Source organism: Exiguobacterium sp. s189, assembly GCF_018617615.1.
GTDB lineage: Bacteria > Bacillota > Bacilli > Exiguobacteriales > Exiguobacteriaceae > Exiguobacterium > Exiguobacterium aestuarii_A.
Window position 1 is genome coordinate 1 of record NZ_JACSKM010000016.1, and the last position, 44,217, is coordinate 44,217.

Sequence of the window (44,217 nt, forward strand, 5' to 3'; positions counted from 1 at the left end):
GCCGAACACGGAAGTTAAGCGTCTCAGCGCCGAAAGTAGTTGGGGGATCTCCCCCTGTGAGGATAGGACGTTGCCAGGCAACAACGCAGTAGACGATCAAGCATATGCTTGATCGTCTTTTTTTCATAGTCAATAGTTAAGGAGGAATAACAGATGGCTCCTTCTCGGAAAAATCCTTTTACATTTTTAGAGACTCTAGAACAGCATGTGAGTGAACATCGCGTATCCTTTCACGTCCCTGGGCATCATAATGGTACCGTGACTGATCATACGTTACCGAGCGCATTTGCCAAGGTGATGCCATATGATCTGACAGAACTAGCACATTTAGATGATTTGCACGACGCTTCTGGGATTATCGATCAAGCAGAAAAAGCATTGGGTGAACTGTATGAAAGTAAAAGTAAGTGGCTCGTCAATGGTTCAACTGTTGGAAATTGGAGCATGCTTGCGGCAACTGTAAAACGTGGTGAGCGAGTATACGTTCAACGAAACTCACATAAGTCGGTTTGGAACGCAATTGAATGGTTAGGGTTAAAACCAATCCTATTAACACCTACAATTGAACGTGGTACAGGAATTCCAACCGTGGTGACATTAGAAACGATTGAACAGGCTGTTCAAGAATTCCCGGGAGGACGAGCCGTCATGTTAACGTCTCCTACGTACTATGGAGACATGGCCGATATTCGTACGATTTCAAATTATTTGTCTTCACTTGAGATTCCATTACTCGTCGATGAAGCACATGGTGCCCATTTAATTCACCCTAAATTGCTTCAGCGTTCTGCGATTTTTGAGGGAGCGAGTGCAGTTGTACAGTCTGCACATAAAACGCTACCTGCATTGACGATGGGAGCTTGGATTCATTATAAAGAAGACATCGATGAAATTCGGTTAAAGCATGCATTATCTTCATTTCAGACATCAAGTCCTTCTTATCTTATTATGGCTTCATTAGACTATGCACGGTCCTATTTAGAAAGTCTAACGGACGAAGCATGGTCTTCTATTCAAAAGAGTCATGCCCATTTTGTACTTGAGCTGAAACGTGCAGGTTTTACTGTCAAAGTGGGGGACGATTTTACGAAAGTAACGGTCATGACGTATCCGAAAAATGGATTAGTCTTTAGTGAACATCTTGCATCAATCGGAATCGATATTGAATTAGCTGCAGTGGATCATGTGTTATTCTGTTTGCCATTAAGGGAAATAACAAAGCAGGAAATTGAGCATTGGATTAAATTAATTAAAAAAGCCGCTACACATGTGTCAATCATTGATGAGGATGAAACGATTTTTCCTTTCCCTCAAACACAACGTGTATCTGAACTTTATACGTTAATAGGGGATGAGCAAGTACGACGTGTATCCTTCAATCAGGCAATCGGATGTGTTTCAGCAGAAACGGTGATTCCATATCCACCAGGAATTCCATGGATTCTAAAAGGAGAGCGGATTACTGAGGAAAAAATACGAGTGCTCCTAGAGTGGATTTCCTTAGGGAGGAAGCTTCAAGCAAGTAAGCATGTTATGATAAAGCAAATTGACGTTATTGTAGAGGAGTTTTAAAAAGTGAGCGGAATGTTTATAACGGTTGAAGGACCAGATGGATCAGGTAAGTCTACACAACTTCAACTATTAGTCGAGAGTCTAAAACAAAAAGGATATGACATCGTTGTAACCCGTGAACCTGGAGGAACAACGGTGGGCAATCAAATCCGCGAAGTCTTATTATCCCCGGATCATCATGAGATGACGCCACGAGTGGAAATGATGCTTTATGCTGCTTCACGAGCACAAAATGTGGAACAAGTGATTCGTCCGGCATTGGAGCGAGGAGCAATTGTTCTGTGTGATCGCTTCATCGATGCATCTATTGCCTATCAAGGATACGGTTTACAATATGACCTTGATCAAATACAGTCGCTGAATGAATGGGCAACGAACGGTTTGACACCGGATTTGACTTTTTTGTTTGATTTGAGTCCTGAAAGAGCGAGTACTCGAATGAAAGATCGAGGGCAACTCGATCGAATTGAAAGTCGTGATCAAGCGTTCCATGAGCGTGTTTACGAAGGATTTCAAACGTTACTTAAACAGTACCCAGAACGAATCATCCGAATTGATGCCGATCAATCGATTGAATGTATTCAAGATGAGGTACTCGATTATACAATAGAACGATTACAACAAGGAGGCGTACAACAATGATGAAAATGGTGATTGCAATTGTACATGATAAGGATAGCGCACGTTTGTCTGACGCATTGGTCGAACAAGATTTTCGTGCAACGAAATTAGCTACAACAGGCGGATTTTTAAAAGAGGGGAATACAACGTTTATGATGGGTATTCCACAGGAACGTCTCGATGATTTAATGGATGTGATTCAATCGAACTGTTCGAGTCGCGATCAAATGATTACACCAATCTCTCCAATGGGAGGACATGCTGATTCGTATATTCCTTATCCGGTCGAAGTACAAGTTGGAGGTGCGACTGTATTCGTCTTGCCGATTGAAGGATTCCATCAGTTTTAATGGGAGTTGGGCATATGCGTTTTCAGGAATTAAATGAGTCGCAAACAGTGGTTGCTCGAATCATTCAAAATTCAATCATTTCGAATAAAGTTGGGCATGCGTACATCTTTTCGGGCGATTATGAACCATACTTAATTGAAACAGCCACATTGTTTGCGAAAGCCTTGTTTTGTGAATCCCCACAAGGAGCAGAACCGTGTGGAGTGTGTCGAAACTGTCGACGTATGGATTCAAAAAACATTGTTGACTATATCGAAGTGGAGCCGGATGGGGCTAGCATCAAAAAAGAACAGATTCAACAATTACTCAGTGACCTATCGTTACGAGGTGCTGAAGGAGATCGCCAAGTGTATGTCATCCATCAAGCTCATAAGATGACGACTCAAGCGGCAAATAGTTTATTGAAGTTCTTTGAAGAACCAGGTGTGGGGAAACTTGCTATTTTGGTGACGACACAACCACAGTTACTTCTTCCGACGATTCGTTCGCGAGCTCAACAACTTGCTTTTCGTCCGATTGACCGCGCGAAGTTAGCACAAACGATGTCAGAAGAATTGTCGTGTACGTACGATTTGGCTTACCTTGCTTTAACCGTTTATCCAAAATGGGATGATGCGAAAGAAGCAGTTGAGCAGGAGTGGTTTGTACAGGCGTATGGGCTAGTGGTACAATTAATTGAAGTATTGACGAAACGACCTCAAGAGTTGCTCTTGTTCGCCCAGGAAAAATGGTTAGGACATTTCAAAGGACGAAATGAGTTACGAGTCGGCCTCGAATTATTCGAACATTGGTTAGAGGAGGCACTTCATCTTAAAGTGCGAGATACGTATACTCCAAAGCTATTTAAGAACGAGGCGGCTTTATATCACGCATTTATTCAAAATCGATCTGTCTCTAAACTCACACATGCAATTGAAAGTGTGCATGCGGCAATTCGACGTCTCGAGGCAAACGTCAATCCTCAATTAACTTTCGAACGACTTTCGTTCGATTTGCAGAAAGGATAGAAGCGCGTGCTTGAAGTAGTTGGAGTCCGCTTTAAAGAAGCGGGAAAAATCTATTACTTTTCACCAGGCGATGCAACGCTTAAACGTGGGGAACATGTCATCGTTGAAACGGTACGTGGCATTGAGTATGGCGAAGTCGTCCAAGTCGATAAAAAGCTCGGCGAAGATGAAGTCGTCATGCCGTTGAAGACAATCCTTCGCGTCGCGGACCAAAAGGATGCGGATATCGTACGCGATAATCGACTGGCAGCCGTTGATGCTCACGCCGTCTGTGAAGAAAAAATTCGAGAACATCAATTAGACATGAAGTTAGTCGATGTTGAGTATACATTTGATCGCAATAAAGTGATCTTTTATTTTACTGCCGAGGGTCGCGTCGACTTTCGAGAATTGGTAAAGGACTTGGCTAGCGTGTTTCGGACACGGATCGAACTCCGACAAATCGGTGTTCGTGACGAAGCGAAGCTACTAAGTGGGATTGGACCATGTGGTCGAGTTCTTTGTTGTTCGTCATTTCTTGGGGAGTTTGAACCAGTTTCCATTAAAATGGCCAAAGACCAGAATCTTTCGTTAAATCCGAATAAAATTTCTGGAGTGTGTGGTCGTTTGATGTGCTGTTTAAAATATGAGAATGACACATACGAAGAATTAAAACGCGATTTACCAGACGTCGGCAAGCGAATCAAAATTCCAGAAGGTGATGGTCGTGTAATCGGTCTCAACATTTTGGACCAACTTATTCAAGTTGAACTTCACGATCGGACGCGTGTCGTCACATATACGATTGATGAACTTGTTGAAGTAGGTGCGATTAAACGAAAACCGTCAAAACAGTGATGGGGTGCTGAGCAGTGGAAAGAATGGACAAAAAAGAAGTGATGATGCGTGTAGATGCAATCGAGCAACAGATGCAACTCTTGACGGAGCACTTAGGCGTATTAAAAGAACAGCTCGCCTATTTGCTTGAAGAGAATCAGCATATGTATCTAGAGAATCATCACTTGCGCGAAAAAGTCGAACAATTGGCAGAAGTTGATACGACAAATGGTGATTCACAAATCGCATTGTCTGGAAAAGGGCAGAACAATTTGGCTGCGCTGTATCAAGAAGGATTCCATATTTGTAACCTCCATTACGGACAGGTACGAAAAGATGGGGATTGTCTCTTCTGTTTGTCGATGCTCAATAAACATTAATACGGGGCGATAGATAGGGATTCCCTATCCGTCGCCTTTCTTTTATAGAAGGAGGAAACAATGGTAACGGTAAAGGATGGAGAGCGCCTCGATGATTTGCTTGGACGCCCTGGCAAGATTGTTCAAAGTGACGATGTGTTCTCGTTTTCATTAGATGCGGTACTACTGGCAGAGTTTGTATGGGTACCGATTCAAAAAGGGCAATTGGTCGATTTGTGCGCCGGTACGGGAGCAATCCCACTTTTCTTGTCGTATCGTACAAAAGGAACGATTACAGGTGTAGAGATTCAATCGAAACTCGTCGATATGGCGAATCGAAGCATGGCGGTCAATCGTCTCGAAAATCGAATTCAAGTTGTAGAAGGTGACGTCAAAACGGCAGCGGCACAACTCGGGCACGCTCGTTATGATGTGGTCACGTGTAACCCTCCTTATTTTCTAGCAAATGAAACGTCATTGCGGAATCAAAACGAACATCATACCATTGCACGCCATGAGGTGTTGTGCACGCTAGAAGATTGTATTAAAACGGCTAGTCAACTCGTCAAACCAGGAGGGAAAGTGGCGTTCGTGCATCGGCCAGAACGTTTACTCGATATCCTGACATTGATGCGTACCTACCGAATTGAACCGAAGCGAATGCAGCTCGTATATCCGAAAGCTGGACGCGAAGCGAATACGTTATTAATCGAGGGATCGAAAGATGGAAAAGCAGGTCTTAAAATTTTACCACCATTTGTTGTATATGAAGAAGACGATACGTATACGGAAGCGATGCGAGCCATTCTCGATGCCTAAACATTATGCGTATATCGTGGAATGTCAGGACGGGACGTATTATACAGGCTATACAACAAATGTGGAAAAGAGAATCATTGCACATAATGCCGGGAAAGGGGCGAAGTATACGAAAGCTCGCCTTCCCGTACGACTTCGGTATGTGCAATCGTTCGATACGAAACGGGAGGCCATGCAGTACGAATGGTCCATTAAACAATTGACCCGCGCGCAAAAAGAGAAGTTGATGGAGGGGACGACCAATGAATTCACAGAAGAGTTATCAAACTGAACAACCAACGTTGTATGTCGTACCAACGCCAATCGGCAATTTAGAAGATATGACATATCGAGCGGTGCGAACGCTTCAAGAAGTGGATTTGATCGCAGCGGAGGACACTCGCCAAACGATGAAGCTTTGTCGCCACTTTGAAATTCCAACAAAACTGATTAGCTACCATGAACACAATAAAGAAGTAAGTGGACCGAGACTGATTGAAGATCTGTTGGCTGGAAAGTCGGTTGCGGTTGTTTCGGATGCTGGAATGCCTGGTATTTCAGATCCGGGGAGTGATCTCGTAAGGTTAGCCATCGAGGCAAACATTCCGGTGGTCGTCTTACCAGGTGCCAATGCAGCACTTACGGCGTTGGTTGCTTCCGGTCTTCCGACAGAACGTTTCCTCTATTACGGTTTTTTGCCACGTAAAAAGAAAGATCGCGTCGATGTCCTCGAATCGATTCAATATGAGCCGGGCACGATTGTTTTTTATGAAGCCCCTCATCGATTGAAGGAAATGTTAACGGCGATTCGACAAGTGTTTGGTAACCGTCAGCTCGTATTAGGTAGAGAGTTGACCAAAACGTTCGAAGAGTTTTTGAGAGGGTCAGTCGATGAAGCGTTACAGTGGTGCGAAGGTGAAGTACGCGGAGAGTTCGTCGTTCTTGTGAGCGGTGCGACAGAAGCGGCACCTACGACAATGTGGTGGGAAGCGCTCTCTGTCTATGAACATGTTGTTCATTATATAGAAGAGGGACTGAAGCCGAATGCGGCCATTAAGCAGACCGCAAAAGACCGTGGTGAATCACGAAACGATGTATATGATGCGTATCATCAACTGCACAAAAAAGAGTAAGCAAGGAAATCCTTGCTTACTCTTCGCTGTAGTAGTTTTCGAGCATGTTCTTCAATTCAACGAGAACACGTTGTGCACCTTCTGGTGACAAGATGAGTTTGCCATCTGCCAATTTGAAGTTATCGTCTGATACTTCACCTGTAACTTGGCAAGTCATGTTTGGCTTATATTTTTTCAAAACGATTTGATCGTTGTCGACGTAAATCTCGAGAGCATCTTTTTCTGCGATCCCAAGTGTACGGCGCAATTCGATTGGAATAACGACACGACCAAGCTCATCAACCTTACGAACAATACCTGTAGATTTCATTTGTGTTTCCTCCTCCAATGGTGTCGAAATCTCGTGGTGACATGAATCGTCAAAATTCGACAATGTGACTACAGCAAAAAGCATACTAAACTTTCCAATTGCAGTCAACTGCTTACTATCTGGAAAAGCAATTTTTCGAAATTTGTCGAATCAAGAGCGATATATACCTAAATTTCCCCGATAGTTTGAACTTGAAACAAAGAAAGGGTATTTTTGGAACATTTATGACGAATTAAACGCAAAATAATTCCAAACAATTAGGTTTGGAAATTCTTTTGTCGAACCGTGTATAATGAGAATTGCATATGTCGAAAGGATGGAGAATAAATCATGGCGAAGCCGACTTTTTATATTACAACCCCAATTTATTATCCGAGTGCAAAATTGCATATCGGACACGCATATACCACGGTAGCAGGTGATGCGGTTGCTCGCTACAAACGTTTAAAAGGATTTGACGTCCGTTATTTGACGGGAACGGATGAGCACGGTCAAAAGATTCAAGAAAAGGCGAAAGAAGCCGGCGTGACGCCACAAGCCTTCGTCGATAAAGTTGTCGAAGAAATCAAAGTCTTATGGGACCGTCTTGAGATCTCATACGATGATTACATCCGTACGACAGAAGACCGTCATAAGAAGGTTGTCGAACACGTCTTTGAAACGTTACTTAAAAATGGAGACATTTATCTTGGTGAATACGAAGGATGGTATTCTGTACCAGATGAGACGTACTATACAGAGTCTCAGCTTGTCGATGGAAAAAGTCCTGACAGCGGACATCCGGTCGAGCTCGTGCGCGAAGAGTGTTATTTCTTCCGTCTCAGCAAATATGCCGATCGCTTGATTGAATATTTCGAGTCACATCCTGATTTCATCTTGCCAGAATCTCGTAAGACAGAGATGATCAATAACTTCTTGAAGCCAGGTCTGCAAGATTTAGCGGTATCACGTACGACGTTTGATTGGGGCGTACAAGTCCCATCGAACCCAAAACACGTCGTTTACGTATGGGTCGACGCGCTCACGAACTATATCTCGTCACTCGGGTACGGGACAGACAACGACGAGCTCTTCAATCGCTATTGGCCGGCAGATGTCCATTTAGTCGGAAAGGAAATCGTTCGTTTCCATACGATTATTTGGCCAGCTCTCTTAATGGCGCTTGACCTTCCATTACCAAAACAAGTGTTTGCGCATGGTTGGTTGCTCATGAAAGACGGGAAGATGTCGAAATCAAAAGGAAACGTGGTAGATCCGATTCCGTTGATTGACCGCTACGGACTTGATTCTGTTCGTTACTATCTTCTTCGTGAAGTCCCATTCGGAGCAGACGGTACGTTCACACCGGAAGCGTTCGTCGATCGCTTGAACTTTGATTTAGCGAACGATCTCGGGAACTTATTGAATCGTACGATTGCGATGATTAAAAAGTATTTCGATGGGAACATTCCGGCGTACAACGGAAATGTCACAGCGTTTGATGACGCGTTATTGAACATGGTGAAAGAAACGACTCGTAAAACAGAAGAAGCTATGGAGCACATGGAGTTTTCGGTCGCCCTCACAAACATCTGGCAGCTCGTCAGCCGTGCGAATAAATATATTGATGAGACACAGCCATGGGTACTCGTGAAAGATGAATCGAAGCGCGAAGAACTCGCTTCTGTCATGACACACCTCGCGGGCGTACTTCGTCACGTTGCCATCATGATTCAACCGTTCATGACACGTGCCCCGAAAGAAATGTTCCGTCAGCTTGGACTCGAAGGGGAAGACATGTCTTGGGAAGCGCTAGAGACGTTTGCCGACTTCCATAACGCTGTCGTAACAGACGGGACACCAATCTTCCCACGTCGTGATGTGAAGGAAGAAGTGGATGCGATCCAAGAAATGATGCGTCAAGCGTCGAAAGCGCGGATTGAGGAAACGGAGACAGCGACAGAAGAAGTCGATGAAGACGTTCGTCCTGAAATCACGATCGATGTCTTTGATCAGGTCGAATTCCGTGTCGGTCAAATCGTGGAAGCCGATAAGATCAAAAAAGCGAAAAAACTGTTGAAACTTCAAGTTGATCTCGGGAAAGAGACGCGTCAAATCGTGTCAGGTATTGCTGAATGGTATGCCCCTGAAGATTTAGTTGGCAAGAAAGTGATCGTTGTCGCAAACTTGAAACCAGTCAAGCTTCGTGGAGAATTGTCACAAGGGATGATTTTAGCTGCGGACCGTGATGGGAAGCTAGAACTTGCGACAGTCTCTGATCAGATGCCGAACGGTGCCATCGTCAAATAATGAAATGGGGGAGACCACGGTCTCCCTCTCTTTTTCTAAGGAGGAACCAAGATGTTGATTGATACACACACGCACATTAATGCGGAGCAGTTCAATGAAGATGTGGAGGAGACGATTGAGCGGGCAAGAGAAGCCGGCGTTTCTCCGCTACTCGTCGTCGGATTTGATACACCGACCATCGACCGAGCCATCGAGCTAGCCGAAACACATGAAGACATCTATGCCATCGTCGGATGGCACCCGGTCGATGCGATCGACTGTACGGATGCAGATTTAGAACGGATCGAGACTCTCATGAGTCACCCAAAAGTGATGGCACTCGGTGAAATCGGTCTCGACTATCATTGGGATAAGTCACCGAAAGATGTACAACAGCGCCTATTCCGTAAACAGATTGCCATCGCGAAACGGACAAATATGCCAATCGTCATCCATAACCGCGAAGCAACGGCAGACGTGCTCGATATTTTGGAAGAAGAACATGCGGAGGAAGTCGGTGGGGTGTTCCATAGTTACAGCATGTCAGTAGAACTTCTCCCTCGTTGCCTAGACTTGAACTTCTATATTTCTTTAGGAGGACCGGTCACGTTTAAAAATGCGAAAGTTCCAAAGTTAGTCGCACAAGAAGTACCGTTAGATCGTCTTCTTGTCGAAACGGACTGCCCATACTTGACGCCGACTCCGTTCCGCGGAAAACGAAACGAACCGGCCTATGTGAAGTACGTTGCGGAAGAAATCGCGTCACTTCGAGACATCTCGTATGAGGAGTTGGCAGAAGCGACGACGGTCAACGCGAAGAAATTGTTCCGCCTCCCATGATCAAGCGTGTATTCGCCAGTATAGGCGTGATTGTGACTGCGTCTGTCGCATACGTCATGTTGCAACCTGAACCGATCAAGGTCATCGATGACGGAGTGGTAATCGAGCATGAGACACGGGCTGATTCCGTCCTCGAGGTACTCGAGGAATTGAATATTACATTAGACGAAACGGATTACGTTACTCCGGCATTGAGTGAGGACGTTCCGGAAGATCGTCTCATTCGAATCGAACGTTCACATGAGGTCTCGCTTCAAATCGGATACGGACAAACAGAAGTCATTCAAACGAGAGAGCGGACCGTAGAGGACGTCTTATTGCGGTACGGGGTGACTGTACGGGACGGAGATACGGTTTATCCGTCTGTGCGTACTGCCGTCACGAATGGGATGACAATTCGCTACCAGCCGGTTGTTGCCGTCAATTTAATCGTCGGGCAAGATGCGTCGACCATCTATACGATGGCAACGGATGTAGCGCAATTATTAAGAGAAGCGAATGTTGACGTGACAGAACGTGACACAGTGCTACCAGACGCATCGACACCGATACGGGATGGCCTGACGATCACGGTCAATACGAATCGTGACGTCGTTCAATACGAGAGTCAATTGATTCCGTACGATATGGTCGAGGAAGAGGATGACACGCTAGAAGAAGGTGTGAAGCAAACCGTGCAGGTCGGAGTTCCTGGACTCGAACGGACAAGGTATGCACTTACTGTGGAAAATGGTACAATTACAAATCGTACGAAAACGGATGTCGAGACGTTACGTAAAGCAATGCCGCAGATCATCAAAGTCGGGACGAAAAAGGTCACAGAGCCCGTTACAGAGCCTACGACAGCGGACGAGTCGAGCCCATTCATCCCGGAAGCTGAAGTCGAGATAGCAGAGCCACCGAAAACGGACGATGTGTTAGATTTCTCATCCGCGAAACAGTTACTCGTAGAAGCAACAGCTTATACGAACAATCCAGAAGATACGGTGACGTATGACGGACGAGTACTGACAAGAAGCGGTTATGATGTGACGGATACGATTCTCTTCGAGGGTATGCGTATCATTGCCGTCGACCCGGCAATCATTCCTCTCGGTACCCGCGTGTATGTGGAAGGAATTGGCATGGCGATTGCGCTAGATACGGGAAGTGCGATCAAAGGTCAAAAAATCGACATCATGATGAATGAGTTGGAGGAGGCTGTGACGTTTGGTCGCAAGCCGCTTACCATTTGGGTCATTCCAAAGCAGGAAGAAGAGAAAGAAGGAACAGACAATGCGTGAGAAAATACAAGAAATTATCGTCGTAGAAGGGCGTGACGACACGGCACGACTTCAGGAAGTGTTTGAGGTCGATACGATTGAGACGAATGGCTCTGCCGTATCCGATCAGACGATTGAACGAATTCGCCGTGCGCAAGAGAAGCGTGGGGTCATCATTTTGACCGATCCGGATTATCCGGGAGACCGTATTCGAGCAATCGTCGAAGAGCGGGTCAAAGGGTGTAAGCATGCCCATCTGCCACGTGCTGAGGCAAAAGGGAAACGTGGGAAAATCGGAGTGGAACATGCGACCCCGGAGTCGCTTCGTCGTGTCTTACGCGCCGTATTTGAACCACGTGTTGAAACGAACCAGCCGATTGTCACGCGGAAAATGGTGTTAGACGCGGATTTGATTGGTGGAGAAGCGGCAGCGAAACGTCGAAAGCGACTCGGTGTATTGCTTCGAATCGGTGAGCCGAATGCGAAACAATTCGTGAAACGAGTCGAGGCGCTCGGCGTCACAGTCGAAGAGTGGGAGCAAGCACTTGCTCAATTAGAGGAGGAACAGGGTTGAAAGATATTGCAACAATCCAACGAACGAAAGCCATTTTAGAGCGGCATGGTTTTTCATTTAAAAAATCGCTCGGTCAAAACTTTTTAATCGATTTAAATATTTTAAGTAAGATTGTCGGTGCGGCAGAACTCAGTGAATCGAGCGGTGTCCTCGAAATCGGACCAGGGATCGGTTCGTTGACTGAGCAATCGGCCAAGCGTGCCAAGAAAGTCGTGGCGCTTGAAATCGATCAGCGTCTTTTACCGATTCTGGATGATACGATGTCTCCGTATCCTCACGTGAAAGTCATCCATGGAGATGCTTTAGAATTAAATTTACGCGAGATTGTGGAACAGGAATTTTTGAAAGAAGGCATTGAAGACATCTCGGTTGTTGCCAACTTACCATACTATGTCACCACACCGATTATCATGCGATTGCTTGAAAGTGGTGTGAAATTCCGCGCGCTCGTGATGATGATTCAAAAAGAAGTGGCAGAGCGGATTGGGGCGAAACCCGGGACGAAGGCATACGGTTCGCTATCGATTGCGATTCAGTATTACGCAGAGGCAGAAGTCAGTTTTGTCGTTCCAAAGAACGTGTTTATTCCGGCGCCGAACGTCGATTCGGCAGTCATTACACTCCGTATGCGCAAAGAGCCGGCGGTGCAGGTGAAAGACGAAGCCTTTTTCTTTGATATCGCACGTGCAAGCTTCGCACAACGCCGTAAAACCATTCTGAACAACTTAACAAACTATATTGGAAAAGAACACAAAGTCGAACTTGAACGCGCGCTTCATGAGGCAGGAATCGATCCGAAACGTCGGGGAGAGACGTTAAGCCTAGAAGAATTCGCACGATTGTCTGACACAATTTTACCACTTAAAAATAGTTGACGACCTTAAAACGAGTCGTTATAATATTAAACTTTATTTTCATATTCAATTATGCTATACTTGTAACAGTGAGGTGAAGCGTATGCCAAAGACGTTACAAGAAATCAGACAGAAACTCGAATCGCATGTTGGTGAACGATTGACGTTGAAAGCAAACGGCGGTCGTAAGAAAGTCGTTACTCGGTTTGGAACGCTCGTTGAGACATATCCTGCGGTGTTCGTTGTGAAATTGGATGAAGACCTGCATAATGTGGAACGTGTCTCGTATAGCTACGCTGATGTCCTAACGGATACAGTTAAAATTGAATTCGGCAATTGATTTATAAATGAGGGGCGGATGCATTGGCAGCTGCTTCTTTTTTTGTGCGCCTGTTTACGGTACAATGTCGAACAGGAGACAAATGGGAAGGGTGAACGTGATGCGCACGATCAGTGTGAAAGCGCCGGCAAAAATTAATTTGACGCTCGATGTCCTCGGAAAGCGTCCGGACGGCTATCATGAAGTAGAAATGGTAATGACGACAGTCGATTTAGCAGACCGCTTAGAGTTGACGATTTTAGATTCGGATGAGATTCGGATTCAATCAGAGCACGCCTATGTGCCGAATGATCATCGGAACTTGGCATATCGTGCAGCAGAGTTGTTGCGGGAGCGTTTTAATATTCAACAAGGTGTGGAGATTGTACTCGATAAACAAATTCCAGTGGCAGCTGGGCTTGCTGGTGGCTCGAGTGATGCAGCGGCGACGCTTCGTGGGATGAACGATTTATTCTCGTTAAACTTGTCATTAGAGGAGCTAGCAGAGCTTGGTGCGGAGATTGGGTCTGACGTTTCATTTTGTGTCATCGGTGGCACAGCCATTGCAAGAGGTCGTGGTGAACAGTTAGAAATGATTCCGGCACCGCCGCCATGCTACGTCGTACTCGGAAAGCCTAAGCTAGGAGTGTCGACTGCAGATGTGTATCGCGCCGTGCGCATGGATGAGGTTCATCATCCGAACACAGGTGCCATGGTGGAAGCGATTCGTCAAAAAGATTTTCATGGGATTTGCGAAAATCTTGGAAACTCACTCGAGAGTGTGACGCTCAAGCTTCATCCGGAAGTAAAACAAATCAAAGAAACGATGCGGCATTGTGGAGCAGAAGGTGTTCTCATGAGCGGTAGTGGACCGACTGTCTTTGCGCTCATCGAGCATGAGCAAAAGGCTCATCGCATCTATAATGGTCTAAAAGGATTTTGCCCAGAAGTGTTCGTCGTTCGGATTCTCGGCAAAAGACATTGAACAAAAACGAATGAAAGTGATATATTCTCAATAGAACATTCGTTTATTATTGAAGATGTGAAGGAGAATCCGTATGAAAATTCGTAGAAGTGGTCGTCTCGTCGATATGACCCGTTATTTGCTTGACCATCCGCATCAGCTTGTCTCGTTGTCGATGTTTTCAAGTCGCTATAAAGCCGCAAAGTCGTCGATCAGTGAAGATCTTGTCATCGTGAGTGAGATGTTGTCTCATGATGGGATCGGAAAGCTTGTGACCGTTCCTGGTGCAGCGGGTGGTGTGATGTTTATCCCAGGCTGGAGTAAGGAAAAATCGCTTGAGATGATTGATACACTCTGTGAGCAATTATCAAAACCGGAGCGTCTCTTACCTGGGGGCTATCTCTACCTCACAGATGTACTAGGCAATCCGAGTCAGGTGAAACCGATGGGACAAGTCTTTGCGTCTGTATTCGCCGATCGTAAAGTCGACGTGGTCATGACGATTGCGACGAAAGGGATTCCCCTTGCTTATGCTGTCGCAGAACAATTAGGTGTACCATTCGTCATCGTTCGTTCAGATAGTCGTGTAACAGAAGGATCGACCGTCAGTATCAATTATGTATCAGGTTCTTCGAAGGCGATTCGCACAATGGCGCTCGCACGTCGTAGCCTGCCGCGTGGGGCGAACGTGCTCTTGATCGATGACTTCATGAAAGCGGGGGGAACGATTCGTGGGATGATGAGTCTCTTAAACGAATTCGAGGCGAACCTGGCAGGAGTCGGTGTGTTGATGGAAGCAGAGGGCGCCGAGAAGAAGATGGTCAGCGAATACGTCAGCTTGATGAAATTGACGAACGTCGACCCGGATGAAGGGCTTGTCACCATTTCACGGGGGAATGTGGAACAGTTCCTAAAATGATTGGCAAAATTTTGATTTCGATTTATGATTAGAGGGTATAGAGTTACCAATATCGAGTCATGACGTTCGTTCGAAACCAACTGAACCTTACAGAAGACCACACCATGGCATAGACAACGATGAAAAAGGGGATGCGAAACATGCAGATCACAGACGTAAAAATTCGCAAAGTCGCGACAGAAGGCAGAATGAAAGCGTTGGCCTCAATCACACTTGACCATGAATTCGTTGTACATGACCTTCGAATCATCGAAGGAAGTAGCGGTCTATTTGTCGCCATGCCGAGCAAACGGACACCAGAAGGTATTTTTCGAGACATCGCGCATCCGATTAACGGGGAGATGCGACAAAAAGTTGAAGCGGCTGTATTGGAAACCTATTCCAATATGGAAGTGGAAGTGCTGGACCCTCAGCAGGTGTCGTACGGCACGAATGAATGACAGCAAACAGCGGTTAGGATACCTACCGCTGTTTTTTTGCGTTTCATTGGTTAAGGAACGGTACAACTATTGAAACGAAGGCATGGTTTCGATATAGTAGAAACGGTGTAAATAGGATTTAGTTGCAGAAAAGCCAAACTATACAGACCAATCACAGCTGTTGTGAGATAGGAGCGAATGAAGAATGGAGCGTTTTGCAGTCATTTTGGCAGCAGGAAAAGGGACGCGAATGAAGTCGAAGCTTTATAAAGTACTTCATCCGGTTCTAGGAAAACCGATGGTCGAGCACGTTGTCGACCAGTTAGACCAAATCGGTGTCAGTCGTCAAATCGTAATCGTTGGCCATGGGGCGGAAGCGGTACAAGATACGCTCGGCACACGAGTGGAATATGCGGTCCAAGAAGAACAACTTGGAACAGGGCATGCTGTTCAAATGGCAGAAGCAGAGCTTGCGGGTAAAGCAGGGGCGACACTTGTCGTCTGCGGAGATACACCGTTACTAACGGCAGAAACGTTGGAAGCCCTTCTCGCTCATCACGAAGCGCAACAAGCGAAAGTTACTGTGTTGACTGCGATTGCAGATGATGCGACAGGATACGGTCGTGTCGTTCGTGGTGAAGATGGGAACGTGACGAAAGTCGTTGAGCATAAAGATGCTTCTGAGGCAGAACTTGCCATCAATGAAATCAATACGGGAACGTACGTGTTCGATAACGAGTTATTGTTCGACGCGCTCAAACAAGTCGGAAACAATAACGCGCAAGGCGAATACTACTTGCCTGACGTCATCTCGATTGCAAAAGAAGCTGGCGAAGTCGTCGCAGCACATACAGCGCCAACGTTTGATGAGACAATCGGGGTCAATGACCGCGTTGCCTTGTCACAGGCGGAAGCAATCATGCGCAAACGCACGAACGAACGTCTCATGCGTGAAGGTGTCACGTTCATGGACCCGGCATCGACGTATATTTCTCCAGATGTGGTGATTGGTTCGGATACAATCATCTATCCGGGTACGGTCATCCTTGGGAAGACGACAATTGGTTCGGAATGTGTCATCGGACCGAACTCAGACATCCGCAACAGTGTGATTGAAGATCATGCTGTCGTGCGTCAGTCTGTCGTGACAGATAGCAAAATCGGTGAAGCGGCTCAGGTCGGACCGTTCGCTCACTTGCGCCAACAAGCTGTACTTGGTGCGAACACACGCGTCGGAAACTTCGTCGAGATTAAAAAATCGTCGTTTGGTGACGGTGCGAAAGCTTCGCACTTGAGCTACATCGGGGATGCGTCAATTGGCGAACGTGTCAACTTAGGTTGTGGATCAATCACGGTCAACTATGACGGCAAAAACAAGTTCGAGACAGTGGTAGAAGACGATGCGTTCGTCGGCTGTAACGTCAACTTGATTGCCCCGGTAAAAGTCGGAAAAGGTGCGATTGTCGCAGCCGGTTCGACAATTACAAATGACGTACCGGAAGAGGCGCTCGCGATTGCACGTGAACGCCAAACGAATAAAGAAGGTTACACAAAACGATAACTTGCTGCCAATCATTATGGAAAACGATGGAGGAGAATCCTAAACATGTCTACTGTATACGAACGAGAAATTCGTCTATTTAGCTTAAACTCGAACCGCCCGCTTGCTGAAGAAATCGCGAAAGAAATTGGTGTCCCGCTCAGTGATTGCCAAGTCAAACGTTTCAGCGACGGTGAACTCTATATCAACATCGAGGAAAGTGTTCGTGGAGATGATGTGTATGTCATCCAATCAACAAGCTCACCTGTAAACGAAACGCTCATGGAATTGCTCGTCATGATTGATGCACTCAAACGTGCTTCTGTCCGTACGATTAACATCGTGATGCCGTATTATGGGTATGCACGTCAAGACCGTAAAGCACGCTCGCGTGAGCCGATCACGGCGAAACTTGTCGCTGACCTTTTGACGGTAGCAGGTGCGACACGCGTCATCACAATGGACTTGCATGCAGCGCAAATCCAAGGATTCTTCAATATTCCGGTTGACCAATTACTCGGTGTGCCGCTCATCTCGACGTACTTTGAAACAGAAGAGTTTCAAGCGAAGGATATCGTGGTTGTCTCTCCAGACCACGGTGGCGTGACACGTGCACGTAAATTGGCAGAACGTTTGAAAGCTCCGATCGCCATCATCGATAAGCGTCGTCCGAAAGCGAACGTCGCTGAAGTGATGAACATCGTCGGAAGCGTTGAAGGGAAAACAGCAATTTTGATTGATGATATCATCGATACAGCGGGAACGATCACGCTTGCAGCGGATGCAATCGTCCAAGCTGGCGCGAAAGAAGTGTATGCGTCTTGTACGCACCCAGTCCTTTCTGGTCCAGCGATGGAGCGTATCGACAACTCATCGATCAAAGAATTGGTTGTTTTAAATACAATCGATTTGACGGGTCGTCCATGCTCGAGCAAAATCAGACAGATGTCGGTTGCCCATTTGCTTGGGGAAGCGATCATGCGTGTCCACGAGCACAAATCGGTCAGTACCCTATTCGATTAAAAAACGAGGCCCGGAGGCATTCGCCTTTGGGCTTTTTTGTTCAGGAGGAAATGATATGAAATGCATCGTCGGTCTTGGAAACCCTGGTAAAAAGTTCGAGATGACCCGACATAACATCGGTTTTTTGGCAATTGATCGCCTCGCTGAAAAGCATGGGATCTCGCTGAATGAAGCGAAGTTTAACGCCCTCATGGGAACGGGAAGAATCAATGGTGAACGCGTTGTACTTGTTAAACCCCTTACGTATATGAACTTATCGGGTGAAGCCGTCCGTCCAATTTTAGATTATTATAAGATTGAGATTGACGATTTACTTGTCATCTATGACGATTTGGATATGGTGCCAGGAAAACTGCGCTTCCGTCCAAAAGGGAGTGCAGGTGGTCACAACGGAATCAAATCGCTTATTCAACACTTAGGGACTGCAGAATTCAAGCGATTGAAACTTGGGATTGGACGTCCGCCTCACCCCATCAAAGTCGTCGACTGGGTGTTGATGAACTATCGGAAAGAGGACTTGCCGGAGTTGAACGAAACACTCGACAACGCCGTAACCGCAGCCACTGATTTCATAGATACAGATTGGCTAGCGCTGATGAATCGATACAACTAAAGGGTCATAGCACCCTTTTTTGTCGTATGAGTTGGAGGAAAACAAATGAATGCTTTAGAGAGATTTATGGTGGCGCTCCCGGAGACGAACGTGATTCGTGAGCGGCTACAAAAAGTAGACCGTCAATTGGTGACGGGACTGACGACAAGCGCGAAAGCTCTCGTCCTCGCAGGACTTGTGAAATCGTCATCGAGACGTCTCGTCGTCGTGACGCATAACATGTATCAAGCACAAAAAATGTTCGATCAACTCGAATCACTCATCGGACCGGAAAAAACATTGCTTTATCCGATTGATGAGACGCTGGCCGCTGAACTGTCGCTGACGTCTAGTCCTGAGCTGTTGGCCGCTCGAATCGATGCCCGTACTCGTCTCCTTGACCAAACAGGAGGCGTCGTTGTCGTGCCGCTCGGTGGATTACGACGCTATATGCCGAGCCCGGAAGCGTGGCAACATAGTCGTGTCATGCTAAAGCCGGGAAGTGATCTTGAGTTGGCAGACTTTGCGAAGCAATTGACAGGTATGGGGTATGAACGAACAGCGACCGTGACGACGCCTGGCGAATTTTCCGTACGAGGCAGTATTTTGGATGTCTACCCGCTCACAGAAGCGCGTCCGTACCGGATTGATTTATTTGATACCGAGATCGATTCCATTTTCACGTTCGATGCCGAGACGCAACGTTCACTCGGTGTGGTAGGGGAAGTGTGTATCACGCCTGCCACCGAGTTCATCGCCACTGACGATCAGTTGAAACAAGCCGGGCGTTCACTCCGAAAACAATATGACCGGACCGTCGAGTTGATTGAGAACGAAGTGATTCGTCAAGCGCTTGAAGAAGGAGTTGTAACGGACATCGAGCGCTTAGAGCGTGGTGATTTCCCGGATAAAGTTGGAAAGTATTCGCCGCTCCTTTATACGTCCACGCTCTTAGACTACGTAGGCAAAGACGCCGTACTTATTTTAGATGAAGTGGCACGAATCGATGATGCCGCGGACGTACAGGAGCGGGAAGAGGCGGAATGGTTCTCTTCACTCATCGAAAAAGGAGAGGCCGTCAGCAATTACACGCTTGCTGTCCCGATGCACAAAGTGTTTCGTGACTTGAAACAGGTGGCGTTCTCGCTACTTCCATCTCGTCGCTCAGGGATTCCGGAAACCGCGACGGTACATTTGAGCTGTCGTCCACTCCCGGCATTTCATGGACAGATGCACCTGTTAAAGCAAGAAGTAGAACGCTGGCAACAAGGGGATCAACGCATTGTCGTGCTTGCGGGAGACAAGTCACGCGCGGACAAGATTGAAGCGCTCCTTTCGGACTACGGCATTCATTCGACGTTCACGAATGTCGATGGAGAATTAGAACCGAGACGCGTATCCGTCATCATCGGTCAAATCGAAGGTGGATTCGAATTGTCGACGAGTCGTCTCGTCGTCGTATCAGAAGAGGAATTGTTTAAACGTGTGACGAAGCGGAAGCGTCAGACGAAGAACTTAACGAACGCAGAACGGATTAAGAGCTATCAAGAGTTGAAGCCGAACGACTATGTCGTCCATGTGCATCATGGGATTGGGAAGTACTTAGGCATTAAAACCATCGAGGTCGGAGGAATTCATCAAGACTATCTCCATCTCGTGTATGCCGGTGATGATGCGCTCTATGTGCCGGTCGATCAAATTGATCTCGTTCAAAAATATGTCGGCGCCGAAGGAAAAGAACCGAAGATTTATAAACTCGGGGGCACCGAGTGGAAGAAAGTGAAATCGAAAGTTGCCAAGTCGGTTGAAGATATCGCCGATGAGCTCATTAAATTGTATGCGGCACGAGAAGCATCGGTCGGATTTGCGTTTCCACCGGATGATGAGGAGATGGGACAATTTGAATCCTCCTTCCCTTATGCGGAGACAGAGGACCAGGTCCGCTCGATTGCTGAAATTAAAGCAGACATGGAACGTTCACGTCCGATGGATCGTCTTTTATGTGGGGATGTCGGCTACGGCAAAACAGAAGTGGCAATCCGAGCGGCATTCAAGGCGGTGCTCGCCGGAAAACAAGTCGCATTTCTCGTCCCGACGACCGTCCTCGCCCAACAACATTATGAAACGATGCTCGAGCGATTCAGTGAATTCCCGATTAACGTTTCTGTCATGAGTCGTTTCCGCTCAAAGAGTGAGATGGCTGCGACGAAGAAGGGCTTGAAGGAAGGGACGATTGATATCGTCGTCGGGACACACCGAGTGTTGTCAAAAGACGTGACGTTCGCGAACCTCGGTCTCGTTATCATCGATGAAGAGCAACGGTTCGGCGTCAAGCATAAAGAGCGTCTGAAGCAATTGAAGACGAACATCGACGTACTCACGTTGACGGCCACACCGATTCCACGAACACTTCATATGTCGATGATTGGAATCCGCGACTTGTCTGTCCTCGAAACACCACCAGAGAACCGCTACCCGGTTCAGACGTATGTTATGGAATATGACGGCATCGTCTTACGTGAAGCGTTAGAGCGTGAACTTGCTCGTGGAGGACAGGCGTTCTTCCTCTACAACCGTGTCGAGGGCATCGAGCGGAAAGCGGAAGAGATTCGAGCCCTATTGCCTGAAGCGCGTATTGCAACGGCACACGGTCGCATGACCGAGAGCGAACTCGAAAGCCAGTTGATCAGTTTCCTCGAAGGGGAAGCGGATATTTTAGTCTCGACGACGATTATCGAGACAGGAATCGACATTCCAAACGTCAATACACTCATCGTCCATGATGCTGACAAGATGGGACTTTCCCAACTGTATCAACTTCGTGGTCGAGTCGGACGTTCGAATCGAATTGCGTATGCTTACTTCACGTATCGAAAAGATAAGCGCTTGACCGAAGTGGCAGAAAGTCGTCTTCAAGCCATTAAAGAATTCACCGAACTCGGAAGCGGCTTTAAGATCGCGATGCGCGACTTGTCGATTCGAGGTGCCGGTAACTTGCTAGGCGCACAACAATCTGGATTCATCGATTCAGTCGGTTTCGACCTGTATTCTCAAATGCTCTCCGAAGCAATCGAGGAACGGAAAGACCGGATGCGTGGACAGGCGAAACAAGTCGTCTTCAAGCCGGAAATCGCCTTCCAAGCGGATGCCTACATCCCGGACGACTATTTGTCGGATAGTGAGCTGAAGATTGAGATGTATAAGCGTTTCAAATACGTCGATACACCAAACGCGTTGTTCGCCTTACAAGACGAGTTGATTGAGCGATTCGGGGAATTCCCGGAACCAGTCGCCCTTCTCATTCAGCTGACACGTCTACGGATTTACGGAGAACTGGCGAAAGTGAGCCGAATCAAACAAACGCCTGGACGGATTGAAATTGTCTTATCGAAAGATTCGACGACAGCTCTCGATGTACCATCCTTTATGGAATGGACGATGCCGCTCGGTCGTAAATTAGGAATCGGTCAAGAAGACGGAGCCTTGAAATTGTCACTCAGTGGTCGAATGCCACTCACAGAGCTCTTGAATGATGCCGATACTGTATTAGAAGAACTGACGAAGCGGTTGGTGGGCGATGCGGTCGCCAAGTAAGTTTGCGCAAGGTGTCGTCCTGTTCGCCCTTGCCGGTTATGTCTCTAAACTGATCAGCTTCGCGTATCGCGTCCCATATCAAAACTTGGCGGGTGACTTTGGACTCTATGCTTATCAAACCGTCTATCCGTTCGCTGCGATTATCGCATCGCTCGGAATTTATGCGATGCCGGTCGTCATTGCAAAAATAGGGGTCGGCGCAAAGGGGTCGACCCAGAAGTTAGAAGTGTTATGGGGCAGTTTTTATGCGTTGCTTCTGCTTTCTATCACGCTTGTTGTCACGATGTGGATCTTTGCCCCGACACTCGCAATGTGGCTCGGGGATGAACAGTTGGCCCCGGCGCTTCGCGTAATCAGTTTGAGTTACTTACTCATGCCGGCGTCCGCCGTGTTACGTGGTGCCTTTCAATCAAGGGATGATTTACGACCGAGCGCGTGGTCGCAAGTGTTAGAAAATTTTGTACGCGTGACGGTCATGCTGTCGCTCTTGTGGATTGGCGTACGTCTTGGAAAAGATGCATACACGCTCAGTCAATACGCGTATGGCGCGACGCTTGTCGGTGGGGTTGTGGCGATTGCCTTTTTAATCTATCAGGCGCGCGGCCTACGAATCGTAAAAGTACGACGTGTCACGTTTCGACATGGATTGCGCCTATTGTTGACGACAGGGTTCGCGGTCGGATTTGCCTCGCTCGGAATCTTATGGATGCAACTCGTCGACTCCTTTACAATCGTCAATTTAATGGGGGAGACGTATGAGGCGAAAGTGAGCAAAGGCGTGTTCGACCGTGGATACCCACTTGTCCAATTTGCGATCCTGTTCGCAACGACCATCGGTATGGCCAACGTCCCAACACTCGTCCGACACTATCGAGCGGGACATCTGCAAAAAACGACACAAGGGCTCCGTTCGATGATTCGGGTGACAACAGCCATTGCGGGTGCGGCGACCGTCGGATTGATGGGGGTGATGTTTTTCTTAAACGTTGCCTTGTTTGAAGATGGCTCAGGCACGCGGGCGCTCGTGTTATTGGCGACGAGTACGTTTGCAGCATCGCTAGCGATTGCAAGCATGACTTGCCTTCAAGCAATCGACCGTGAATGGATTGCCGCTCGCAGTATGGTTGTCGCGATTTTGGCAAAAGGTGTCGTAAACGTAGGGCTTGTCCCCTTCTATGGGATTGAAGGAGCGGCCATCGGCACCTCACTCGGCTTTTTGGCGATGGCGTTCTATAACTTTCGGGCGCTCGACCGTTCGATTCCGCTCGGGTCGTTTCGGTCGAAGCATTACAAGTCGCTATCGAAAGCGCTGGTGCCCATGTTATTACTCGTTGCCGTGTTAAACTGGATGGGTCAGATGTGGGTCGATTCGCGAATCGCAGCCTTCGGATGGTTAATCGGGATGGTATGTAGCGGAGCCGCCCTTTATATATGGAGATTATGGAGCACGCGAATGCTATCACTTGAGGAATGGGAATTCATCCCGTTCGGTGGTCGTCTCCTCGATGTGCTCGAAAAAAAGGAGAACTAGTATGGGTTATACAATCACGGTGGTCGGTCTTGGATCTGGTGAGCTGAATCAATTGCCACTCGGAGTGTACCGTCATTTGAAGCAACAACCGCTCGTCTGGTTACGGACGAAAGAACACCCTGTTGTACGTGAGTTAGAGTCAGAAGGGCTCGCATTCGAGTCGTTTGATTCGATTTATGAATCGAGTGATACGTTTGAAGAGGTGTACGATCAAATTGTCGAGACGTTGATGAACAAAAGTGAAGAGATGGCGATCACGTATGCTGTACCCGGTCACCCGTTCGTCGCCGAGCGAACTGTCGAGCTTTTAGTGGAACGTGGAGCGGACCTTCACGTACTCGGCGGGCAAAGCTTCTTAGATGCGATGTTCCAAGCTTTGCAAATTGATCCAATCAACGGCTTTCAGTTGTTGGATGCGACGGCGCTCGACCTTGAACGCCTGCAGGTGACGCAACATGTGTTGATTGGCCAAGTGTACGATGGATTTGTAGCGGGAGACGTAAAAGTGCAACTGATGGAACGTTATCCGGATGAGCACCCTGTTACACTTGTGACAGCTGCGGGTACCACACAAGAACGAATCGAACACATTCCGTTGTTCGAAATGGACCGCATGGCGGAAGTGAACAACTTGACGACCCTCTATGTCCCGCCACTCACGGATGAAGCTTATTTGGCGAAAGATTTTGCAACGCTCAAACAAATCATCGCCACACTTCGTGGACCGGACGGTTGCCCGTGGGATCGCAAACAAACGCATGAGTCGCTTCGGAAGTATTTGTTAGAAGAAGCGTATGAACTCATTGAAGCCATCAATGCAGAAGATGACGATGCCATCATCGAGGAACTCGGTGACGTGTTGCTTCAAGTCATGTTACATGCCCAAATCGGTGCAGACGAAGGGTATTTCGATATTCGTGATGTCATCGGGGCAATCAGTGAAAAGATGGTCCGCCGTCATCCGCACGTCTTTGGAGATGTCACCGTCGAAGATGCCTCCGACGTGGTAAAAAATTGGAATACGATTAAACAAGCGGAAAAAGGGGAAAAGAAACAATCGCAACTCGATGGTGTACTCGTCGACGAACCTTCATTGATGCGTGCTGAACAACTTCAAAAGAAAGCCGGTCAAATCGGATTCGAATGGGATGACGTGTCGGGCGCTTTTGAAAAATTGGAAGAAGAACTGCACGAGTGGCGTGAAGATTTGAGTGACGAATCAGAACTTGGCGATGTATTATTCTCCATCGTCAACATCGCGCGATACGTTGGGCTAAATGCCGAGCAAGCGTTAGAACAGACGAACCGAAAGTTCAAACGTCGATTCGAGTATATAGAAGCGAATGGTGACCTTCAGCAGATGACGCTCGAACAGATGGATGCTCTTTGGAACGAGGCAAAGGAGAAAGGGTTATGAGATTAGATAAATTTTTGAAAGTATCCCGCTTGATCAAGCGACGCACGCTCGCAAAAGAAGTAGCAGATCAAGGGCGGATTCAGCTAAATGGACAAGTGGCGAAGGCGAGTACCGATGTTAAAGTCGGAGACGAGCTGCAAATTCGATTCGGAAACAAGCTCGTCACGGTCATCATTGACTCGATTGCGGAACATGCACGTAAAGAAGATGCGAAAGAAATGTATCGTTTACTTAAAGAAGAGAAGATGGACGGTAGTATCGACTCGTAAAAAAAAGTATACTTAATGTATTAAGAGGAGGGGGATGAGGCGATGAACGGACGTAATCCGATGGATCGACAACGGCGCATTCGAGCGCTAGATGAGCGTAGAGAACAGCTGGAAAAAGACACACATCGCCGAAGAGTTCATCTTCGACGTCGTTTGGCGGCAGCCTCACTCCTATTTTTATTCGTCATGGTATTGATTGGACAGAGTTACTTTTCAAAGGTGGGCTATGTATCGGACCAACAACAAGCTTACGCACAAGCGAAAGTGGAGTTGCAAGAACAGAAAGCTGAGCAAGATGAGTTGAAGGAACAAGTGGAACGTTTGCAGGATGAGGATTATATCGCGAACTTGGCGCGAAACGAGCTCCTCTTCTCCAAAGATGGAGAGATTATTTTCTACTTCTCCCCAGAGGAATAAGTCGGTTCGTTGACCGCTAGGGAAACGACTCGTATAATTGAAAAGAATCAATCAAAAAAGGAGTACATTATTTTATGTCAATTGAAGTAGGAAGCAAGGTACAAGGTAAGGTTACAGGGATTACGCATTTCGGAGCGTTCGTTGAGCTCCCAAACGGCAAGACAGGATTAGTACACATCAGTGAAGTGGCGGACTCTTACGTCAAAGACATTAACGAAGTGTTGACAGTTGGTCAAGAAGTCACGGTAAAAGTGTTGAACGTCGAAAATGATGGGAAAATCGGGTTATCCATCAAGAAAGCAGTCGATCGTCCTGTAAGTGAACGCCCTGAACGTCCAGAGCGTCCAGCCGGTGAGCGTTTCTCTCGTGGCCCACGCCCAGGTGGCCCAGGTCAAGGCGGTCCGCGCGGTGGCGGTGGCCCACGCGGTGGCGGCGGCCCACGTGGCGGCGGTCGTCGTGGTGAACAACGTCGTGAACCAGAAACATTCGATACGTTGATGAGCAAATTCTTGAAAGACAGCGACGAGCGTCTTTCGACGTTGAAACGTCAAACAGATTCGAAACGCGGTGGACGTGGAGCCAAACGCGGGTAATCCTTCGATACCAATTAGCTTCTACTCGTAACCATATAGGTCTTGTAACAAGACAAGTCGTGAACATTTTTGTTCACGACTTTTTTTGTTTTAAAAAATTTATAAAAAATAACTAAATATAGTTGATTTTTTTCGAGGAAGAGAGCAAAATAGGGAACATGAAAAAATAGTTATGTTTTATAAGTGAAGGTGGAGAGAAAAAATGAATGGATGGAAACTATGGACGGCGGAGTGGCGGAGTATCTTTAAGAACCCACGTGTGTTGGTTCCGATTCTCGCAGTCGCGCTCGTACCGTTAATGTATGCCGGTATGTTTTTGTGGGCTTTCTGGGATCCGTATGGACAGATGAAAGATTTACCGGTCGCCATCGTCAACGAAGATAAAGGGGCATCGTTTGAAGGGGAGTCACTTGAAATCGGGAACGATTTGATTGATAAGTTACTAGATTCGGAAGCCTTCGAGTTTGTCGAGACGACAAAGAAGGAAGCAGAATCTGGATTGAAAGACCATGATTATTATATGGCAATCGAGATTCCAGAAGACTTTTCGGAGAAGGCGACGACTGCTCTAGATGAACATCCAGAGCAACTTGAATTGAAGTACATTGCGAATGAATCGTATAACTTTTTAGCCGCACAAATCGGTGGCTCTGCAATGGAGCAAGTGAAAGCAGAGCTTTCGACCGAGGTATCGAAACAGTACGTCAGTGCATTGAAAGATGGACTGAATGACGTGGCGGACGGACTTGGTGAAGCCGCGGATGGTGCGACAAAACTTGCCGACGGTTCTACGTCAGCGAAGGATGGTGCCGTCAAATTGGCGGATGGAACGGAACTTCTCGCCACGAAACAACGCGAACTTGCAGATGGTGCAAGTGAGTTAAATGACGGAATCGCTCAGTTGTCCGATGGTTCATCTGAACTCGCGGACGGGACGAAACTTCTTGCGACGAAACAGCGTGAGCTCGCTAACGGTGCAAGCCAGTTAAACGATGGTGTGACTCAGTTGGCAGAAGGTTCATCTGAACTCGCGGATGGAAGTCAGCAAGTGTACGACGGGTCAACTGCTTTGTCAGACGGGGTACACCGCGTGAATGATGGCGCATCCGCCTTACAAGACGGAACGAACCAGCTCGTTGAAGGAACAGGGGCATTCGCATCCAAATTAGATGAGCTTCACATGGGTGCGAAAACGTTGAATCAAGGCGTTCAAGACCTTGCTGCTGGCATCGAGCGTTCAAAAGAAGGGGCGTCTGCATTGAATGACGGCGCAAACCAACTAGCAGGTGCATTGACGAAAGCGAAAGAAGGAAACACTGCTCTCATCGCGGGTCAAACTGAAGTGGTCAATGGAATTGGACAAATGAAATCTGAATTGACGGCGAAACAGGATGAGTTGATTGGACAATTAACGGCACTTGCTGAGTCCGGTCAATCTGCGTCACCTGAAATGCTTCAAGCCATCGCAGCACAACTCACTGAAGGAAAACAAGCGACAGCGGCTGGGTTTGATCAATTAGCTGCAGGGGCGACGCAAGTGAAAGAGGGACAGACCTCATTGGCGGCAGGTCTTGCACAAGCAGAAACAGGTGCAGGACAACTTTCGTCAGGGCTTTCTGAATTGAACACGGGTCAAACGAAGTTAGCGGAAGGTGCTCAGGCGTTAGCAAGTGGTTCGAGTCAAATCGAACAAGGGACACAAACCGCAGTCGACCGCTCACAAGAACTCGTGTCAGCGAGTTCAAAACTCAATCAAGGTGCAACACAACTTCAAGACGGGACAACTGAACTTACGGCAGGCAGTGACAAACTCGTAGCCGCGACTGGACAGTTGTCTGAAGGTAGTGTGAAGCTTGCCGATGGTGCGAAAAGCGCAAGTTCGGGAACGAGTGAGTTGGCGAATGGTGCTACTCAATTAGCAGACGGTGGACAAAAACTTCAAGAAGGTAGTCGTGAACTTGCCGATGGCGCGAAGGCTGCCGGGGCAGGAACAAGCAAGTTGACGGACGGCGCGAATCAGCTCGCGGACGGCGGACGAGAACTTTCAGATGGTAGCGGAGAACTCGCAGATGGAATGACAGATCTCGCATCAGGTAGTGATGAACTTCGTGACGCTCTAGTCAAAGGTGCGAAAGATGCAGACATCGGCTTGAACGATGAGAATGTCGAGATGATGGCAGGACCAGTGTCACTCGTCGATAACTCGATTCACGAGGTACCGAACTATGGTACAGGGTTTGCTCCATACTTCATGTCACTCGGACTCTTTGTCGGGGCGCTTCTCTTATCGATCGTCTATCCATTGTACGATCCAGCTGGACGTCCAAAACGTAGTCTTTCATGGGTATTGTCGAAGTCTGGTGTTCTCATGGTCGTTGGATTCCTGCAAGCGCTCATTTTAGACGTGGCGATGGTGCAACTATTAGGACTTGAAATAAGCGAACCATTGAAATTCTTCGGATTTAGTTGGTTGACGAGCATCACATTCCTCTTTATTGTGCAGTTACTCGTCACCACACTCGGGAACCCAGGACGTTTTGTAGCAATCGTCTTATTGATCTTGCAATTGACGACTTCTGCTGGAACGTTCCCGCTCGAGTTGATTCCACGAGCATTGCAACCGTTCAATGCGCTCCTTCCAATGACGTATACGGTTGCCGGATATAAAGAAATCTTGTCAGCTGACGGTGCACAGTATTTGCAGACGGCGACAGCATATTTAGCATTTGTGACTGTTGGATGTTTTGCATTACTGTGGGCGTACTTCCGAATCGCATGGAAGAAAAAATATCGCCAAGTCGTATCAGAAGCATGATGTAAAAACGTAATGAAATCGTGTATAGTGATGGAGATGACACTATGCACGATTTTTTTATTAAAAAAATTTCAAAAAAGAATTGACACTCGAATGGTGACTGGTTATTATAGAAAATGTGCTTAGGACACAACAATAACATGGCGGTGTAGCTCAGCTGGCTAGAGCGTACGGTTCATACCCGTGAGGTCGTGGGTTCGACTCCCTCCGCCGCTACCATTTTATTAAGGCCCGTTGGTCAAGCGGTTAAGACACCGCCCTTTCACGGCGGTAACACGGGTTCGAATCCCGTACGGGTCACTTAGCCTAAGCGAAAAGAAGCCATCTCAATCGAGATGGCTTCTTTTGTTATATCAAGGAGGGAATTCATGAAAAAAGTGCTCGTCGCAGTGTCTGGTGGAGTGGATTCCATTGTCTTATTGAATCGTCTTGTCAAAGAGGGCTGGGATGTGGCGGTGGCGCATGTCCATCATGGCGTACGAGAAGCTTCAGACGAAGAGTATAGGTTCGTCGCCCGCGTCGCAGAAACCTACCATATTCCGTTTCATGGAACACGTCTCTGCTTTCAAGATGGAGGATCACAAGCCCGATATCGGGAAGCGCGCTATCAATTTTTTGAAGACGTCATGAACACATATGGATACGACACATTGGCCACAGCGCACCATGCGGACGACGAGTTAGAAACAGTGCTCATTCAGCTACATCGAAACGTGGTCGAAGTAAAAGGGATTCCCGAAAGTCGGCAATTTGGTAACGGGAGGCTCATCCGTCCGTTGTTACATGAGTCGAAAGCTCAACTGATCGAGTATGCACGACAGAATGAATTAGAGTGGCGCGAAGACGCAACGAATCAAGAACGTACTTACTTAAGGAATCAAATTCGCCACGAGATCGTGCCACGACTGAAACAGATGCGGCCATCGATTGTGAGAGAAGTCAGCGAAGCAGCAAAAGTGGCCCGTGCCGATTGGGATGGCAGGTATCAATCGTGCGAACGATGGGTGGAGGCATATGTCGAACTTGAAATGAAAGCGTTTCATGTGAAACTCGAGGATTTCGAGCGCTTATCATTCCTTGAACGGTATACGGTCGGTCGATTGCTGTCCACTCGTTACGAGGTGAATGTGAACGAGGCGATAGAGAAGCTACTCCAGAGTCAAAAAGATACAGGAACCTATCATCTGACAGGCGAGTGGTTCATGACGAAGCAGAATAGGGTACTGAATCTTGTACAGCGTTCTGCGTCAGGTTCACTTCACCCCATTCAAATTGATTCGTTGCCGGCCGTTGTTGAATTCGGAGACCGAACCATCTCTTTATCTGTCGAGGAGGGGAGAGAGGGCATTCCGTTGCATGAGATCACTTATCCGCTTACGATTCGGACAAGTGCACCAGGTGACCGAATGCGATTGGCCGTGGGGACAAAGAAAGTGTCCCGTATCCTGATCGATGAAAAGATTGAGCGTACGATTCGTCCGACGCTACCCCTGCTTGTGGACGCCTCAGGACGAATTCTCGCGATTGTCGGGGTACGAGTTTCAGAATTTCTAGACAAGTCGGATGCGATTTGCCTACGATTAATGGTAAAATGATGATTGTGTCGAAACAGAAAGAGGAGGATTTCAAGATGTCATTAATGAACGATATGGAGAAAGTTTTAATCTCACGTGAAGAGATTCAAGAAAAGGTGAAAGAACTCGCTGGAACACTGAGCGAAGACTATAAAGAAGAGTTTCCGCTTCTCGTGTGTGTATTGAAAGGCGCGATGCCGTTCATGTCCGACCTCGTCAAGGAAATGGATATCCATTTAGAAATGGACTTCATGGACGTGTCGACGTATCACGGAGGAACTTCTTCAACAGGTGAAGTAAAAATCGAGAAAGATTTAAATACATCTGTAGAAGGACGCGACATCTTGATTGTAGAAGATATTATTGATAGTGGATTGACGCTTGGCTATCTCGTCGATCTTCTTAAATACCGTAAAGCGAAGTCTGTGAAGATTGTCACGCTTCTCGACAAACCGACAGGACGCAAAAATGGTTTATCAGCAGACTATAGCGGTTTCGTGATTCCACACGAATTCGTTGTCGGTTACGGTCTCGATTATGAAGAGAAATATCGTAACCTTCCTTACGTCGGTGTGCTCAAACCGAGCGTTTACGGGGGCTAACGTTTTTCTTTTGAAAATGTGACGTGGTAAGATAAAAGAAATCCCCAAAGTATAGGCATATACTGAATGGGCGAGAACATCGTTTCTCGGAATAGGAGGCAGAGAATGAATCGTGCAGTGAAAAACACATTGGTTTTTGGTGTGATTTTCCTAGCCTTGATCTTGTTCCTTCAATATTTGCAGAATCCGAATAGTCAGAGTGAAACGCTCTCGTATTCGAAATTCCTAGAATATGTGGAAGATGATCGGATTGAGACGGCAACCGTACAAGAAATCCCGGGGGCTATCTCGATTACAGGCGACCTTACAGGAGATGACGACCAGCGTTACGAAACAAACATTCCAGCGAACGAAGCTGAATATGCGGATGTATTGACGCAGCTTCGAGCGAATACGGATATTCAAATCGAGGAGGCTGAATCGAACAGTAGCTGGTTCAGCATCGTCTTCGCGATTTTACCGTTCATTATCATCTTCATCTTGTTCTTCTTCTTGTTGAACCAGGCGCAAGGTGGTGGCGGTGGTGGTCGTGTGATGAACTTCGGGAAATCGAAGGCGAAACTATACGACCAAGAAAAACGTCGCGTCACATTCAAAGACGTGGCCGGAGCAGACGAAGAGAAACAAGAACTCATCGAAGTTGTTGAATTCTTGAAAGACCCTCGTAAGTTCTCGAAACTCGGTGCGCGTATTCCGAAAGGGGTCTTACTCGTTGGTCCTCCAGGGACAGGTAAAACACTTTTGGCCCGTGCAGTAGCCGGAGAAGCCGGAGTACCATTCTTCTCGATCTCAGGTTCTGACTTCGTTGAGATGTTCGTCGGGGTCGGTGCGTCACGTGTCCGTGACTTGTTCGAAAATGCGAAAAAGAATGCTCCATGTATCATCTTCATCGATGAAATCGATGCGGTCGGACGCCAACGCGGTGCCGGTCTCGGCGGTGGTCACGATGAGCGTGAACAAACATTGAACCAATTGCTCGTTGAAATGGATGGATTCAGTGACAATGAAGGGATTATCATGGTTGCGGCGACAAACCGTCCGGATATCCTTGACCCAGCTCTCCTTCGTCCAGGTCGTTTTGACCGTCAAATCACGGTCGATCGTCCAGATGTAAAAGGGCGCGAAGAAGTGTTGAAAGTCCATGCACGCAACAAGCCACTTGACTCAACTGTAGACTTGAAGTCAATCGCACAACGTACGCCTGGTTTCTCTGGGGCTGACTTGGAAAACCTCTTGAACGAAGCAGCACTCGTTGCGGCACGTTCAAACCGTACGGCAGTATCGGTCGTCGATGTCGAAGAAGCAATTGACCGTGTCATTGCAGGACCTTCGAAGAAGAGCCGAATCATTTCTGAAAAAGAACGTAACATTGTCGCTTATCACGAAGCGGGTCACACAATCATCGGTCTCGAGCTTGAGAATGCGGATGAAGTACACAAAGTGACGATTGTCCCACGCGGTAACGCTGGAGGATACGTCGTCATGCTTCCAAAAGAAGATCGTTACTTCATGACAAAACCTGAACTCGAAGATAAGATTGTTGGACTTCTTGGTGGACGCGTCGCCGAAGATGTCATCTTTGGTGAAGTGTCAACAGGAGCGAGCAACGACTTCCAGCGTGCGACAGGGATTGCGCGGAAGATGGTCATGGATTACGGGATGAGCGATAAGCTTGGACCGCTCCAGCTCGGTTCAAACCATGGCGGACAAGTCTTCCTTGGCCGTGACTTCCAGACAGAGCAGAACTACTCGGATGCGATCGCTCAAGAAATCGATTTAGAGATTCGTGACATCATCAACCGCTGTTACGCGAAAGCGAAACAGATTTTGACAGAACGTCGCGAAGACCTCGAACTCGTTGCGAAGACATTGCTTGATGTAGAAACGCTCGACTCGAAACAGATTCGTCACTTGATCAAGACACGCGAATACCTCCCGCATGAGCCGGAAGAAGACGTGGATGCATCAACGGACTCGGACGACGCAGCGAAGAAAGATGATGCGGCCGTGCAACACGGACAAATCGTCGATCAACCTGAAGTTGTTCAAGACAGCCAACCGGATGTCGTACCTGAAGGCGATAAGCCAGAGGCGACTCCTACGGAACGTCCGAACAACGAATCACGTTAATGAATGAGACGAATGCCCTTGACGAGGCATTCGTCTTTTTTCGTGTTATAATTCGAGCGAACTGCAATTGACAACAAAGTGAGGAACTATATCATGATTTTAGTGATTGATGTTGGAAATACAAATATTGTTCTAGGGATGTACGATGGAGACAACCTCGTACACCATTGGCGAATTTCAACGGACCGGACGAAAACGACGGATGAGTATGGCATGCTAGTGAAATCGCTCTTTGACCATTCGAACGTCTCGTTCGATCAAGTCGATGGTGTCATTTTGTCCTCTGTCGTACCTCCTGTTATTTTCCCACTTGAACAAATGTCACAACGATACTTCAATGTACGTCCAATCGTTGTCGGCCCAGGTGTGAAGACAGGATTAGACATTCACGTCGAGAATCCCCGCGAAGTCGGGGCTGACCGAATTGTCAACGCGGTGGCTGGAATCGCCAAGTATGACGGTCCGCTCATAATTGTTGATTTTGGAACGGCAACCACGTATTGTTACATCGATGAGAAACGTCGCTACCATGGCGGCATCATCTCACCAGGTATCATGATTTCAGTGGAAGCACTTTATCAACGTGCTGCGAAATTACCACGGATTGAACTGGCAACCCCACCAACGGTTATCGGGAAAAATACGATTCAAGCGATGCAATCTGGGACGTATTATGGCTATGTCGCCCAAGTGGATGGCATCGTGAATCGGATGAAGCGTGAAGTTGGTGAAGCGACCGTCATTGCGACTGGAGGATTGGCACGATTGATCAGTGAACATGCAGAAACGATTGACCATGTGGATTCGTTCCTGACACTCGAAGGCCTCCGCCTCATTTACGAGCGCAATCAAAAGTAAACTAAAGGAGTTAACTCATATGATTCATTCAGAACAACAAGTATTACTCGATCAAATGAAAGACGATTATCTCGTTCGGGCCCTCGGCTTTAATGGAGAGGTGCGTGCATTTGCAGCCCGTACGACAAAAACAGTATACGAAACACAACTTCGTCATCAAACGACACCGGTTGCCTCAGCGGCCCTCGGACGGACGATGACAATCGGTTCGATGATCGGAGCCATGCAAAAAGGTGCGGCACGCGTCACACTTAAAGTTGAAGGTGATGGTCCAATCGGGAAAATCATCGTCGACGCAGATACAGCAGGAGATGTCCGTGGATACGTATCTTACCCTCGTGTCGATGGTGGGACGTTCGTCAACGACCAAGGATTGACGAAGTTGAAAGTCGGCGAAGCGGTCGGAAAAGGAACGGTCTCGGTCATTAAAGACTTAGGCTTGAAAGATTATGTCGGTGGTTCTTCAGAGATTCAAACAGGTGAAATCAGTGAAGACTTCACATACTACTTCGCGACATCTGAACAAGTACCATCAGTCGTCGGAGCAGGTGTTCTCGTCTTACCAGAAGATGAATCGATTCTTGCTGCAGGTGGTGTCATCGTTCAGTTGCTGCCGAACGCTTCTGAAGAGACGGTACAAGCGCTTGAAAAAGCACTTCAGACGTTCCCGCCGGTATCTGTTTTGATCGGTGAAGAAAAAACGCCGGAAGAAATGCTGCAATTACTTCTCGGCGATAGCCTTGATGTCCTCGATACGAACCCAATTCAGTTCAATTGCACATGCAGTCGTGAACGAATGGAAAGCGCCATTATCGGTCTTGGAAAAGAAGAGATTCGCCAAATGATCGAAGAAGACGGCGGAGCCGAAGCAGTTTGCCATTTCTGTGGTGAAAAGTATCATTTCTCGGCTGAACAGTTGGAAACGATGAAAGAACAGGCACAATCGTAAGCAACGTTCCAAATTGCATATTTTCAATCCGATAGGGTATGATAACAATATCGGAATAGTCGGAATTATGAAGGAGGAAATGTAATGCGAATCGTAAACTCAGTGACAGACTTGATTGGTAAGACTCCGATTGTGAAATTGAACGGAATGACTGGACCAGAAGATGCCGATGTGTATCTCAAGCTTGAATATATGAACCCAGGGTCAAGTGTCAAAGACCGGATTGCTCTCGCCATGATCGAAGCGGCGGAAAAAGACGGAACCTTGAAGCCTGGTGATACCATCATCGAACCGACGAGCGGGAACACGGGAATCGGTTTGGCGATGGTCAGTGCCGCGAAAGGATATAAAGCCATTCTCGTCATGCCTGAGACGATGAGCATGGAGCGTCGTAACCTTCTTCGTGGATACGGGGCCGAGCTCATCTTGACGCCAGGGCCAGAAGGAATGGGTGGAGCGATTCGTCGTGCTACTGAAGAAGCTGAGAAAAACGGCTACTTCCTTCCGCAACAATTCAACAACGCAGCGAACCCGAACGTGCATGAAATGACGACGGGACCTGAAATTGTCGAGGCGTTCGAAGAGTCAGGACTTTCGGTAGATGCTCTCATCGCGGGAGTCGGTACAGGTGGTACGATTACCGGTGCAGGAAAAGTCGTGAAAGCGAAATATCCAGACGTGAAAATTTTGGCGGTTGAACCGGTTGATTCCCCAGTCTTGTCGGGTGGGAAGCCAGGACCTCATAAGATTCAAGGAATTGGTGCTGGTTTTGTCCCATCTATTCTGGATACTGAGATTTATGAGGGTGTCCTTCAAATCACGACAGACCAGGCGTTTGAATACGCGCGCCAAGCGGCACGCACGAACGGTGTCCTCGGTGGGATTTCTTCAGGGGCTGCCATTGCAGCGGCACTTGATACGGCGAAACGCCTCGGTAAAGGGAAAAACGTATTGGCGATTATCCCGTCAAACGGAGAACGTTACTTGAGCACACCGCTTTATCAATTTGATGAAGAATCAAACGAGAGTCGCGTATAACATTTCAGGCAGTAATCGAGAGACATTCTCTTTCGGTTGCTGCCTTTTCTTGTGTACAATAAAAGGCATGAATGAATAGACGGAGGAATGACAAGTGAGATCGACAGCGTTCAGAACGAAGCGGATGACGAAAGAAAAGGTGTATGAGGCATACATGACGTTGACAGCAGACCAGCCGTACCACGCATGGCTAGAAAGTGGAAGGGCAGGACGGTATACGATTGCGGGAATCGAACCGTTCGGTCGCTTCCACGTAAAAGACGGTGTCGGTCTCTTACAAATAGGGGAAACGACTGAAACGATGTATGGGAAACCGCTCGAGATGGTTAGTGAAGTGCGGAAACGATTTGAAGCTGAGCGTCCGGAAGAGGCACCTCCCTTCTTCGGTGGCATGATTGGTTATGTCAGCTATGACGTTTCTCGAACGATTGAGCGACTCCCTAGCCAGGCAGAAGATGATTTAGCGACGCCGGACGTCTCATTTCTGTTGTTTGATGAAGTGGCTGTGTTCGACGAAGAGAGTTCGACGCTCTATTTGATGGTCACAGCAGAAGGCAATGCCGAACGTAAAGCGGATCGCTTGGCAGCCATGTGGAACGTCGAATCACACTACGCATTCAAGCCGACTGAACAATTGCCTGTCGAGCGTTCGCGCTCCATGTCTCAGGACGAATTTGTGGAGGCGGTCAAACGAATTCAGTCTTATATCGTGGAAGGCGACGTGTTCCAAGTGAATTTGAGCGTTCGTCAATCCGAACCGTTACGCGCCGACCCGCGTCGTGTTTACGATACGCTTCGTCAAATGAATCCATCCCCTTACATGGGATACTTTGTGGATGACGCACTGACAATGGTCTCCGCTTCACCAGAACTATTGCTTGAAAAACATGGGTCTGACATTTCAACGCGACCGATTGCGGGTACGCGTCCACGTGGAAAAGACGATGTTGAGGACTTGGAATTGGCGAACACGCTACTTGAAAATGAGAAGGAGCGAGCGGAACACGTCATGCTCGTCGACTTGGAACGGAACGACCTCGGGAAAGTCGCAGCATACGGTAGTGTTCATGTGGACGAATTGATGGTGATTGAAAAGTATTCACATGTTCAGCATATCGTCTCGAACGTACGGGGTACGATTCGTGATGAAGTATCAGGAGCGGAGGCGCTAGCCGCGATGTTCCCTGGTGGTACGATTACCGGTGCACCGAAAATTCGAACGATGGAAATTATCGAGGAACTTGAACCAGTTCGCCGGGGATTATACACCGGGTCATATGGATGGTTAAGTTGGGACGATGATCTCGTCTTCAACATCACCATTCGAACGATGGTCGTGAAAGATGGGATTGCATACGTTCAAGCGGGAGCGGGCATCGTCATCGATTCGGATCCGGTCTCAGAATATGAAGAATCTCTGTCCAAAGCGAAGGCGCTATGGGCGGCGAAGCAAATGACGGAGGAGACGACATGATTGTACTAATCGACAACTATGACTCATTCACATACAACTTAGTGCAGTATTTTGGAGAACTCGGTGAAGAACTGGTCGTTTATCGAAACGACGAAGTGACGATTCAAGATATTGAGAAACTTGCTCCGAGCTACCTGGTCATTTCCCCTGGACCGTGTACACCGAACGAAGCCGGGATTAGTGTCGAGGCGATTCAAGCGTTCGCAGGGCGTATTCCAATTTTAGGTGTGTGTCTCGGTCATCAAGCGATTGCGCAAGCGTTCGGAGGAGACGTCGTTCATGCGGAGCGGCTGATGCATGGGAAGACGTCAAAGATTCAACATGACGGGAAGTCGATTTTCAAAGATATTCCTCAACAGACGATCGTGACCCGTTATCACTCGTTATCTGTGGAGCGTTCTACCTTACCGGAATGTTTGATGGTCACAGCAGAAACAGAAACGAAGGAAATCATGGCACTCCGGCATCGAACACTCCCGATTGAAGGAGTTCAATATCACCCTGAAGCGATTTTGACCGAGCATGGAAAAGAGATGATTCGAAACTTTATCGAGGAGTACCGCCATGTGGTATTGGCATAACGGGGATCTTGTTGAGCGAGAGGATGCATTAATTCCCGTCGAGGATCATGGATTCTTATATGGGATGGGTCTATTCGAGACGTTTCGAACGTATGATTTTATTCCGTTCTTGTTCGATGCGCATTGGGAACGATTGATGAAGAGTCTAGATGAACTGTGGATCGATTTTCCGTACACGAAGGAAGAAATTGAGACGGCGATTCAGCAGCTGTGTCGTCAAAATGAAGCTCCTGACCTGTATATCCGATTGAACGTATCGGCAGGAGTCGCGCCGCTCGGTCTGTATGCCGGACGATATGAAAAACCGAACGTCACGTTGATTGCCAAACCGCTCTCCTCGGAAGTTGTGCCACAGGAGAAACGAGTCGAACCAATCCCTTTCCCGAGAAGTCGTCCTGAAGCGGCTTTTCGATTAAAGTCGCATCATTACATGAACAATATCCTCGGAAAACGCACCTTGCAAGACCAGGATGCTGAAGGATTGTTTGCGGACGAACAGGGCTACGTGGTGGAAGGACTCGTGTCGAACATCTTTTGGATCGGGTCTGATGATGTGTTGTATACGACACCACTTTCGAGTGGAGCACTCGCGGGCGTGACGCGACAGTGGGTGATCGATTGCTTTCCTGTAGTGGAGCAAGCGGTGACATTTGATAAATTAACCGCAGCGAAAGAGATTTGGATGACGAACTCGATTCAGCAAGTCGCTCCGGTGACGCATTATAGAAATCTGAGATACCCCGGGAAAGACGGAGAACGATTTAACGAAGTGTGGGCGGAGCTCGTTCGTTCACTTGGATAGGAGGCTGAAACATGACAAAGATCATGGGTATTTTAAACGTGACCCCGGACTCGTTTTCAGACGGAGGACGATATACAGCGGTCGAAGAAGCCGTACGTCACGCAAAGCAACTCGTACGAGAAGGTGCGGATGCGATTGATGTCGGTGGTGAATCGACGCGACCTGGAGCGACGCTTGTTTCTGCAGAAGAAGAAATTGAACGTGTCGTCCCGATCATCGAACGATTGGTACAAGAAATAGATTTGCCTATCTCGATTGATACGTATAAACCTGCTGTTGCGAGAGCGGCATTAGAAGCGGGTGCGACAATCATCAATGACGTGTGGGGCTCGAAGTGGGGAGATCAGTCGATGGCGCGTGTCGCCTTTGAATATGGCGTCCCCATCATTTTGATGCATAACCGAGAGAATCGAGACTACCATCATTTTATTGAGGATGTGGTGAGTGATTTGCAGGAATCGATTGAGATTGCTCATGCAGCGGGTGTGAAAGATGAGTATATCTGGCTAGACCCAGGAATCGGGTTCGCAAAAGACGTGGCGCAAAATCTAGAGCTCATGAATCACCTCGATGTGATCACGCGACTTGGCTATCCGGTGTTACTGGGTACGTCCCGTAAATCGTTTATCGGCCAAACGCTCGATTTACCAACCGAAGAACGCGTGGAAGGGACAATTGCGACGACGTGTTTAGGCATCATGAAAGGGTGCGATTGGGTACGCGTCCATGACGTGAAAGAGAATATGCGTGCAGCGAAGATGATGGATGCGATGATGAGGGGGAACGGACATGGATAAGATTTTTGTGAACGGTATGCGCTTCTATGGATACCATGGTGTATTTGAAGAAGAGAACCGTCTCGGTCAACGGTTTCACGTGGATTTAATGTGTGAATTGGACCTTGCACCTGCTGGGAAGTCAGATGATTTACAGGATGGAGTCAGCTACGCGGGATTATATCAAGTCACAGAAGACATTGTAACAGGAGAACCGGTCAATTTACTCGAAACACTCGGAGAACGAATCACGACGGCCATTTTGGCACATCATGATTTGATTCAAAGCGTGACAGTAAAAGTAATCAAGCCGGACCCACCAATCCCAGGACATTACGACTCGGTGGCGATCGAGATGACAAGGAGACGCACGTCATGATTTATATCGCATTAGGAGCAAACATCGGGGAGCGGGCCGCACAATTGTCTGACGCGATTGATGAAATGGGAAAAATGGGTGTTACGGTCACGAAACAATCATCGGTTTATGAGACCGCCCCTGTCGGTTATACCGATCAACCATCATTTTATAATATGGTGGTCGAAGTGGAGACGCATCAATCTGTAACGGACTTATTAGACACCCTTCAACAAATTGAACGGCAGTTAGGTCGAGAGCGTCTCTTTAAGAACGGTCCGCGCACCATCGACCTTGACATCCTCTATTATAATGGGGAAGATATACAATCAGAACACTTGACGGTACCACATCCGCGGATGCAGGAACGTGCGTTTGTGCTCGCTCCGTTAGCTGAGATTGCGCCAGAACTCATCGTCCGAGGACGAACGGTCGCATCATGGCTAGCAGATTTACCGATGGCAGACCGCCAAGATGTCGTTCGGTTACAGTTGCTAACGAATTTGGTGAAATGAAGGATGTGTTGTCTTGACAGGCTTTAAGATTGGAAATATAGATATTAAAAACCGTGCAGTCCTTGCACCGATGGCTGGCGTGACCAACCCGGCATTCCGATTGATTGCAAAAGAATTCGGGGCGGGACTCGTCTGTGCTGAAATGGTCAGTGATAAAGGGATTTTGCTGGAGAACGCGCGGACGATGCGCATGCTATATGTCGATGAACGAGAAAAACCGCTCAGCTTGCAAATTTTTGGTGGTTCTAAAGATACACTCGTCAAAGCGGCGCAGTACGTCGATCAAAATACGAATGCCGACATCATTGATATCAACATGGGTTGTCCTGTGCCGAAAGTAACGAAATGTGACGCAGGTGCAAAGTGGTTACTTGATCCGGATAAAGTGTATGAGATGGTCAATGCCGTCACGAATGTGGTCGAAAAACCGGTCACGGTGAAAATGCGCCTTGGTTGGGACGATGATCACATCTTTATTTTGGACAATGTCAAAGCGGCTCAGACAGGTGGAGCGGCAGCCATTGCCATTCATGGACGTACGCGAGCCCAACAATATGAAGGAACTGCGAACTGGGATTGGATTGGTGAAGCGAAGAAAGTCGCGACCGTACCGATTATCGGGAACGGGGACATTGCCACACCACAAGACGCGAAGCGTGTCATTGACCAATATGGCGTGGATGCCGTCATGATCGGGCGCGCTGCACTTGGAAACCCGTGGATGCTCTATCAGACGGTTCAGTACCTCGAAACAGGAGAACTTCCGCCAGAACCAGCAGCTCGTGAAAAAATTGATATTTGCATGTTGCACCTCGACCGATTGAGTGCAATTAAAGGTGAGCTGACGGCCGTTCGTGAAATGCGACAACATGCGGCTTGGTATTTAAAAGGATTAAAGGGCAGTGGTCCGATTCGCAAACAAATCAATGAGACGGAATCGCGTGAGGCTTTCGCAGCGGTCCTGTATGGATTTGTGGATCAACTCGAGCGACAACTGTCAGAAGTGTGAACTAGAGAAAAGAACTAATTTATGGTAAGCTTGTTTGGCGAAAAAGTGCACCACAACGAATGAACGGCTTCGGCTGTGCTGTTGGCCATCGGGTCGACAGTTTTTTGTTAGGGATAAACCCAATATGGATAGAGGAGTGAATGGAATAGTGAGCCACGAGTTAGAAATGAATGATCAAATGCAGGTTCGTTTTGAGAAGATGACCGATATGCGCGAGCGCGGTCTCGACCCGTTCGGTCAACGCTTTGATCGTTCTGCGCACGCAGGTGAATTACATGAGCAGTATGAATCAATTGAAAAAGAGGCTTTAGCAGAGCAGGACGTAGAAGTCACGCTAGCTGGTCGCATCATGACGAAACGCGGGAAAGGGAAAGTGTTTTTTGCCCACATTCAAGATGTGACAGGTCAGATTCAAATTTACGTTCGTAAAAACGATGTCGGGGATGAGCCGTTTGACTTATTCAAATCATCAGACCTCGGTGATATCGTTGGTGTCAAAGGGAAGCTCTTTAAAACAAATGTAGGTGAACTCTCGATTCATGTGGAAGAGTTTGAGCTCTTGACGAAGGCGCTTCGCCCGCTTCCGGACAAATATCATGGATTGAAAGATGTGGAACAGCGCTATCGCCAACGTTATCTTGATTTGATCACAAACCAAGATTCACGCCAGACATTCATTTTGCGTAGCCGCATCATTTCTGAGATTCGCAACTTCTTAAATCAAAAAGGATATTTAGAAGTGGAAACACCGATGTTACACACGATTGCGGGTGGAGCAGCGGCGCGTCCGTTCTTAACGCATCATAATGCGTTGGATATGGAACTTTATATGCGTATTGCCATCGAACTTCACTTGAAACGCTTGATTGTTGGTGGACTCGAGCGCGTTTATGAAATCGGACGTGTGTTCCGTAACGAAGGAATCTCGACACGCCACAACCCTGAATTCACAATGATTGAATTGTATGAGGCGTATGCGGATTACAACGACATCATGGATTTGACGGAAGAATTGGTTGCGCACGTAGCGAAAGAAGTACTCGGTACAACAGATGTGCAATATGGTGAAGATACAATTCACCTTGGCATCGGTTGGAAACGTGCACACATGGTCGACCTTGTTAAAGAAGAGACAGGTGTAGACTTCTGGCAACAAATGTCCGACGAAGAAGCACGTGCCCTTGCGAAAGAGCATGGTGTGGAAGTTCAGGACCATATGACGTTCGGTCATATCGTCAACGAGTTCTTTGAGCAAAAGGTCGAAGAGACATTGCTTCAACCAACATTCGTGACAGGACACCCAGTTGAAGTGTCGCCGTTAGCGAAGAAAAACGAAACGGATCCACGCTTCACAGATCGTTTTGAATTGTTCATCGTTCGTCGTGAACACGCGAATGCCTTCACGGAGTTGAACGATCCAATCGATCAACGTGAGCGTTTCGAAGCACAATTGCTTGAAAAAGAAGCAGGTAACGACGAGGCGCATGAACTCGATAACGATTTCCTTGAGGCACTTGAGTACGGTATGCCACCAACTGGTGGACTTGGAATCGGGATTGACCGTCTTGTCATGTTATTGACGAACGCCCCATCAATCCGCGACGTACTTCTTTTCCCTACAATGCGTCATCAACAGTAAACAATAGTAGAGAAGCCGGTTTGTACATAAGTGCAACCCAGCTTCTCTTTTTTTATTTTTCCGTATGAGCACTTGGAAACAAGCCGTTGAATAAAGGGTAAACTCTAACGAAAAAACTTTTTTGAAAAAACTTTATAAAAAACCCTTGCGTTAATGAAAGGTGTGCGGTAAAGTAATAAACGTTGCCGCTGATGGCAGCGGAAGGAAATAAAAAAAGTGGTTGACAACTGTGTCGATGACTTGTATTATTTTAAGAGTCGCAAAGAGCGACAGACGAACTTTGAAAACTGAACGATGAGGCAAAAATAAGTTTTACAATTTTTGAATGAAGCGCAAGTTTCGTCAATTTAAGAGCTATATCAAATTCTTTGGAGAGTTTGATCCTGGCTCAGGACGAACGCTGGCGGCGTGCCTAATACATGCAAGTCGAGCGCAGGAAACCGTCTGAACCCTTCGGGGGGACGACGGCGGAATGAGCGGCGGACGGGTGAGTAACACGTAAAGAACCTGCCCATAGGTCTGGGATAACCACGAGAAATCGGGGCTAATACCGGATGTGTCATCGGACCGCATGGTCCGCTGATGAAAGGCGCTCCGGCGTCGCCCATGGATGGCTTTGCGGTGCATTAGCTAGTTGGTGGGGTAATGGCCCACCAAGGCGACGATGCATAGCCGACCTGAGAGGGTGATCGGCCACACTGGGACTGAGACACGGCCCAGACTCCTACGGGAGGCA

Annotated in this window: 43 protein-coding genes, 2 tRNA genes and 2 rRNA genes; 46 read left to right on the top strand and 1 reads right to left on the bottom strand. The window is 47.6% G+C overall.

All coding sequences use genetic code 11. From position 1 onward, the window contains the following. The 10 genes from rrf to rsmI all read left to right on the top strand — a co-directional run. Positions 1 to 79, top strand: a 5S ribosomal RNA gene (rrf, locus tag KNO99_RS15545); the annotation flags it as partial. Between the two features lie 74 nt (positions 80 to 153). Then, positions 154 to 1,572, top strand: a complete 1,419-nt coding sequence (locus tag KNO99_RS14330; RefSeq protein WP_214749808.1) for an aminotransferase class I/II-fold pyridoxal phosphate-dependent enzyme — start codon at positions 154 to 156, stop codon at positions 1,570 to 1,572. A gap of 3 nt (positions 1,573 to 1,575) precedes the next feature. Then, positions 1,576 to 2,214, top strand: a complete 639-nt coding sequence (gene tmk / locus KNO99_RS14335) for a dTMP kinase (protein ID WP_214749810.1) — start codon at positions 1,576 to 1,578, stop codon at positions 2,212 to 2,214. Continuing rightward, the gene (locus KNO99_RS14340; protein ID WP_031421800.1) at positions 2,214 to 2,543 is read left to right on the top strand and encodes a cyclic-di-AMP receptor; all 330 of its coding nucleotides are present in this window, start codon (positions 2,214 to 2,216) and stop codon (positions 2,541 to 2,543) included. Before tmk ends, KNO99_RS14340 begins: the two co-directional genes overlap by 1 nt. A gap of 14 nt (positions 2,544 to 2,557) precedes the next feature. Further along, complete coding sequence (locus KNO99_RS14345) at positions 2,558 to 3,550, top strand: DNA polymerase III subunit delta' (RefSeq protein WP_214749813.1); 993 nt, start codon at positions 2,558 to 2,560, stop codon at positions 3,548 to 3,550. Between the two features lie 6 nt (positions 3,551 to 3,556). Then, the gene (locus tag KNO99_RS14350) at positions 3,557 to 4,387 is read left to right on the top strand and encodes a PSP1 domain-containing protein (RefSeq protein ID WP_074036570.1); all 831 of its coding nucleotides are present in this window, start codon (positions 3,557 to 3,559) and stop codon (positions 4,385 to 4,387) included. Positions 4,388 to 4,410: 23 nt separating this feature from the next. Further along, the gene (yabA, locus tag KNO99_RS14355; protein WP_012727746.1) at positions 4,411 to 4,746 is read left to right on the top strand and encodes a DNA replication initiation control protein YabA; all 336 of its coding nucleotides are present in this window, start codon (positions 4,411 to 4,413) and stop codon (positions 4,744 to 4,746) included. A gap of 60 nt (positions 4,747 to 4,806) precedes the next feature. After that, on the top strand, positions 4,807 to 5,544 hold the full coding sequence (locus tag KNO99_RS14360; RefSeq protein ID WP_214749816.1) for a tRNA1(Val) (adenine(37)-N6)-methyltransferase: 738 nt from the start codon (positions 4,807 to 4,809) through the stop codon (positions 5,542 to 5,544). After that, complete coding sequence (locus KNO99_RS14365; RefSeq protein ID WP_214749818.1) at positions 5,537 to 5,815, top strand: GIY-YIG nuclease family protein; 279 nt, start codon at positions 5,537 to 5,539, stop codon at positions 5,813 to 5,815. Before KNO99_RS14360 ends, KNO99_RS14365 begins: the two co-directional genes overlap by 8 nt. Then, positions 5,787 to 6,656 carry a 16S rRNA (cytidine(1402)-2'-O)-methyltransferase gene (rsmI, locus tag KNO99_RS14370; protein WP_214697166.1) on the top strand — a complete coding sequence of 290 codons (870 nt, stop codon included), beginning with the start codon at positions 5,787 to 5,789 and terminating at the stop codon, positions 6,654 to 6,656. Before KNO99_RS14365 ends, rsmI begins: the two co-directional genes overlap by 29 nt. Before the next feature lie 16 nt (positions 6,657 to 6,672). Here the strand turns inward: rsmI and KNO99_RS14375 are convergent, their stop codons facing one another. Next, positions 6,673 to 6,966, bottom strand: a complete 294-nt coding sequence (locus tag KNO99_RS14375; protein WP_012727742.1) for a transition state genes transcriptional regulator AbrB — start codon at positions 6,964 to 6,966, stop codon at positions 6,673 to 6,675. A 330-nt stretch (positions 6,967 to 7,296) separates the two neighbouring features. Between KNO99_RS14375 and metG the strand changes: the two genes are divergently transcribed. The 36 genes from metG to KNO99_RS14555 form a co-directional block, all read left to right on the top strand. Next, on the top strand, positions 7,297 to 9,255 hold the full coding sequence (metG, locus tag KNO99_RS14380) for a methionine--tRNA ligase (protein ID WP_214749819.1): 1,959 nt from the start codon (positions 7,297 to 7,299) through the stop codon (positions 9,253 to 9,255). A gap of 51 nt (positions 9,256 to 9,306) precedes the next feature. Further along, positions 9,307 to 10,074 (top strand): TatD family hydrolase, encoded by a 768-nt coding sequence (locus KNO99_RS14385; protein WP_214749820.1) that lies wholly within the window; start codon positions 9,307 to 9,309, stop codon positions 10,072 to 10,074. After that, positions 10,071 to 11,357: a 3D domain-containing protein gene (locus KNO99_RS14390; RefSeq protein WP_214749822.1), complete on the top strand. Its 1,287-nt coding sequence runs from the start codon at positions 10,071 to 10,073 to the stop codon at positions 11,355 to 11,357. The genes KNO99_RS14385 and KNO99_RS14390 overlap by 4 nt, the downstream gene beginning before the upstream one ends. Then, a complete protein-coding gene (gene rnmV, locus KNO99_RS14395; protein WP_214697173.1) occupies positions 11,350 to 11,910 on the top strand; it encodes a ribonuclease M5 in 561 nt (186 codons plus the stop codon). The genes KNO99_RS14390 and rnmV overlap by 8 nt, the downstream gene beginning before the upstream one ends. Continuing rightward, the gene (gene rsmA, locus KNO99_RS14400; protein ID WP_214749825.1) at positions 11,907 to 12,785 is read left to right on the top strand and encodes a 16S rRNA (adenine(1518)-N(6)/adenine(1519)-N(6))-dimethyltransferase RsmA; all 879 of its coding nucleotides are present in this window, start codon (positions 11,907 to 11,909) and stop codon (positions 12,783 to 12,785) included. Before rnmV ends, rsmA begins: the two co-directional genes overlap by 4 nt. An 82-nt stretch (positions 12,786 to 12,867) precedes the next feature. Then, positions 12,868 to 13,104 carry a Veg family protein gene (locus KNO99_RS14405; RefSeq protein WP_012727736.1) on the top strand — a complete coding sequence of 79 codons (237 nt, stop codon included), beginning with the start codon at positions 12,868 to 12,870 and terminating at the stop codon, positions 13,102 to 13,104. Between the two features lie 100 nt (positions 13,105 to 13,204). Continuing rightward, positions 13,205 to 14,068, top strand: coding sequence for a 4-(cytidine 5'-diphospho)-2-C-methyl-D-erythritol kinase (gene ispE, locus KNO99_RS14410; RefSeq protein WP_214749878.1), 864 nt, complete (start codon positions 13,205 to 13,207; stop codon positions 14,066 to 14,068). Between the two features lie 73 nt (positions 14,069 to 14,141). After that, on the top strand, positions 14,142 to 14,966 hold the full coding sequence (gene purR, locus KNO99_RS14415) for a pur operon repressor (protein WP_012727734.1): 825 nt from the start codon (positions 14,142 to 14,144) through the stop codon (positions 14,964 to 14,966). A gap of 140 nt (positions 14,967 to 15,106) precedes the next feature. Continuing rightward, entirely contained in the window at positions 15,107 to 15,406 is a 300-nt protein-coding gene (gene spoVG / locus KNO99_RS14420) for a septation regulator SpoVG (RefSeq protein ID WP_214749829.1), read from the top strand. A gap of 184 nt (positions 15,407 to 15,590) precedes the next feature. Further along, positions 15,591 to 16,946, top strand: coding sequence for a bifunctional UDP-N-acetylglucosamine diphosphorylase/glucosamine-1-phosphate N-acetyltransferase GlmU (gene glmU, locus KNO99_RS14425; RefSeq protein WP_214749832.1), 1,356 nt, complete (start codon positions 15,591 to 15,593; stop codon positions 16,944 to 16,946). Positions 16,947 to 16,991: 45 nt separating this feature from the next. After that, complete coding sequence (locus KNO99_RS14430) at positions 16,992 to 17,948, top strand: ribose-phosphate diphosphokinase (RefSeq protein ID WP_214697188.1); 957 nt, start codon at positions 16,992 to 16,994, stop codon at positions 17,946 to 17,948. Between the two features lie 55 nt (positions 17,949 to 18,003). Continuing rightward, positions 18,004 to 18,561 carry an aminoacyl-tRNA hydrolase gene (pth, locus tag KNO99_RS14435; protein ID WP_214749835.1) on the top strand — a complete coding sequence of 186 codons (558 nt, stop codon included), beginning with the start codon at positions 18,004 to 18,006 and terminating at the stop codon, positions 18,559 to 18,561. A 45-nt stretch (positions 18,562 to 18,606) separates the two neighbouring features. Continuing rightward, positions 18,607 to 22,134 carry a transcription-repair coupling factor gene (mfd, locus tag KNO99_RS14440; RefSeq protein ID WP_214749837.1) on the top strand — a complete coding sequence of 1,176 codons (3,528 nt, stop codon included), beginning with the start codon at positions 18,607 to 18,609 and terminating at the stop codon, positions 22,132 to 22,134. After that, positions 22,118 to 23,665: a polysaccharide biosynthesis protein gene (locus KNO99_RS14445; protein WP_214749840.1), complete on the top strand. Its 1,548-nt coding sequence runs from the start codon at positions 22,118 to 22,120 to the stop codon at positions 23,663 to 23,665. Before mfd ends, KNO99_RS14445 begins: the two co-directional genes overlap by 17 nt. Before the next feature lies 1 nt (position 23,666). Next, positions 23,667 to 25,082 carry a bifunctional methyltransferase/pyrophosphohydrolase YabN gene (gene yabN, locus KNO99_RS14450; protein WP_214749843.1) on the top strand — a complete coding sequence of 472 codons (1,416 nt, stop codon included), beginning with the start codon at positions 23,667 to 23,669 and terminating at the stop codon, positions 25,080 to 25,082. Continuing rightward, a complete protein-coding gene (locus KNO99_RS14455) occupies positions 25,079 to 25,351 on the top strand; it encodes an RNA-binding S4 domain-containing protein (RefSeq protein ID WP_214749846.1) in 273 nt (90 codons plus the stop codon). The genes yabN and KNO99_RS14455 overlap by 4 nt, the downstream gene beginning before the upstream one ends. Positions 25,352 to 25,393: 42 nt before the next feature. Further along, positions 25,394 to 25,768, top strand: coding sequence for an FtsB family cell division protein (locus KNO99_RS14460; protein WP_074036621.1), 375 nt, complete (start codon positions 25,394 to 25,396; stop codon positions 25,766 to 25,768). Positions 25,769 to 25,842: 74 nt separating this feature from the next. Further along, positions 25,843 to 26,361 carry a S1 domain-containing RNA-binding protein gene (locus KNO99_RS14465; protein ID WP_214749849.1) on the top strand — a complete coding sequence of 173 codons (519 nt, stop codon included), beginning with the start codon at positions 25,843 to 25,845 and terminating at the stop codon, positions 26,359 to 26,361. A gap of 202 nt (positions 26,362 to 26,563) precedes the next feature. Further along, a complete protein-coding gene (locus KNO99_RS14470; RefSeq protein WP_214749852.1) occupies positions 26,564 to 29,176 on the top strand; it encodes a YhgE/Pip domain-containing protein in 2,613 nt (870 codons plus the stop codon). Between the two features lie 142 nt (positions 29,177 to 29,318). Beyond that, positions 29,319 to 29,395 (top strand) — tRNA-Met (locus KNO99_RS14475). A gap of 9 nt (positions 29,396 to 29,404) precedes the next feature. Beyond that, positions 29,405 to 29,476, top strand: a tRNA-Glu gene (locus KNO99_RS14480). 68 nt (positions 29,477 to 29,544) lie between these two features. Further along, positions 29,545 to 30,771, top strand: coding sequence for a tRNA lysidine(34) synthetase TilS (tilS, locus tag KNO99_RS14485; protein ID WP_214749855.1), 1,227 nt, complete (start codon positions 29,545 to 29,547; stop codon positions 30,769 to 30,771). Between the two features lie 35 nt (positions 30,772 to 30,806). After that, positions 30,807 to 31,352: a hypoxanthine phosphoribosyltransferase gene (gene hpt, locus KNO99_RS14490; RefSeq protein ID WP_214743112.1), complete on the top strand. Its 546-nt coding sequence runs from the start codon at positions 30,807 to 30,809 to the stop codon at positions 31,350 to 31,352. A gap of 105 nt (positions 31,353 to 31,457) precedes the next feature. Continuing rightward, the gene (gene ftsH, locus KNO99_RS14495; RefSeq protein WP_074036633.1) at positions 31,458 to 33,482 is read left to right on the top strand and encodes an ATP-dependent zinc metalloprotease FtsH; all 2,025 of its coding nucleotides are present in this window, start codon (positions 31,458 to 31,460) and stop codon (positions 33,480 to 33,482) included. A 93-nt stretch (positions 33,483 to 33,575) separates the two neighbouring features. Then, on the top strand, positions 33,576 to 34,340 hold the full coding sequence (locus KNO99_RS14500; RefSeq protein ID WP_214749858.1) for a type III pantothenate kinase: 765 nt from the start codon (positions 33,576 to 33,578) through the stop codon (positions 34,338 to 34,340). Between the two features lie 19 nt (positions 34,341 to 34,359). Next, complete coding sequence (gene hslO / locus KNO99_RS14505; protein ID WP_305794034.1) at positions 34,360 to 35,289, top strand: Hsp33 family molecular chaperone HslO; 930 nt, start codon at positions 34,360 to 34,362, stop codon at positions 35,287 to 35,289. 84 nt (positions 35,290 to 35,373) lie between these two features. Further along, the gene (cysK, locus tag KNO99_RS14510) at positions 35,374 to 36,327 is read left to right on the top strand and encodes a cysteine synthase A (protein ID WP_214749862.1); all 954 of its coding nucleotides are present in this window, start codon (positions 35,374 to 35,376) and stop codon (positions 36,325 to 36,327) included. A gap of 94 nt (positions 36,328 to 36,421) precedes the next feature. Then, positions 36,422 to 37,801, top strand: a complete 1,380-nt coding sequence (locus KNO99_RS14515; protein ID WP_371743099.1) for an anthranilate synthase component I family protein — start codon at positions 36,422 to 36,424, stop codon at positions 37,799 to 37,801. Then, a complete protein-coding gene (gene pabA, locus KNO99_RS14520; RefSeq protein WP_214749865.1) occupies positions 37,798 to 38,382 on the top strand; it encodes an aminodeoxychorismate/anthranilate synthase component II in 585 nt (194 codons plus the stop codon). Before KNO99_RS14515 ends, pabA begins: the two co-directional genes overlap by 4 nt. Next, positions 38,366 to 39,184 carry an aminotransferase class IV gene (locus KNO99_RS14525; protein WP_214749868.1) on the top strand — a complete coding sequence of 273 codons (819 nt, stop codon included), beginning with the start codon at positions 38,366 to 38,368 and terminating at the stop codon, positions 39,182 to 39,184. Before pabA ends, KNO99_RS14525 begins: the two co-directional genes overlap by 17 nt. Positions 39,185 to 39,195: 11 nt before the next feature. Continuing rightward, positions 39,196 to 39,981, top strand: a complete 786-nt coding sequence (gene folP, locus KNO99_RS14530) for a dihydropteroate synthase (RefSeq protein ID WP_214749872.1) — start codon at positions 39,196 to 39,198, stop codon at positions 39,979 to 39,981. Further along, positions 39,974 to 40,339 (top strand): dihydroneopterin aldolase, encoded by a 366-nt coding sequence (gene folB / locus KNO99_RS14535; RefSeq protein ID WP_074036649.1) that lies wholly within the window; start codon positions 39,974 to 39,976, stop codon positions 40,337 to 40,339. Before folP ends, folB begins: the two co-directional genes overlap by 8 nt. Continuing rightward, positions 40,336 to 40,833, top strand: coding sequence for a 2-amino-4-hydroxy-6-hydroxymethyldihydropteridine diphosphokinase (gene folK, locus KNO99_RS14540; protein ID WP_214749875.1), 498 nt, complete (start codon positions 40,336 to 40,338; stop codon positions 40,831 to 40,833). The genes folB and folK overlap by 4 nt, the downstream gene beginning before the upstream one ends. Positions 40,834 to 40,903: 70 nt before the next feature. Continuing rightward, the gene (gene dusB / locus KNO99_RS14545) at positions 40,904 to 41,842 is read left to right on the top strand and encodes a tRNA dihydrouridine synthase DusB (RefSeq protein WP_243834802.1); all 939 of its coding nucleotides are present in this window, start codon (positions 40,904 to 40,906) and stop codon (positions 41,840 to 41,842) included. Positions 41,843 to 41,990: 148 nt separating this feature from the next. Next, positions 41,991 to 43,481, top strand: coding sequence for a lysine--tRNA ligase (gene lysS, locus KNO99_RS14550; RefSeq protein WP_214697220.1), 1,491 nt, complete (start codon positions 41,991 to 41,993; stop codon positions 43,479 to 43,481). A 365-nt stretch (positions 43,482 to 43,846) separates the two neighbouring features. Further along, a 16S ribosomal RNA gene (locus KNO99_RS14555) occupies positions 43,847 to 44,217 on the top strand; the annotation flags it as partial.

Coding starts and splice junctions, on each gene's coding strand:
- cysK (WP_214749862.1), top strand. CDS start 35,374: ATGCGAATCGTAAACTCAGTGACAGACTTGATTGGTAAGACTCCGATT.
- KNO99_RS14340 (WP_031421800.1), top strand. CDS start 2,214: ATGAAAATGGTGATTGCAATTGTACATGATAAGGATAGCGCACGTTTG.
- rnmV (WP_214697173.1), top strand. CDS start 11,350: ATGCGTGAGAAAATACAAGAAATTATCGTCGTAGAAGGGCGTGACGAC.
- KNO99_RS14445 (WP_214749840.1), top strand. CDS start 22,118: ATGCGGTCGCCAAGTAAGTTTGCGCAAGGTGTCGTCCTGTTCGCCCTT.
- tilS (WP_214749855.1), top strand. CDS start 29,545: ATGAAAAAAGTGCTCGTCGCAGTGTCTGGTGGAGTGGATTCCATTGTC.
- KNO99_RS14390 (WP_214749822.1), top strand. CDS start 10,071: ATGATCAAGCGTGTATTCGCCAGTATAGGCGTGATTGTGACTGCGTCT.
- glmU (WP_214749832.1), top strand. CDS start 15,591: ATGGAGCGTTTTGCAGTCATTTTGGCAGCAGGAAAAGGGACGCGAATG.
- mfd (WP_214749837.1), top strand. CDS start 18,607: ATGAATGCTTTAGAGAGATTTATGGTGGCGCTCCCGGAGACGAACGTG.
- metG (WP_214749819.1), top strand. CDS start 7,297: ATGGCGAAGCCGACTTTTTATATTACAACCCCAATTTATTATCCGAGT.
- KNO99_RS14330 (WP_214749808.1), top strand. CDS start 154: ATGGCTCCTTCTCGGAAAAATCCTTTTACATTTTTAGAGACTCTAGAA.
- spoVG (WP_214749829.1), top strand. CDS start 15,107: ATGCAGATCACAGACGTAAAAATTCGCAAAGTCGCGACAGAAGGCAGA.
- KNO99_RS14365 (WP_214749818.1), top strand. CDS start 5,537: ATGCCTAAACATTATGCGTATATCGTGGAATGTCAGGACGGGACGTAT.
- KNO99_RS14465 (WP_214749849.1), top strand. CDS start 25,843: ATGTCAATTGAAGTAGGAAGCAAGGTACAAGGTAAGGTTACAGGGATT.
- pabA (WP_214749865.1), top strand. CDS start 37,798: ATGATTGTACTAATCGACAACTATGACTCATTCACATACAACTTAGTG.
- folK (WP_214749875.1), top strand. CDS start 40,336: ATGATTTATATCGCATTAGGAGCAAACATCGGGGAGCGGGCCGCACAA.
- hpt (WP_214743112.1), top strand. CDS start 30,807: ATGTCATTAATGAACGATATGGAGAAAGTTTTAATCTCACGTGAAGAG.
- KNO99_RS14405 (WP_012727736.1), top strand. CDS start 12,868: ATGCCAAAGACGTTACAAGAAATCAGACAGAAACTCGAATCGCATGTT.
- KNO99_RS14500 (WP_214749858.1), top strand. CDS start 33,576: ATGATTTTAGTGATTGATGTTGGAAATACAAATATTGTTCTAGGGATG.
- KNO99_RS14345 (WP_214749813.1), top strand. CDS start 2,558: ATGCGTTTTCAGGAATTAAATGAGTCGCAAACAGTGGTTGCTCGAATC.
- rsmI (WP_214697166.1), top strand. CDS start 5,787: ATGAATTCACAGAAGAGTTATCAAACTGAACAACCAACGTTGTATGTC.
- KNO99_RS14430 (WP_214697188.1), top strand. CDS start 16,992: ATGTCTACTGTATACGAACGAGAAATTCGTCTATTTAGCTTAAACTCG.
- purR (WP_012727734.1), top strand. CDS start 14,142: ATGAAAATTCGTAGAAGTGGTCGTCTCGTCGATATGACCCGTTATTTG.
- KNO99_RS14525 (WP_214749868.1), top strand. CDS start 38,366: ATGTGGTATTGGCATAACGGGGATCTTGTTGAGCGAGAGGATGCATTA.
- folP (WP_214749872.1), top strand. CDS start 39,196: ATGACAAAGATCATGGGTATTTTAAACGTGACCCCGGACTCGTTTTCA.
- KNO99_RS14470 (WP_214749852.1), top strand. CDS start 26,564: ATGAATGGATGGAAACTATGGACGGCGGAGTGGCGGAGTATCTTTAAG.
- dusB (WP_243834802.1), top strand. CDS start 40,904: ATGGCTGGCGTGACCAACCCGGCATTCCGATTGATTGCAAAAGAATTC.
- yabN (WP_214749843.1), top strand. CDS start 23,667: ATGGGTTATACAATCACGGTGGTCGGTCTTGGATCTGGTGAGCTGAAT.
- KNO99_RS14460 (WP_074036621.1), top strand. CDS start 25,394: ATGAACGGACGTAATCCGATGGATCGACAACGGCGCATTCGAGCGCTA.
- pth (WP_214749835.1), top strand. CDS start 18,004: ATGAAATGCATCGTCGGTCTTGGAAACCCTGGTAAAAAGTTCGAGATG.
- KNO99_RS14360 (WP_214749816.1), top strand. CDS start 4,807: ATGGTAACGGTAAAGGATGGAGAGCGCCTCGATGATTTGCTTGGACGC.
- hslO (WP_305794034.1), top strand. CDS start 34,360: ATGATTCATTCAGAACAACAAGTATTACTCGATCAAATGAAAGACGAT.
- KNO99_RS14455 (WP_214749846.1), top strand. CDS start 25,079: ATGAGATTAGATAAATTTTTGAAAGTATCCCGCTTGATCAAGCGACGC.
- yabA (WP_012727746.1), top strand. CDS start 4,411: ATGGACAAAAAAGAAGTGATGATGCGTGTAGATGCAATCGAGCAACAG.
- ftsH (WP_074036633.1), top strand. CDS start 31,458: ATGAATCGTGCAGTGAAAAACACATTGGTTTTTGGTGTGATTTTCCTA.
- ispE (WP_214749878.1), top strand. CDS start 13,205: ATGCGCACGATCAGTGTGAAAGCGCCGGCAAAAATTAATTTGACGCTC.
- KNO99_RS14375 (WP_012727742.1), bottom strand. CDS start 6,966: ATGAAATCTACAGGTATTGTTCGTAAGGTTGATGAGCTTGGTCGTGTC.
- KNO99_RS14385 (WP_214749820.1), top strand. CDS start 9,307: ATGTTGATTGATACACACACGCACATTAATGCGGAGCAGTTCAATGAA.
- folB (WP_074036649.1), top strand. CDS start 39,974: ATGGATAAGATTTTTGTGAACGGTATGCGCTTCTATGGATACCATGGT.